The 47210-nt window shown below is 70.4% G+C and carries 41 protein-coding genes and 2 pseudogenes (1 of these 43 running past the window's edge); 21 read left to right on the top strand and 22 right to left on the bottom strand.

All coding sequences use genetic code 11. The annotated features are described in order from the left end of the window. Nucleotides 1–984, bottom strand: partial view of a glycosyltransferase family A protein gene (locus H295_RS0126535; protein ID WP_020138388.1) — the 5' portion only. 669 nt of this gene lie to the left of the window's left edge; the window shows 984 of its 1653 coding nt (coding positions 1–984); its start codon is at nt 982–984; its stop codon lies beyond the left edge, outside the window. A 170-nt stretch (nt 985–1154) separates the two neighbouring features. On the opposite strand from H295_RS0126535, the gene H295_RS0126540 reads away from it, so the two are divergent. Next, on the top strand, nt 1155–1739 hold the full coding sequence (locus H295_RS0126540; RefSeq protein WP_020138389.1) for a hypothetical protein: 585 nt from the start codon (nt 1155–1157) through the stop codon (nt 1737–1739). Nucleotides 1740–1746: 7 nt separating this feature from the next. On the opposite strand, the gene H295_RS0126545 is transcribed toward H295_RS0126540, so the two are convergent. After that, complete coding sequence (locus H295_RS0126545) at nt 1747–2286, bottom strand: GNAT family N-acetyltransferase (protein WP_020138390.1); 540 nt, start codon at nt 2284–2286, stop codon at nt 1747–1749. Between the two features lie 37 nt (nt 2287–2323). Continuing rightward, a complete protein-coding gene (locus tag H295_RS0126550) occupies nt 2324–4369 on the bottom strand; it encodes a nitrate- and nitrite sensing domain-containing protein (protein WP_020138391.1) in 2046 nt (681 codons plus the stop codon). A gap of 529 nt (nt 4370–4898) precedes the next feature. Between H295_RS0126550 and H295_RS0126555 the strand changes: the two genes are divergently transcribed. Then, a complete protein-coding gene (locus tag H295_RS0126555) occupies nt 4899–7166 on the top strand; it encodes a M4 family metallopeptidase (RefSeq protein WP_020138392.1) in 2268 nt (755 codons plus the stop codon). Between the two features lie 103 nt (nt 7167–7269). Here H295_RS0126555 and H295_RS0126560 read toward each other — a convergent pair whose 3' ends face one another. Both H295_RS0126560 and H295_RS0126565 read right to left on the bottom strand, forming a co-directional pair. Next, entirely contained in the window at nt 7270–8583 is a 1314-nt protein-coding gene (locus H295_RS0126560; RefSeq protein WP_020138393.1) for a glycoside hydrolase family 30 beta sandwich domain-containing protein, read from the bottom strand. Between the two features lie 368 nt (nt 8584–8951). After that, nucleotides 8952–10265: an alpha/beta hydrolase gene (locus H295_RS0126565; protein ID WP_020138394.1), complete on the bottom strand. Its 1314-nt coding sequence runs from the start codon at nt 10263–10265 to the stop codon at nt 8952–8954. A gap of 268 nt (nt 10266–10533) precedes the next feature. Here H295_RS0126565 and H295_RS48020 point away from each other — a divergent pair. Then, nucleotides 10534–10638 (top strand): annotated as a pseudogene (locus H295_RS48020) (ADP-ribosylglycohydrolase family protein); the annotation flags it as partial. Nucleotides 10639–10774: 136 nt separating this feature from the next. Here H295_RS48020 and H295_RS0126575 read toward each other — a convergent pair. Continuing rightward, nucleotides 10775–11314, bottom strand: coding sequence for a TetR/AcrR family transcriptional regulator (locus H295_RS0126575; RefSeq protein WP_020138396.1), 540 nt, complete (start codon nt 11312–11314; stop codon nt 10775–10777). Between the two features lie 182 nt (nt 11315–11496). On the opposite strand from H295_RS0126575, the gene H295_RS48025 reads away from it, so the two are divergent. Then, nucleotides 11497–12279, top strand: coding sequence for an MEDS domain-containing protein (locus H295_RS48025; RefSeq protein ID WP_028809773.1), 783 nt, complete (start codon nt 11497–11499; stop codon nt 12277–12279). Continuing rightward, nucleotides 12276–13250 (top strand): sensor histidine kinase, encoded by a 975-nt coding sequence (locus tag H295_RS0126585; RefSeq protein ID WP_020138398.1) that lies wholly within the window; start codon nt 12276–12278, stop codon nt 13248–13250. The genes H295_RS48025 and H295_RS0126585 overlap by 4 nt, the downstream gene beginning before the upstream one ends. A 107-nt stretch (nt 13251–13357) precedes the next feature. Here the strand turns inward: H295_RS0126585 and H295_RS0126590 are convergent, their stop codons facing one another. Further along, nucleotides 13358–15082 (bottom strand): acyl-CoA dehydrogenase family protein, encoded by a 1725-nt coding sequence (locus H295_RS0126590; RefSeq protein ID WP_020138399.1) that lies wholly within the window; start codon nt 15080–15082, stop codon nt 13358–13360. Nucleotides 15083–15175: 93 nt separating this feature from the next. Continuing rightward, nucleotides 15176–15757 (bottom strand): PadR family transcriptional regulator, encoded by a 582-nt coding sequence (locus H295_RS0126595; protein WP_020138400.1) that lies wholly within the window; start codon nt 15755–15757, stop codon nt 15176–15178. 152 nt (nt 15758–15909) lie between these two features. Here H295_RS0126595 and H295_RS0126600 point away from each other — a divergent pair, with 152 nt between their 5' ends. Together H295_RS0126600 and H295_RS0126605 are read left to right on the top strand one after the other, a co-directional pair. Further along, nucleotides 15910–16542, top strand: a complete 633-nt coding sequence (locus H295_RS0126600; protein WP_234021681.1) for a hypothetical protein — start codon at nt 15910–15912, stop codon at nt 16540–16542. A 44-nt stretch (nt 16543–16586) separates the two neighbouring features. Next, complete coding sequence (locus H295_RS0126605) at nt 16587–17318, top strand: YcnI family protein (protein WP_020138402.1); 732 nt, start codon at nt 16587–16589, stop codon at nt 17316–17318. Nucleotides 17319–17432: 114 nt separating this feature from the next. Here H295_RS0126605 and H295_RS0126610 read toward each other — a convergent pair whose 3' ends face one another. Then, the gene (locus H295_RS0126610) at nt 17433–19076 is read right to left on the bottom strand and encodes a peptidoglycan-binding protein (RefSeq protein ID WP_020138403.1); all 1644 of its coding nucleotides are present in this window, start codon (nt 19074–19076) and stop codon (nt 17433–17435) included. A gap of 263 nt (nt 19077–19339) precedes the next feature. Between H295_RS0126610 and H295_RS0126615 the strand changes: the two genes are divergently transcribed. Together H295_RS0126615 and H295_RS0126620 are read left to right on the top strand one after the other, a co-directional pair. Then, entirely contained in the window at nt 19340–20074 is a 735-nt protein-coding gene (locus H295_RS0126615) for a peptidoglycan-binding protein (RefSeq protein WP_020138404.1), read from the top strand. Beyond that, entirely contained in the window at nt 20071–20928 is an 858-nt protein-coding gene (locus tag H295_RS0126620) for a helix-turn-helix domain-containing protein (RefSeq protein ID WP_020138405.1), read from the top strand. Before H295_RS0126615 ends, H295_RS0126620 begins: the two co-directional genes overlap by 4 nt. Here the strand turns inward: H295_RS0126620 and H295_RS0126625 are convergent. From H295_RS0126625 to H295_RS0126655, 6 genes are all read right to left on the bottom strand, one after another. Continuing rightward, a complete protein-coding gene (locus H295_RS0126625; protein WP_020138406.1) occupies nt 20906–21433 on the bottom strand; it encodes a hypothetical protein in 528 nt (175 codons plus the stop codon). The genes H295_RS0126620 and H295_RS0126625 overlap by 23 nt on opposite strands. Nucleotides 21434–21497: 64 nt before the next feature. Beyond that, nucleotides 21498–21998 (bottom strand): pyridoxamine 5'-phosphate oxidase family protein, encoded by a 501-nt coding sequence (locus tag H295_RS0126630; RefSeq protein ID WP_020138407.1) that lies wholly within the window; start codon nt 21996–21998, stop codon nt 21498–21500. Nucleotides 21999–22097: 99 nt separating this feature from the next. After that, nucleotides 22098–23729, bottom strand: coding sequence for a cation acetate symporter (locus H295_RS0126635; RefSeq protein ID WP_020138408.1), 1632 nt, complete (start codon nt 23727–23729; stop codon nt 22098–22100). Then, nucleotides 23726–24169: a DUF485 domain-containing protein gene (locus H295_RS0126640; RefSeq protein ID WP_020138409.1), complete on the bottom strand. Its 444-nt coding sequence runs from the start codon at nt 24167–24169 to the stop codon at nt 23726–23728. The genes H295_RS0126635 and H295_RS0126640 overlap by 4 nt, the downstream gene beginning before the upstream one ends. 523 nt (nt 24170–24692) lie before the next feature. Then, nucleotides 24693–25880: a PP2C family protein-serine/threonine phosphatase gene (locus tag H295_RS0126645; RefSeq protein ID WP_020138410.1), complete on the bottom strand. Its 1188-nt coding sequence runs from the start codon at nt 25878–25880 to the stop codon at nt 24693–24695. A gap of 242 nt (nt 25881–26122) precedes the next feature. Then, entirely contained in the window at nt 26123–27139 is a 1017-nt protein-coding gene (locus H295_RS0126655; protein ID WP_020138411.1) for a DUF4232 domain-containing protein, read from the bottom strand. Between the two features lie 202 nt (nt 27140–27341). On the opposite strand from H295_RS0126655, the gene H295_RS0126660 reads away from it, so the two are divergent. Together H295_RS0126660 and H295_RS0126665 are read left to right on the top strand one after the other, a co-directional pair. Continuing rightward, entirely contained in the window at nt 27342–28622 is a 1281-nt protein-coding gene (locus H295_RS0126660) for a serine hydrolase domain-containing protein (RefSeq protein ID WP_028809776.1), read from the top strand. Beyond that, a complete protein-coding gene (locus tag H295_RS0126665) occupies nt 28619–30199 on the top strand; it encodes an alpha/beta hydrolase (RefSeq protein ID WP_020138413.1) in 1581 nt (526 codons plus the stop codon). The genes H295_RS0126660 and H295_RS0126665 overlap by 4 nt, the downstream gene beginning before the upstream one ends. A 380-nt stretch (nt 30200–30579) precedes the next feature. Here H295_RS0126665 and H295_RS0126670 read toward each other — a convergent pair whose 3' ends face one another. After that, nucleotides 30580–31311 carry a dienelactone hydrolase family protein gene (locus H295_RS0126670; protein WP_028809777.1) on the bottom strand — a complete coding sequence of 244 codons (732 nt, stop codon included), beginning with the start codon at nt 31309–31311 and terminating at the stop codon, nt 30580–30582. A gap of 152 nt (nt 31312–31463) precedes the next feature. On the opposite strand from H295_RS0126670, the gene H295_RS0126675 reads away from it, so the two are divergent. Next, on the top strand, nt 31464–31952 hold the full coding sequence (locus H295_RS0126675; protein WP_020138415.1) for a universal stress protein: 489 nt from the start codon (nt 31464–31466) through the stop codon (nt 31950–31952). 76 nt (nt 31953–32028) lie between these two features. Here H295_RS0126675 and H295_RS0126680 read toward each other — a convergent pair whose 3' ends face one another. From H295_RS0126680 to H295_RS0126690, 3 genes are read right to left on the bottom strand one after another with little or no spacing between them, the layout of a single operon-like run. After that, the gene (locus H295_RS0126680; RefSeq protein ID WP_020138416.1) at nt 32029–32478 is read right to left on the bottom strand and encodes an STAS domain-containing protein; all 450 of its coding nucleotides are present in this window, start codon (nt 32476–32478) and stop codon (nt 32029–32031) included. Then, a complete protein-coding gene (locus H295_RS0126685; protein WP_020138417.1) occupies nt 32475–33575 on the bottom strand; it encodes a cobalamin B12-binding domain-containing protein in 1101 nt (366 codons plus the stop codon). Before H295_RS0126685 ends, H295_RS0126680 begins: the two co-directional genes overlap by 4 nt. Then, nucleotides 33572–35155 carry a PP2C family protein-serine/threonine phosphatase gene (locus H295_RS0126690; RefSeq protein WP_020138418.1) on the bottom strand — a complete coding sequence of 528 codons (1584 nt, stop codon included), beginning with the start codon at nt 35153–35155 and terminating at the stop codon, nt 33572–33574. Before H295_RS0126690 ends, H295_RS0126685 begins: the two co-directional genes overlap by 4 nt. Nucleotides 35156–35551: 396 nt before the next feature. Between H295_RS0126690 and H295_RS0126695 the strand changes: the two genes are divergently transcribed. Further along, nucleotides 35552–36673, top strand: a complete 1122-nt coding sequence (locus tag H295_RS0126695; RefSeq protein WP_020138419.1) for an ArsR/SmtB family transcription factor — start codon at nt 35552–35554, stop codon at nt 36671–36673. A gap of 56 nt (nt 36674–36729) precedes the next feature. Then, the gene (locus H295_RS0126700) at nt 36730–37980 is read left to right on the top strand and encodes an MFS transporter (RefSeq protein WP_020138420.1); all 1251 of its coding nucleotides are present in this window, start codon (nt 36730–36732) and stop codon (nt 37978–37980) included. A 26-nt stretch (nt 37981–38006) separates the two neighbouring features. Here the strand turns inward: H295_RS0126700 and H295_RS0126705 are convergent, their stop codons facing one another. Then, nucleotides 38007–38612 carry a dihydrofolate reductase family protein gene (locus H295_RS0126705; RefSeq protein ID WP_020138421.1) on the bottom strand — a complete coding sequence of 202 codons (606 nt, stop codon included), beginning with the start codon at nt 38610–38612 and terminating at the stop codon, nt 38007–38009. 197 nt (nt 38613–38809) lie between these two features. On the opposite strand from H295_RS0126705, the gene H295_RS0126710 reads away from it, so the two are divergent. Further along, nucleotides 38810–39670, top strand: a complete 861-nt coding sequence (locus tag H295_RS0126710; protein ID WP_020138422.1) for a hypothetical protein — start codon at nt 38810–38812, stop codon at nt 39668–39670. A 345-nt stretch (nt 39671–40015) separates the two neighbouring features. Here H295_RS0126710 and H295_RS48030 read toward each other — a convergent pair whose 3' ends face one another. Beyond that, nucleotides 40016–40387 (bottom strand): hypothetical protein, encoded by a 372-nt coding sequence (locus H295_RS48030; RefSeq protein WP_234021683.1) that lies wholly within the window; start codon nt 40385–40387, stop codon nt 40016–40018. 262 nt (nt 40388–40649) lie between these two features. Between H295_RS48030 and H295_RS0126725 the strand changes: the two genes are divergently transcribed. Continuing rightward, nucleotides 40650–41831 carry an ROK family transcriptional regulator gene (locus H295_RS0126725; protein WP_020138425.1) on the top strand — a complete coding sequence of 394 codons (1182 nt, stop codon included), beginning with the start codon at nt 40650–40652 and terminating at the stop codon, nt 41829–41831. Between the two features lie 27 nt (nt 41832–41858). Here H295_RS0126725 and H295_RS48410 read toward each other — a convergent pair whose 3' ends face one another. Next, on the bottom strand, nt 41859–41981 hold the full coding sequence (locus tag H295_RS48410; RefSeq protein WP_020138426.1) for a hypothetical protein: 123 nt from the start codon (nt 41979–41981) through the stop codon (nt 41859–41861). Between the two features lie 18 nt (nt 41982–41999). Here H295_RS48410 and H295_RS0126735 point away from each other — a divergent pair, with 18 nt between their 5' ends. The 5 genes and pseudogenes from H295_RS0126735 to H295_RS0126755 all read left to right on the top strand — a co-directional run. Then, nucleotides 42000–43523, top strand: a complete 1524-nt coding sequence (locus H295_RS0126735) for a sugar ABC transporter ATP-binding protein (RefSeq protein ID WP_028809778.1) — start codon at nt 42000–42002, stop codon at nt 43521–43523. Beyond that, a complete protein-coding gene (locus H295_RS0126740) occupies nt 43520–44545 on the top strand; it encodes an ABC transporter permease (protein WP_020138428.1) in 1026 nt (341 codons plus the stop codon). The genes H295_RS0126735 and H295_RS0126740 overlap by 4 nt, the downstream gene beginning before the upstream one ends. 99 nt (nt 44546–44644) lie before the next feature. Then, entirely contained in the window at nt 44645–45697 is a 1053-nt protein-coding gene (locus H295_RS0126745) for a substrate-binding domain-containing protein (RefSeq protein ID WP_020138429.1), read from the top strand. A gap of 74 nt (nt 45698–45771) precedes the next feature. Continuing rightward, nucleotides 45772–46968 carry a Gfo/Idh/MocA family protein gene (locus H295_RS0126750; protein ID WP_020138430.1) on the top strand — a complete coding sequence of 399 codons (1197 nt, stop codon included), beginning with the start codon at nt 45772–45774 and terminating at the stop codon, nt 46966–46968. A 15-nt stretch (nt 46969–46983) separates the two neighbouring features. Beyond that, nucleotides 46984–47210: pseudogene (locus H295_RS0126755) on the top strand (sugar phosphate isomerase/epimerase); the annotation flags it as partial.

Genomic DNA, 47210 nt, shown 5'->3' on the forward strand with positions numbered 1-47210 from the left:
GCGCCAGCGCATGTCGTCCACCTCGACGCGCGCCTTGATCCGCTGGGTGCGGCGGGCGAGTTCGATCAGGGAGTTCAGCCGGTCCTGGACGAGCAGTTCCGCCCGGAGCGAGCTGATCGCCGGGAGCCCCTCGCGCACGCCCGGCGGATAGCTGGTCATGGCCATCCGCCGCACGGTGGTGTAGTACTCCTCCAGATCCTTCCCGGTCCGCTGGAGCACCCGCGGCTCGCTCACCGGGCGGAGCAGCTCCACCCGGAACGAGCGGCGCAGCAGCCGGTCCTGCAGCTCGCCCGGCTCCGTCCCCTCCTTGATCGCCTCCACGACCTTGTCCAGGTGGCCGTAGTAGTCGTCGGGGGTGATCCGACGGCTGCTGTTGTTGCCGCCGTCCTCACGCCGGTTCCAGCGGTAGCAGGGGTAGTCGCCGAGGATCGACACCGTTTCGGCCCGCACGTAGGTGCGCGCCATGAACAACTGGTCCTCCAGCCTGACCCGGCCCTCCGGGAAGCGGATCGCGTGCTCGCGCAGGAAGTCCCGGCGGAACATCTTGTGCGGCGTCAGGCTCTCGAAGAGCGGCGCGTCGGCTGCGGTGCACCGGTCCACCGTCCGCTTGAACACGTTGCTGGGCCCCGCCATGGTGCCGTGGACCTTGCCCAGCACGATGTCCGAACCGTTGCGCTCCGCCAGCGCGTACAGCCGCTCCAGCGCCTCGTACGACAACTCGTCGTCCTGGTCGACGAACTGGATGTACTTCCCCCGGGCCCGGTCCACTCCCACGTTGCGCGGCTTGCCCGGCCAGCCGGAGTTCTCCTGCTCGTAGACCCGGACGTGCGGATGGGCTTCGGCGACTCGCCGGAGGCGCTCGGCCGAGTCGTCCGTCGACCCGTCATCGACGTATACGACCTCGTACGCGTCCGCGCCGAGGCTCTGGTTCACGAGTGACGGCGCACAACGCTCCACGTAGGGACCGGCGTTGTAGATCGGCACGACGACGCTAACCTTGATCAAGTTTTCCCCCAAGAACACCTGCGGTCGGTACGTCAGACACCTGTTGTTGGGGAGAAGTTGTACGGCCTTTGACAGTTGTTATACGGAACGGATCGTTTCAGTTGAAAAAGGGTGGCTCGGGTCGCCTTCCGTGACTCAGGATTCTCGGTGTGACGGACACGGAAACCCCTGACGACGAGACGCCGGACGGGCTGCTGGGCTGGTGCCTGGTGGCCAACGTGGCGCGCGAGACCCTGCACGGCGAGGGCCGCCTCGAACTCCAGCACGGCACCAGGCACTTCCGCGCGGGCACCCTGCTGTGGCTCCCGCGGGTCCGCTGGGATCCCGGACATTGCCGCTGGCCCGCCGTGGGCCGGCACCGCGGCAACAGCCGCCGCTACGTCAGGATGATCGTCCGCGCGGAGGACCTGGAGAACTTCCGGGTCAAGGGCGTCTACAGCGAGGCCCTGGTGCGCAGCCTCAACGGATACGACCACGATCCGGCCGCACCGCGCACCCTGCAGCATCCGTGGACCCTCGAGCGTGCCCAGGGCTGGGCGGACAGCTGGAGGGTGCGCAGGGAGCCCGTCTTCATCGAGGGGCACCCCTACCCACGCCTACGGATCTCCGTACCCAACCCTCCGCCGCCGGAGATCCAGCTCGACGGCGAGACCCTCCACCTCGCGCACTACGGCACCAAGGGAGCCCGCTACAGCCGTACGGCCCCGCCCCCGGAATGGGTCCCCGAGCTCTGAGAGGGGCTCAGCCCGTCGCCGTGACCGGTGTCCTCATGCCGAGCCACTGCTCGGCTCCCCACGCCTCGAACCGCTCCACCTCGGTGAAGCCCAGCTTCGCGGCGAGGCGCATCGAAGGGGCGTTGGCGGACTGGGTGGTGAGCACCACCGGTTCGCCCGGAAGGGCGCCGTCGAACCAGGACAGTGCCGCCGCGCACGCCTCCATGGCGTACCCGTGTCCCCACGCCCGCGGCAGGAACAGGTAGCCGAGGTCGGCCTTCCCGGTGGCCGCCGGCCGGCGGTGCCCGGTCGCTCTCCTGAGCAGGATGTGCCCGATCATCGATCCGTCCAGATCGACGACGAAACTGCCGGGCCACCGCTCCGGCACCGCGGGCGTCCCGCGCTCGAGTTCGTCCCGCGCACGGGGGCCGCCGAGGAAGGCGTGCACTTCCGCCGAGGCGAGCAGGTCGATGAACGCCGCACGGTCCCGGGCCTCGGGCGCCCGCAGCACGAGCCGCTCGGTCCTGATCGGCTCGGGGGGCCAGGTGACGTGTTCCAGTTCTTCCATCGGTGCACGCTAACCGATGACTCGGACGGCCACTTGCTCAGATCGGTTCGTCGGTCCAGGTGGTGGCGTCGGTGAAGCGGCTGTCCACGAACGCGACCAGCGCCATGGTGTCGGCGTCGGGTTCCGCGGTCGCCGCTCGGTGGGTGATCGTGTCGGGCAGCATCACCAGGGTCGTCGTGCCCCGACCTCGGTCGGCGGGTCGCAACTGGGCGCGGATTCCGTGCCGGTCGGCCAGCCGGCCCACCACGAACAGTCCCATGCGCTGGGAGATCGAGGCGTCCACGGTGGGCGGGTCGGCGAGATTCCGGTTGAGCTCGGCCAGCTCCTCGGGGGGCATCCCGATTCCCTTGTCGTGGATCTCGAGCATGATCCTGCCGTCCGGCAGCCGTGCGGCGGTGACATGCACGGGCACGTGCGGCGAGGAGAAGGTGGTGGCGTTCTCCAGGAGTTCGGCGAGCAGGTGCACCAGGTCGTTCACGGCCCGCCCGTCGATCTCGGTCTCCGGGACACCGGCGAAATGGACGCGCTCGTACTGTTCGACCTCCGAGACCGCGGCGCGGATGACGTCGACCAGGGGCAGCGGCTGGTCCCACTGCCGGGCGGGGGCCTCGCCGCTGAGCACCAGGAGGTTCTCGCCGTTGCGGCGGACCCGGGTGGCGAGGTGGTCGAGCTGGAACAGGTTCTCCAGCTGGTCGGGATCGGCTTCCCGGCCCTCCAGCTCGCTGATCATGGAGAGCTGACGCTCGATCAGGGACTGGCTGCGGCGGGCCAGGTTGCTGAAGATCGTGTTGATGTTGGCGCGCAGCAGGGCCTGTTCGGCGGCGAGCCGTACGGCCTCGCGGTGCACGTGGTCGAAGGCGCGGGCGACCTCGCCGATCTCGTCCGTGGTGGTGATCGGGATCGGTTCGACCTCGTGCTCCACCCGGCCGGGAACGGCACGGGTGAGCTGGGTCAGCCGGGCGGGCAGCCGCTGGGCGGCGATCTCGTGGGCGGAGGCACTGAGCCGGCGCATGCTGGTGCTCATGGTGCGGGCGACCGAGTTTGCGAGGAGGAAGGCGGCGAGGACGGCGGCGAGCACGAGGGCGGCGTTCAGGATCGCGTCGTTGCGGGCGTCGTCGGCGATGCTGTGCGCCTTGGCCAGCGCGGTGTCGGTCAGGTACACCTCGACGCTGCGGTAGGCGTCGAAGCTGAGGGTGGAGGCCGCGAAGAAGGTCTCCGGGGTGATGCCCTGCTCGGCGAGTTGCGCCGCGGTCGCGCCGGAGGCGATCGCGCGGGTCATCTTCTCCAGGTCCGGAGGGGGCGCGAAGGTCTGGCCGGCCGCCTCGGCCTGGCTCCGTGCCTCCGAGACCAGCTCCTGTCCCTTCTTCCGGGCTCCCTCCAGCGCCGCACGCAAGCGGGCCATGTCGGCGGTGCCGGCGAACCCCGCGTACTCCTGGAGCCCGATCTGTTCGAGGTAGACGTAGGAGCTGAACGAGCTGAGCTGGGACTGGAGTTCGCCCTTGGCGAGCTTGCTGCGGTCCTGGACCAGGAGGTGGGTGCCGATGGCGCGGATCAGCGACTCGGCGGCCTGGGTGAGCGAGACGGCGTAGAGGGTGCGGCCGTAGGTCTCCTGGGTGGTGATGCCGAAGCCGAGTTCGTTGGAGATCTCCATCAGCGGGTGCTGCACCGCGTGGTAGCTCTCCTCGGTCCGGACACCGGTCGACCGGGAGGTGAAGGCGCTCGCCCGTACCAGCGGCAGTTCCTTCTCGCCCTGGCGCACGAGCGCGATCCGGCGCTCCAGGCCGGCTGTCCTCGGCATGCGGTCGACCGCCGCGTCGAACTTCCCGGCGTCCTCGTCGGTGATCCTCCGGGCCTTGACGACCGCCGCCGCGTTCCGGTCGCCCTTGACCAACGGGATGACGGAGACGTCCCGTTCGTTGATGGCGTCGCTGGCGTACTTGTTGGCCGCCTGGACCAGCTCCGCCACGCGGACGGCGTCCTCGGCGGACTGCCAGGTGTCGACGGTGCGTTTGACCCGTACGCCCCCGAGGGCCAGGGCGACGAACACCGGAATCAGGAGGATGGCCTGGAGTTTCTGGGCCACCCGCAGGTTGCGGGCACCGAATCTTCGGCGCGCGGGAGTGGGGGAGTGCGACACGGTCGTCCTATCCGCTCAGTTCCGCCTCGCGTTCGACACTCTCCTCAACGCGGCGGCGCTCACAGGGAGTTGACCAAAGAAGGTCCGTCCGATGTGTAGCACTCCGTTTTCGCTTCTGACCGTGACTTCACCAAAACTGTGCGCAGTTGCGAGCCGTCGACGGGCAGGTGCAGGTCCCGACGGGACGGTTGCCGCTAGGCCGAAAACCGGTGCTGCCTGTGCCGATTTGCCTGGCCTGCAAGGTCAATTCAAGCCGTTGAGTTGATCCTTGCATGACAAAGCCCTGGTCAAGATGTCACTCTACTCCCGTCGTTCACAGCTCCCTCACATGTTCACCACGCGGCCCTGTCGCGTGTTCCCACCCCCCACCTCCTTCCACCCGCATGCCGTGCAGCGCTCCGGACCGGCGTACCTCGCCCGTCCGTCTCCTCAACGGCCCCCACCAGGGGCCGGACGTCGTACTGAAGGAGTCCCGTTGCCCCAGCACCACCGCGCCCTGACGCGGCGCAGACGCGCCACCGGCCTCGCCCTCACGGCCGTAGGCTCCCTCCTCGCCCTGGCGGCCCCCGGCGTGGCCACCGCGGCCCCCGCGGAGCCGGCCCCCGCGAAGATCACCGCCACCCCCCGGGCCGGCGCCACTCAGACCGCTCTGACCCCCACCCGCCGCACCGCCCTGATCAAGAGCGCGCAGTCGGCGGCGGCCGGTACGGCCCGGCGCATCGGCCTCGGCGCCCAGGAGAAGCTGGTCGTCAAGGACGTCGCCAAGGACGCCGACGGCACCACGCACACCCGCTACGAGCGCACCCTCGCCGGGCTGCCCGTCCTCGGCGGCGACCTCGTCGTGCACGACGACGCCGGACGTACGACCGTCACCCGGGCCAACGCGGCGCGGCTGACGCTGCCCTCGTTCAGCCCGAGGATCGCGGCCTCCGGCGCCGCCGCCAAGGCCCTCGCCGCGTCGAAGAAGGACAAGGTCACCGGCGCCGAAGTGGAGAACGCCTCCCGCCTGGTCGTCTGGGCCGGCAGCGGCAAGCCGGTGCTGGCCTGGGAGACCGTCGTCGAGGGAGTCCAGCCGGACGGCACGCCCAGCGAGCTCCAGGTCGTCACCGACGCCGGCACCGGCAAGGAGCTCCTGTCCGCCGAGAAGGTGCACACCGGCGAGGGCACCGGGCAGTACGTCGGCACGGTCCCGCTCGGCACCACCCAGTCCGGATCGACGTACCAGCTCACCGACCCGGACCGCGCCGGGCACAAGACGTACGACCTGAACCAGGGCACCTCGGGCACCGGCACCCTGTTCACGGACGACAACGATGTCTGGGGCAACGGTCTGCCGTCCAACCGCCAGACCGCGGGTGTCGACGTGGCCTTCGGCGCGGCCGCCACGTGGGACTTCTACAAGGAGGCCTACGGCCGCAACGGCATACGCAACGACGGTGTCGCCGCCTACAGCCGCGCCCACTACGGCAGCAACTACGTCAACGCCTTCTGGCAGGACTCCTGCTTCTGCATGACCTACGGCGACGGCTCGGGCAACACCCACCCGCTGACCGCGCTGGACGTGGCCGCCCACGAGATGAGCCACGGCGTCACCGCCGCCACCGCGGGCCTGGTCTACTCGGGCGAGTCCGGCGGCCTGAACGAGGCGACCTCCGACATCTTCGCCGCCGCGGTCGAGTTCCACGAGAACCTCCCGGCCGACCCCGGTGACTACCTCGTCGGCGAGAAGATCGACATCAACGGCAACGGCACGCCGCTGCGTTACATGGACAAGCCCTCCAAGGACGGCTCCTCGTACGACAGTTGGAGCTCCACCCTGGGCGGTGTCGACGTCCACTACTCCTCCGGTCCCGCGAACCACTTCTTCTACCTGCTCTCCGAGGGCAGCGGAGCCAAGACCGTCAACGGCGTCTCCTACAACAGCCCGACCTACGACGGCCGCCCCGTCACCGGCATCGGCATCGAGAACGCCGCGGCGATCTGGTACCGCGCACTGACGACCTACATGACCTCGACGACCGACTACGCGGGCGCCCGCACCGCCACCCTGTCCGCCGCGGCCGACCTGTTCGGCGCGTACAGCCCGACGTACCTCGCCGTCGCCGACTCCTGGGCCGCGATCAACGTGGGCAACCGCATCGCCCTCGGGGTCAACCTCGCCCCGGTCGCCGACCAGGTCAGCGGCGTCAACCAGGTGGTGAACCTGCAACTCGACGCCTACACCACCAACACCGGGTCCCCGCTGACGTACGAGGTCACCGGCCTGCCCGAGGGCCTGACCGTCAGCCCGGGCGGCCTGATCAGCGGCACCCCGACCACCCTCGGCACGAGCGACGTCACCGTCACGGTGACCGACGGCACCGGGGCCAGCGCCACGGACACCTTCAGCTGGCAGATCGCCTACGTCTACGCCAACACCACCCGCGTGGACATCCCCGACAACGGGCCCGCTGTGGAGTCCCCGGTGACCATCACCGGCCGCGACGGCAACGCCTCCGCGACCACCAAGGTCTACGTCAACATCGTCCACACCTACCGCGGTGACCTGACCGTCGACCTCGTCGGCCCGAACGGCACCGTCTACTCCCTGCTCAACCGCAGCGGCGGCTCCGCCGACAACGTGGACCAGACCTTCACGGTCAACGCCTCCGCCCAACCTCTGAACGGGACGTGGAAGTTGCGGGTGCGCGACCTGGCGTCCATCGACGTCGGGTACATCGCACGCTGGCAGCTGACGCCCTGACGCCCTGACGCCCTGACGCCCTGACGTCTCAGCCTGACACGCAGAACGGCACCCGCCGCCCGGGTCCTTCGGGGCCCGGGCGGCGGGGTGCGCGGGGGATGCCTCACCCGGTCACGAACGTCGTCAGGCTCCGCGCGGGAAGCTGCGCGGTGAACGACCCGTTGGACACGGTGATCCGGCTCTGTGCCGCGAGGTTCCTGCTCCCGTCCGTCAGCCAGGACGACACGCCGGACGAGGCGTTGTTGAGCAGGGTGAACTGCTGACTCACCTGCGAGGTCCCCTTGTTGACGGCGACGATGACCACGCGGGAGCCGGTTCCCTTGTACGCCGAGACGTAGACGTTGGACTGCGGGTTCGCGGTCACCGCGATCCGTACGTGCCCCGGGCGGACGTACTTCGCGAAGTGCGCCATGGCGGCACCGCGCTTGCTGATCTGCCCGTCCTCCCGCATGGGGCCGTACCCGCGCCGGATGTACCACCACACGTACGCCTGGAACTCGGCGTCCACCATGGCGCGGTGCACGTGTTCGCCGACGTCCAGGGCCTGCGGCCAGAGGTCGGCCGAGTCACTGCTGTTGGGGTAGTAGACCTCGGTCATCCACAGCTCCTTGCCCGCCCCCTTCTGCTGGAAGAGGGGGTAGGGGAAGTTCTGGAACGAGGTGCCGTAGAGGTGCGCCCCGAGGATGTCCATGTTCGCGAGGGCCGCGGGATCGTTGAGGATCGGGTCCGAGAAGCTCTTGACGTACTGGAAGGACTCGGGCGCGATGACCTTCGTGCTGATCGAGCCGGCGTTCTCCCGCAGGAACCTGGTCATCTCGGCCGGGGTCCACCACGTCCAGTCCTGGGCGTAGTCGGGCTCGTTCTGCACCGAAATGGCGTACAGGTTCACGCCGTTGTTCCGCATGAAGGTCACGAAGTCGTTCAGGTGCTGCGCGTAGGCGCCGTACATGGAGGAGCGCAGTCGCTTCGCATTGGTCTGCGAGCCGTGCACGAACGTCTCGACCATCTGCGCCGGGGGATTCCAGGGTGAGGCGAAGACGGTGGCGCCCAGCTCGACCGCCCGCTTCGCCGTCGCGACCTCGCGGCTCCAGTTCGCGCGGTCCTCGGAGACGAAGATCCTCAGCACGGAGAACCCGAGCTGTCCGTCGCCGTTGCCGAAGGCCGTGTCCCGCTGGGCGGCTGTCAGGTCGCCGATCCACAGCGGGTGGTTCATGCCGCCGAATCCCCGGATCGTCTGCCGGGTCGCCGACGGGTCGACGGTCACGGTGGCTGCCGCGAGGGACGGGGTCCGTGGTGCTCCCACGGCCGGGGTCGTGGTCGCGGCGAGGACCGGGAGAGCGCTCATGGTCGCCAGGACCGCCCGGCGACTGGGGGACTGCGGCCCTGTGCTGCCGGAACCGTTCCGGTGCAACGACATTGCTCCTCCTGCTGACTCGGCTCTGACGGGTGCGTTCTCGTCCGCGCCTCGCTGGTGCGACGGCCCTCCCGCCAGTGGGCGAAAGTTTCGTGGCGTTGTCGTGGAACGGCGCCCCGGCAGGGGGGTCGAAGCAGGGGTTGTCGAGCGGGCAGGGGGCGCGTGGGGGGAGAGGAGAGCGCTGTGTGACGCGTGGCGGCTCGGTCGGGGGGTGTGGGAGCGCTCCCTCAGGTACGAATGTTTCGGGCGGCGGACCGATCGTGTGGTGTGTAGGGACCGTAGGGTCACCCCCCGCAGCCGTCAAGGCTTCGGGGGGTTCCCGTACCGCTACTACAGGCCAATGCCGTTGACCGGCGTCGCGTGTGGCCCGCTCAGTGGGCCGGACGCGATGACGCGGCGGGCTCCCGTGGCTCGGTGCCCTCGGCACGCAGCGGGTCGTGCTTCGACCCGGGACTCGGCTTGGGCGTGCCGTCGGCCTCGGTCGTCCTCTTGGGGTGGACCCGGGGTACGACGTCCTGCGGGAAGGTGAGTTGGTCGTTCATCCAGGTCAGCGCGGCCGGCATCTCCCGCACCCAGGTGGGGAAGTTGTGGCTGCCGCTCTCGGGCAGTATGGACACGACCCGCATCGGTGCCTTGACCGCCTTGATGAAGGCCTGGGTCTGCGGGTAGCCCTTCTCGCCGTGCTTGCTGTTGGCGACCAGGACCGAGACCTGGGGAGCGGGCAGGTGCTTCAGACGCCACATCAGGTCGTGGCCGTCGATGCGGGCCTGCCGACCCGGGCCGGAGCCGAAGAGGTTCCCGGTCGTGGGGTCGTCCTTGACCCGGTAGTCCGGGGAGAGGGCCGCGGCCGTGGTGTACATCCCGGGATTGCGCATGGTGAGCTGGAGGGCGCAGCTGCCGCCCGAGGAGTAGCCCATGACGCCCCAGGAACTGGCGTAGTGGCCGGCCCGGTAGGCGGACCTGATCGCCTGCGGCAGGTCCTTGGCGAGGAACGTCTCGGTCTGCGGGCCGCCGGGGACGTTTACGCACTCGGTGTCGCGCGGCGGGGCGATCGTGGGCCGGATCATCACCATGATCGTCGGCTGCATCCTGCCCTGGTGCTGGAGTTCCCCGGCGGTCTGCGAGACACGCAGATGCTGCGCGAGGTTGAAGATGCTGCCCGGATAGCCGCTGAGCGCGACGACGACCGGGAAGCGCATGCGGTGGTACGCCGGCTGGAAGTACTGCGGCGGCAGATACACGAACGCGGGATCGACGACGCCGGTGCGACGCCCGATGATCTTGACCGACTCGACCCGTCCGGTGACCGCGGGCGGCCCGTCAGGGAGCCCGCTGACCTGGCTGAGCTGCGAGTCGTGGAAGGGCTGCACGAGCGTGCCGTGGACGTCGCTGATGCCGGTGATCGAGTTGTCACCGTCCCCCATCGCCTGCGTCACGCCGACGGGGGCGGTGTCGCCGTTGCCGAACAGTTCGTTCCAGGAGCCGAAGAACTGGTACGAGGAGTTCACCCCGCAGGCGAACGCCGCGACGATCATGAGCTGCGTCACGCCGATGGCTCCGAGCCGCCCCAGTACATGCCACAGCCCCGGTTTCGCGAAGCGAGGCCACAACCAGACCAGCAACCCGACACACAGGGCGGCCAACACCACCAGCGTGTAGACGGTCGTTCGACTGGTCAAACCCATGTCAGTCCCTGACTTTCCTGGCCGTGCAAGGTTCCTATGCACAGAAGGAGGGACAAAACGCGGTGGGCGTTCCCTTGAAGGTGTTCTGTGTGCGTATTGCAGGCAAACATCACCCATCTGGCCGGAAGGGTTCGCTGCGTGGCGGAAGAGGGGGCTGGCGCGCGGAGGAGAAGGGGTAGGCGCGCGGTGAAGAACGGGACATGCGCGCGGTGAGGGAAGTGGCCCGCGTGCGTGGGGGCGGCATGGGTAGCCTGCGCGGGTGGAGCGGATGAACCGGTTTCAGCGGGCCGCGGGTGCCGTCGTCGGCTCGGCGGTGGATGACGCCCTGGGCGGCCCCTTCGAGTTCGGTCCCCAGGGGGTGTTCTCCGCGCGGTTGCTTTGGCTCGGGTGGCGCGTCGCTGGCTGGTAGCGGGATGTGCTCCGGCTCGGACAGCGCCTCGCAGGCTGGGAGCGGGAGGTGCCTCCGCTCGCGCAGTGCCTCGCCGGCTGAGCGTGGGGCCGTCGCGCGGCTATCGGTGCGGGCCGCCCAGCCCGTCGAGGATGAGCGCCAGCATCCGGGGCGCCCGGTCCTCAGGGGTGGACGGAGCCCGCCAGAGAGCTCCGGTGAGCTGGAGGAAGTCGCCGGCGTCGGCGTCCGTGCGGATGCTCCCGTCCTTCTTGCCGGCGTCCAGGAGCTGCGTGATCGCGGCGACGACGGGGCCGTAGCTCTGCTCGTTGATCGCCTGCTGTGCTCCGGGGCTCAGGGCGTCGCCGAGGCCGTGCTTCTTGCGCATCGCCTCGACCAGGTCGGTGGTCCAGCGGCGGAGCGCTTCGAGGGGCGGATGCTCGGCCAGCAGGTCGGGGACGGTGGCGACGATGCGCGCAACCTCGTCCTCGTAGACGGCCAGGACGAGTGCCTCGCGGGTCGGGAAGTTGCGGTACAGGGTGCCCGCGCCGACGCCTGCCCGCTGGGCGATCTGGTTCATCGAGGCGCTGCCGTCCTCGGTGAACGCCTCCCGGGCGGCGGCGAGGATGCGAGCCCGGTTCTCGCGGGCGTCTGAACGGACCACGGGACCTCACGTCAATAAGGGGAGATTTCTCCACTGCTTCATGCGGAGAACTCTCCGCGTACTTTAAACCGGTGCACGGGCCATGAACCACCCCGGCTCCGTCAGGTGTGTCACCGGCTGGTCCGGGCAGGAGGGAAGACGTGCCGTTGAGTAGGGTGAACATGAGGTGAGGGGAGGTTGTGGTGCGAGCGACGCGCACGCTGGCGGCACTCGACGAGGTCGGCTCCGGCGACCACGTCCTGCACCTGCTGGATCCCGCGGACGACGTGTGGGACCGCAGCAGGGCCTTCGTCTCGGACGGTGAACTCTTCGGCGACAAGGTACTGATCGTCGGACCGCTCACCCGCACCACCGCGGCCTTCGCCCCGGTCGTGCTCGACCCGGCCCGGCTGAACGGCTCCCTGATCTCCGCGGTGCGGCGCGAGGCCGCGAGCGCGGAGCGTGAGGGATACCGATCGTTGCGTGTCCTCCACCACGTGACGTGCGACGGACCCCCGGTCGACGCCGAGCAACTGCTGCGCAGCGAGCTCGACCTGGAGGAGTTCGCCGCGGACAGCGGTGCTCTGGTGGTCTGCGCCTATCAGTGCGGTCAGGAGAGTGCGCCGGCGCCCGAGCGGGCGACATGCGTGCACCCGCAGCACCTGGGCGGCCGTCCGGCGTCACCCGCCTTCCAGGTCTACCGGACCGGCAAGGACGGCTGGACCCTGACCGGGGTCGTCGACGCCGAGGGCGCCCACGCTTTCGGCGCCGTCCTTCGCACCCTGCTGTCCCAGGCGGTGACGGTACGCCTGCTCTGCCACGGCCTGGACTTCCTCGACGCCGCCGGCATGAGTTCACTCGCCGACGCGGCCCGCTGCCTGCCGGACCGCAAGGTGGTGCTGGAGGGGACGAACGAGACCGTACGCCTGGCCTGGGAGCTGACCGGCTTCGCAGACCCTTCGATTCCGGTGGTGATGACGCCGTGAGCTCCTCCCCTCCCCGTACCCGCACTCCGTCCCCGGGTGAGGGATATCGCCACGAGCTGTACCCCTACCGTTCCGGGGAGGAGTTCCTCGAGGGCACCGTGGGCTTCATCCAGGAGGCGCTGGACGGCGGCGAGGCCGTGGTGGTGGCCGTCCCGGAGAGCAAGGCCACCCTGCTGCGCGCCGAGGTCCCCGACGACGGTGCGGTGCAGTACGTCGACACCAGCCCGCTGGCGCACCACCCGGGGCGGCTCATCGGAGCCTGGCAGGAATGGATCAGGGAGTACACCGCGCAGGGGCGGCTGGTCCGCGGCATCGGCGAGTCGCCCTGGGCGGAAGCCCGCTCTCCCTCCGAGGTGGAGGAGCTGCGCTACCACGAGTGGCTGCTGAACAGGGCCTTCGCCGACGGCCCGGCCTGGTGGCTGCTGTGCCCGTACGACCTGGCCGGTGAGCAGGCGGCCGTCGAGCAGATGGCGCGCTGTCACCCGGAGATCCGCGCGGACGGCCGCACCACACTCTCCTCCGACTTCGACCCGCAGGCGCCGTTCGACTTCGTCTCGCTGACCCATCCGTGCGATCCCTACGACGAGTTCGCCTACTCGACCGGTGATCTTCCCGCACTCCGGGACAAGATCACCGCCTGCGCCGAGCAGTTGGGCCTGCACGGCCAGCGGCTGCGCGAACTCCACCTGGCCGCCACCGAGGTGGCCGCGAACAGCATCCGTCACGGCGGCGGCCAGGGCGTCCTGCGCACCTGGACCGAGAGCCGCCGTCTGGTGTGCGAGTTCCGGGACGCCGGCTACATCAGCGACCCCCTGGTGGGCCGCTCCAAGCCGCCCCACACCCAGATGGGCGGACGGGGACTGTGGCTCGTACACCAGCTGTGCGACCTGGTCGAGATCCGCTCCACCCCGAAGTCCGGCACCACGATCCGCCTCCACACCGAACTCCCGCCGGACGGGGCCCACGCGTAGGTCGTCCTGCGGCGGACACCCACGTCGGAGTCAGCGAGGGGCGATCGGTCGGCGGCGAGCGACAGGGCTCCGCCGTCCGACCGATCAGCGGTACGGCTGAGGCGGTCCTACTCCGCCATCTCGTACGCGCCGGACAGCGCCTCCACCCGCTGCCAGACCCGCTCGGTGCGTTCGGGGGCCACGACCGGACGCCGGACCGCGGCCAGCGCCCACTCCTGCTGCTGCGGGGTCGCCGAGTCCTTGCCATGCAGTTCGACGGCGTGGGAGGAGAAGTCCCTGACGAGGACGGCGAAGAGTTCGTCGAGCACGTCTTCGTCGAGACCGGTGAGGCGGGCCTGTTCCAGGACGAGCTGGGCGTGGACCACCAGCGCGAAGAGCTGACCGACGGCGAGGAGGAGGTCGAGGTCGCGGCTCTGCTCCTCGTCGGGGGCCGCGGTGGTGACGAACTCGCAGAGCGCGTCGGCCTGTTCGCGCAGCCGGGCCACGTTCGGCAGGTGTGCGTACGCCTCGAAGGCGGGCCGCCAGTCGTGGAAGCGCACCGAGCCCAGACCACGAGCCGGCCCCTGCCGGAACAGGAAGGAGTCGTCGGCGGCGTCGAGACGGGTCGGCACGTCGGGGTAGGACGCAGGGGCGAGCAGGTGGCTGCGCATGAACTTCAGGATCAGCGCCAGGTTGACGTGGACCGTGCCCTCCAGCTTCGGCAGACCGCGGATCTCCACCGCGGCCTGGGCGAAGTAGTTGTCCTTCTCGAAGCCCTTGGCGGCGATGACGTCCCACATCAGGTCGATGACCTTCTCGCCCTCCGTGGTCACCTTCATCTTCGTCATCGGGTTGAAGAGCAGATACCGGCGGTCCTCCGGTCCTGCGCTGCGGAAGTAGTCCACGGCACGGTCGCTGAACAGCTTCATCCCGACGAGCCTGACGTAGGCGTCGGTCAACTCACGCCGCACATGCGGGAACGCGGTGACGGGACGGCCGTACAGCACGCGGTTGTGGGCGTGGGTGACCGCCTCGTACATCGCGTGTTCGCAGATGCCGATCGAGGCCGTGCACAGGTTGAACTTGCCGACGTTGACGGTGTTGAGCGCGGCGTCGAAGGCGGCCCGGCCGGTGTGCAGGACGTCCTCCGCCCGTACGGGGTAGTCCTCCAGGTGGAACTCGCTGACGAACTTGGACGAGTCGACGACGTTCTTCACCAGGTGGTACGCCGGGTGACGGCTGTCGGCGGCGAAGAACACGTAGCCGTCGGGGCCCTCGACGTCGGTGCGGCGGCCGAAGACGGAGACGAGCCCCGCGGCATTGCCGTTGCCTATGTAGTACTTGGAGCCGGTGGCGCGGAAGCCGCCGTCGCCGTCGGGCTCCAGCAGCATGTCGGTGGAGTAGATGTCGGCGCCGTGCGTCTTCTCGGAGAGGCCGAACGCGAACACCTCACCCTGGGCGAGGAGTTGGGCGGCTCGCTCACGGGCAGCCGCGTTCTCGCTCTGCCAGACGGGGCCGAGGCCGAGGATGGTGACCTGCCAGGCGTACCAGTAGTCCAGGCCGTAGAAGCCGAGGATCTCGTTGAGCGCGGCGATCCGGGCGGTGTCCCACCGCTTGTCCGCCTCGCCCTCGCCGGCGGCGGAGGAGGGGGTCAGGAAGGTGGCGAACAGGTTCTCCTTCGCGGCGAACCCGAGGAAGTCGCCGAGCCACGCGCGCGTGCGGTAGTCCTCGATCAGCTGCCGCTTGCCCCGCTCCTCGAACCAGTCGACGGTGGCCCGCAGCAGGCGGCGCGTCTCGGCATCGAAGTGCGCGGGGTCGTACGTGCGGGGGTTGAAGAGGAGCTGGTCGGCCATGGGGTGGACTCCTAGGGAGATGAAGGACGTCGGACAAAGGGAGAAGTCTGTGGACCAGGGGTGCCGGCGGCACGGAACAGCGGAGGCGAGCCGTCAGCGAGCACGGTCGGCCGGGCCGAAGCGGGCCAGCGTGGTGAGCACGTCGTCGAGCCAGCCGATCATCATCCGCTCGTAGGCGATGCCGCCGCGCAGGACGACGTGCTGGAGCTCTGTCTCCGCGTCGAGCGGCGTGTCCGGCGGTGCGGGTTCCGTCGCGGGCGCGGTGAAGTCGCGCTGCTCACCGGCCAGGTAGTGCGCGAGCCGGTCCCGGTGGGCCTGCCGGTGCCGCTCCACCTCCTGGATCAGGGCGGTGGGGTCGTCGAAGGCGGCGCCGCGGATCTTGACCGCCAGGTCGTGGCGAACGCTGTCGGGCTCGATCGGATCGTGCAGCCACGAGGACAGCGCGGCCCGGCCGAGGTCGGCGACGGAGTACTCCTTCTTGTCCGGCCGTCCGTGCTGCGGGACGTCGCGGGCGGCGACCCAGCCGTCGTTCTCCATGCGCTTGAGCACGCGGTAGATCTGCTGGTGGGTCGCGGTCCAGAAGTAGCCGATGGACCGCTCGAAACGCCGGGCCAGCTCATAGCCGGAACCGGGCTTCTCCAGGAGCGACACCAGGATCGCGTGTTCGAGCGCCATGCCGACGATCGTGCTATGCAACTCGTTGCATAGCAAGTCCCACCGGTGCCGATGCGACGCGGCTCACCCCGGGCAGGATCTGAACGATGCGCACGTCGGCCCCGTAAGGAGGGGGCCGGGTCGAACACGGTAGGCCGCAGGTGGTGATGAGCATGCGTGAGCGGGGAGACACGTCGTCCCGCCGCGCTGTGGCGTCCGCCGGTGTGCGGAGTCTGCGCGCGGCCGTGTTCGCCGTGCTCTGCGTGCTGTTGGCGGCCGGTGGGCACGCCCTGGCCACGGGGATGGCCCCGCCGGTGTGGACCCAGCTGGCCGGGAGTGCTCCCGTCTTCGTCTCGGGCTTCGCGCTGGGTGGGCGGGAGCGGTCGTTCCTCGGCATCGGCGGCGCCACGGTGGTGACCCAGGGCGGGTTGCATCTCGCCTTCGACGCCGTTCGGCCGCATGCCGCGACGGCCGCGCACGCCGGGATGCGGATGGCCCCGCAACATACGCTCACCGGGCACGCGCTCACCCCGCATGCCACCGCCGCCCACCTGTGCGCGGCCGTCCTGCTGACCTGGTGGCTCAGGCGCGGCGAGGCCGCGGTGTGGTCCCTGCTGCGGTGGGCGGCCGCGTGCATGCCCGGGCTCACCGCCTGGTGGTGCCTGGTCAGGGGCGGGCGGGGCAGGCCGACCGCGCCCGGGATCGCTCGCCCCGCGGTCGGGGAGGCATGGTCGCCGCGACCCGTACGGCTGCGTCATGCCGTGCACCGGCGGGGACCGCCGCCAGGGATGTCGTACGCCGTCTGACCCGCGGACAATCCCTTCCAGCACGTACGGAGATCCAGTCAGCCATGTCCACCGCACGTACCACTCTGCGCCGCGCGGGCGCCGCCACCGCCCTGGCCGCTGTCGGCGTCCTGGCCGCCGCGGGCGTCGCCTCCGCGCACGTCACGGTCCATCCCGAGAGCTACGCCAAGGGCGCCACCGACGGCGTCCTGACCTTCCGTGTGCCCAACGAGGAGGACACCGCGAGCACCACGAAGGTGCAGGTCTATCTGCCCACCGACCATCCCGTCCTCGGCGTGCTCGTCTCCCCGCGGGACGGCTGGAGCGCCAAGGTGACGACGACCAAGCTCAAGAAGCCGGTCAAGACCGACGACGGCACCATCACCGAAGCCGTCTCCGAGATCACCTGGACCGGCGGCCGCATCGGCGCCGGGCAGTTCGAGGACTTCGACGTCGCTTTCGGGCAGTTGCCCGACGACACCGGGCAACTCGCCTTCAAGACCCTGCAGACCTACTCCGACGGCAAGACCGTGCGCTGGATCGAGCAGGCCACCTCCGGCGACGACGAGCCGGAGAACCCGGCGCCGGTCCTGAAGCTCACCGCCAAGGACGCCGACACGGGCGGCTCCGTCCCGGTGACCGCGAAGAGTGCGGTGAGCGAGACCCCGTCCGCGTCGCGCAGCGACTCGACGGCCCGGGGGATCGGCGTCGCCGGACTGGTCGTAGGCGTGCTGGGGCTGGCGGCGGCGGTGTTCGCGGTCGTCCGGGGACGTTCCGCGGGAGCACGCCCCGAGTAGCGCACCCGCTCTGCGCTCTGCTGCGCCCCTGCCGACGAACCCTGTCGCCGCACGCGACACAGCCGGCCGTCGCCTGAACACTCAGGTCTGACGGCCGGCCGGGTTCCCAGGGGATCAGCGGACCCTGATGAAGAGGACGTCGTAACTGCTGTTGCTGGAGCGGGACTTGATGTACACGCCGTCGCCGCCGCCGTTGGGGTTGCTGGTGTTGCCCTCGACGGTGGTGAAGGACGAGCCGGACACGGACCGCACGATGCCGATGTGCTCGTGGCCGCCGGTGAAGTCGTTCCCGCCGTTCCAGTCGAAGGCCACGATGTCGCCCGGCTGCGGGTTGCTCGTCACGGAGAGGTGGTAGTTGCCGGCCCGCGCCTGCTTGACCCAGCCCGAGACATACGTGTTGCGGTAGGAGGTGGCTCCGGTCTGCTTGGCCACCCAGCTCACGAAGGTCGCGCACCAGGCGTAGCCGCTGGTGGACAGCGAGAGTCCCACGGCCGAGCCGTAGCTGTTGGCGCGGGCGCTGCCCTCGGCGGTGCCGACCTCGGCCGCCGCCACGTCGAGCATCTTGGCGTAGCCGCCGCCGGGCGCGGGCGACGACGGCGGGGTGACCGCGCCGTACAGGGCGGCCTTGGTGTTCGGCCCCACCTTGCCGTCGACCGACAGCCCCTTCTCGGACTGGAAGTCCCGCACGGCGCTGCCCGTGAGCGGGCCGAAGTCGCCGTCGACGGCGAGATCGGCGCCATGGTGGTTGAGCAGGCTCTGCAACTCCGTGACACAGCCGCTGCGTTGCCCCTGCACGATCTCGCTCGGGCAGGACGAGGAGTTCAGGTTGACCGGCGCGGGGGCGCCACTGCCGCCACCACCACCGATGTTCGAGTACAGCGCGGCCTTGGTGTTCGGGCCGACCTCACCGTCGGCGGACAGACCGCTCGCGGACTGGAACGCCTTGACGGCCGCCAGCGTCTGCGGACCGAAGCTGCCGTCGACGTCGACGCTGCGCCCCTTGCCGTTCAGCAGGGACTGCAAGGTGGCGACGCAACCGCCGCTCTGCCCCTCCACGATGTTCGCGGGGCAGGACGCCGACCTCAGGTCCAGGCCCGTCGACGGCGACTCGTCGGTGTCGTACAGCTCCCGCTTGGTGTTGGTGCCGACCTGCCCGTCGACCGTGAGGCCGTGGTCGGACTGGAAGCTGCGCACGGCACTCGCGGTGCCGGAGCCGAAGTCCCCGTCCACGTCGATCGAGTAGCCGTGGTGGATGAGCAGCCGCTGGAGCTCGGTGACGCATCCGCTCTTGGCGCCCTGCACGAGGTTCGCCGGGCAGGAGGAGGAGTTGAGGTTGATGGGGGCGGGCGCCGAGCCGCCGGTCGCGTACAGCTTGCTCTTGGTCGCGGGGCCCACCCGCCCGTCCACGGCGATCGCGGTGGCGGCCTGGTACTCGCGGACCGCGTAGAGCGTGGCGGATCCGAACTGTCCGTCCACCTGGAGACCGGCGCCGTGCGTGTTGAGCAGGTTCTGCAACTCCGTGACACAGCCGCTCGTCTGGCCCTGCACGATCTCGGCGGGACAGGACGCGGACGTCAGCCTGACCGCGGCCGGCGCCGCGGACGCCGGACCGGCCCCGAGCACGATGCCGGCCGAGACCATGGCCGCGGTGGCGGCGAACGTCCCGACACGGATCCGCCAGGGCGTGCCGGGGCGGCGCGGGTCCCGGTGCGGGAGGTGCACGTCTTCTGCGCGAGCGAGGGTGTCGAGTCTTCCCATGGTGGCCGGGTTCTCCTTCGGTTGGGGCAGGGCTGGAGAGCGCTGTTGCAAAGGTGGAGGGGGAGCGGGGGTGGCCGCCACGGTCAGGTCGCAGATGACGTACTTCTGGGACGCGCACCCCGCTGACCTGCGGCAACACCGTCCAGTGGGACGACGATGTGGGACAGCTGTGACAGATGTGACGCGCTCATGCAGAATGCGCAGCAGCGGTGAGGGCCGCTGTTCGAGCGTCTGACCACGCTGACGACCGCTTTGGGGGAAACATGCCGCTCTCCAAGCCGCTGCCCGCGGAACTCGATCCCAGCGCACGGCAGTTGGTGACCGACCTGCGTCGGCTCAGGGACCACAGCGAGCTGACGATGCGGCAGCTCGCGACCAAGACGGGATACAGCGCCAAGTCGTGGGAGCGATATCTCGGTGGGACGTCGCTGCCGCCACGGGAGGCGGTGGAGGCGCTGGCCCGGATCACGGCCACGGATCCCGTACCCCTGCTCGCGCTGCGCGAGGTCGCCGCCGACACATGGGGAAGTCGTCGGCGGCTCGAGCCGGAACCGGAGGGACCGGCACGTCCCGCACCCGGGCGTTTTCCGCACCTCGCCCTCATCGCAGGCGTCGCCGCCCTGGCCGTCGCGCTCCTGTCGGCGCTGCTGCTCGTGCTGCGCCTCGGCGACGACGCCACCCCGGCCGTCATCACAGCCGCACCGCGCAGCGCCGCGTCCTCCCCGCCGCCCTCCTACACCTGCCACATCACGCGGATCCAGGGACACTGGTCGGCCGGCATCAACAAGGGCCGCGACACCGAGATCGGCTACGGCGACTCCGGAGCCGACGTCGCCGAAGCGCAGTGTCTGCTGCGCCGGGCCGGCATCTCACCCGGCGGGATCGACGGCATGTTCGGCCCTTTGACCCTGCGGGCGGCCAAGACGTTCCAGCAGCGTGAGGGTCTGACCGTCGACGGCATGCTGGGGCCGCACTCCTGGAAGGCACTGCGGGGATGACACCCAGCGCCCCCTCTCCGCCGGGCGCCCGACTCGCCGCCGTCATGCAGGAGTTGCGGCAACGCACCGGGCTGAGCCTCACCCGGCTCGCGGCCGCCACCACCTACAGCAGGTCGTCCTGGGAGCGCTATCTCAACGGCAGGAGCCTGCCGCCGCGCAGCGCGGTCAAGGAACTGTGCCATCTCGCCGGCGAGCCAGCGGACCACGCGTTGGCACTACTGGACATCGCCCGCACGCAGCGGACGGACGGCAGTACGGCGACAGAGAGGACGTCATCCGGCGATGCCTCGGCGGCGACGACCCCGGGCGCCGCCGAGGCCACGCGCACACCTGCTCGCACCGGGATGTATGGCCACGTCCGCCGCGCGGATGTCGTCACCGCCCTCGCCGCGACCTGTGCCGTCGTCATCGGCACGCTCGTGCTGATCAACCTTCCCCCGCTGCACCGCAGAGCGGCGTCGCCGTCCTCGCCGCCCGCTGCTGCGACCGGGGCGCTGTGCAGCCGGTCGACCTGTCACGACAAGGACCCGCTCGCGACGAGATGCGGTGCCGATCCGCTGACCCTCGCCGAGCACGAGACCGCCACGGGCGCCTGGATCCAGATCCGCTACAGCCGTCCGTGCGGGACGAGTTGGGCCCGGATGTGGGGCGCCGCCGTGGGCGACCGCGTCGAGATCACGACGAGTGGCGGCCACGGCTCCCGTCACAGCGCGCGGGTCGCCACCCCGAGACAGGCGGACACGTACGTCCACACCCTCATGAGCGCGGTCAGCTCCGGAACCACCGTGCGGGCCTGTTTCAGCGCGGCTGCGGGTGGCGGAAAGGAGTGCGTCACAGCCCGCTATGCGGACTAGAGCGGAGCATCCGCGCGGTTCTGCGGCGTACGGGTGGAGCCTGTACCGGGTGCCCCCGCCAGTCGACGCTGTCGTCGTCCGACATGCTCGCCGCATAGGTGAGCGCGTGCTGGATCACCCGTGCCAACAGGCGCTTGGACTCAGCCGAGGGGAGTTCACTCTGCCATGGGTCGAGCGAGTACCAGTCGCCGTCCGGATCCGTCAGGGGCGGGCACGGTCTTGCGGGAATCAAGGAGGCGGGCGGCGCTTCGGGAAGGCGTACCAGCAGCGTGTCCGTGCCCTGGGCCAGGGCCGCGGCGATGCCCTTTGCGGCAAGCACAGGCACACCGAACGTCGCCGGAGCGGGCCACCGGGGGGCCAGGTCCGCGAGCCTCTGGACCAGATCGGGGTGGGTGTGCAGCTCCCACCCCTCGTAGTCGCAGCCGCATGGCTTGTGGGGAGCGCCCCACCGCCGGAGCAAGTTCAGCAACTCGGAGTTCTGCGGCAGGTCCGGCAGCTGCGTCATGCCTGAACACGCTACGCGCTGCTCCGCGGTAGGCACAGTGGCTCGGCTTCCCTCCAGCAGGAGTTCAGGCCTGCTGTCGTTCCTCCCGCTGTCGGACCAGTTCTTCCACCGCGCTCGGCAGAGTCGTCTCGAAGTCGATCAGTTTTGCCCAGGTCGGGGTGACGACGATGCGGACCATGCCGTCGTGGTACAGGGATCGCACCTCCGCCTCCCACTCGACCCGCTGCTCGGCGGTCATCTCGTAGCTGCTGGTCGGCTGGAGGTATTCGTCCGGGATGCCGTCGACGAAGTCCAGCTCGGCCCGGCCGCGGATGAGCAGGATCCGTGGCGGGTGCACCTCGGTGTCGATCGTCAGGGCGACCGCCGGGTTCTCGCGCAGGGACGCGAGCTTCGGAGCGTTCTTCGTGGTGCACATGACGATCTCCGAACCGTTCCAGGTGAAGGCGATCGGCACATTGCGGGGCGTGCCGTCCTTGGCGACGTAGGCCAGACGGGTCACGTCGCGGGCCAGCAGCTCCCGGCTGATGGGCCGGTTCAGGACCTCGGTGATCTCGTTCGCTTCCATGGTCGTTCCTCTCGCTCGTCGCCGTTGCTGTACCAGGGACGGAGCGACACCCGCGTTCTCGACACCGGGACGACAGTGATGTCCCGGGGACGGCACCTTTCACGGTTCGTCCGGGCTCCAGCTCGGCCGGCGTCGCGGGGGGCCGGCGAGGATCAGCTGCTCGATGCCGGCGTAGCGCTCGCGGGCGCGGCGGGCGCTGCGGCGGCCGCCGAGGATCGTGCACAGCCAGCCGCAGGCGAAGCCCACCGGTACCGAGACCAGGGCCGTCGTGGTGAAGGGGAACCAGTTCAGGTCGGCCTCAGGGAAGGCCGACGTGGGGGTCCCGGAGACGAGCCGGGTTCCCGACATCAGCACCAGGACGGCCAGCGAGCCGCCGATCAGTGTGCCGAGGAGTCCGGCCTTGCTGAAGCGCCGCCAGAACAGCGAGTAGACGAGTGCGGGGGCGATGGCGGAGGCGCCCATGCAGAACGAGAGGGTGGCCAGCGGCTGGAGGCTGCGGTGCTGGGCGAGCGTGGCCAGCAGCAGCACGGGCACGCCGACGATCAGCGCACAGACCCGTGCGAGGGTCATCTCCCGCAGCGGGGACATGCCCCTGTTCCGCGACGCGATGACGTCGTGGGCAAGGGAGTTGGCGCAGGCGAGCGTCATCCCGGCGACGGACGCCAGCAGGGTCAGGAAGATCGCCGTGGTCACGGTGCTGAACACCAGGCTCTCGACGCGGGACACGTCGGCCCCGAACACGGCGCGCGCGCCCAGCAGATAGGCGGTGCTCCCGTGCGGGTCGGCGGCCGTGATCCGCTCGCGGCCGACCAGTGCCGTGGCGCCGAGCCCGACGACGGTGATGATCAGCATGAACAGGGCGACCGAGGACACCGCCCAGGACATCGTGCGCCGCACCTGACGGGCGTTGCCCGCGGTGAACATCCGCATGGTGACGTGCGGCAGACAGGCTCCGCCGAGCACGATCGCGATCTGAGTGCTGATCATGTCCAGTCCGGGATGCGGTCCGTCCGAGAACTGGAGGCCGTACTGGAGGTACGCCTGGCCGGTGCCGCTGCGCTGCGCCGCGGTGTCGACCATCGTGCCCGGGTGCCAGCCGAAGGTCGCGAGGACGAGCACGGCGACCACGAGGCCCGAGCCGAGGAGGATCACCGTCTTGATGATCTGGATCAGCGCGGTCCCCCGCATCCCGCCCAGAGCTGCGTAACTGATCATCAGGATGCCCGCGCCGACGATGCAGCCGGTCTGCATGGCCCGGTCGGAGAAGCCGAGGATGAACGCCAACAGCTGTCCCACGCCCGCCAGTTGCACGATCATCATCGGGATCAGCGACAGCAGGGTCACCACGCAGGCGGTGATGCGCGCAGCTCGCCCCGGGACGCGGCGGCTGAGCGCGTCCCCCATGGTGAACCGGCCGGTGTTGTGCAGGGGTTCGGCCAGCAGGAACATCAGCAGGAGCAGGGACAGCAGGGTGCTCAGGGCCAGCACCACTCCGTCGAAACCGCACAGCGCGATGACCCCGCCGATGGTGAGCACGGTCGCCGCCGAGATGTAGTCGCCGGCGACCGCCAGGCCGTTGCGCAGCGGGGAGAGCGTCTTGTAGCCGGTGTAGAACTCCTCCAGGTCGTCGCGGTCGGGGCCGGTCAGTACGCACAGCAGGAGGGTGAGGGTGACGATGCTGCAGAAGGCGACCAGTGACAAGGACTGCGCGGAGCCGCCGAGGTCGGTCATGTCCGGGGCCGTCCGTCCCCGTCGGCCGGTCGGCCGTACCGGCTCACCCTGCGGGCCAGGGGGTCGACGAACCGCCGTGCCGAGTACTCGAAGAGCAGGACGGCCAGCCAGGTGACGGGGATCTGCACCACGGCGAGCAGCAGGCCGGTGGGGAGTCCGCCGGGGGCGGGGCGGGACATGAGGGCGGGGGCCTTGACGGTCAGCGTGAGGAAGACGGCGAAGTAGCCGAGGGCGACGAGGGTCGCCACCCGCCGCTGCCAGCGGCAGGCGCGGCGCAGGACCCGCAGTGCGCGGTGGTAGCTGGACCACGAACGCGGACGGGCCCCGCTGCCCGGGCGCGCCGCGACCGCCGGAGGAGGCGATGGCCGCAGCGCGGTGGGGGAGGGGACCCGCCCGTCGTGCCGGTGCGGCAGGGCTAATTCCGAGCGGTCGTAGGACATCCCAAAACTCCTAGCGCGGTGGGCCCGGAAGTCACGGACCCCAAGAAGGCGGGGGAGGCGGAGCGGTTCGGGTCATCGCACGTTATGCGGGTGGCCGGGGGCCGGACGGGTGTTCCGTTGAACTTCCCGGGGGCAGGCCGACGGGGAAGCCGACCGTCTCGGGTGCCCGTGGTGAGGGTGTGACGGGAGTGCACCAGGTGTCGCCTGCGCTGCCGTCGCCTCGGGATCGGTCGTCCGTACGTCGTACACCAGTCCCAGTCGGCCATGACTGCCCTGCGGGAAGCGGACCGGGCGCGGGGATGAGGGACCCTACGTCGGATGCGGCAGTGATGTGCCGTGCGTTGTGGGGGTGGTACTGCTGGCATATGCCGTCCGCCTATCGAGCTGTCCGCACGTGCCCGGTGCACGCCTGCGGGGAAGCGGAGCGGCGCACTTGCCCCACGACGTCGGCCGCGGTGATGCCCAGGCTCTTGCGAGGATCGCCGTCGGTCCGCCGTCGGCCGGCTCAGTGAAGGCGGTGTGCCTAGCGGCTGTACCGTTCCGTCTCCTGGGGGCCGTGCCAGTCCAGGCACAGGACGGTCGCGTCGTCGAGTACGTGGCCGTCGCAGGCGTCGGTGACCGCGTCGACGAGACTGCGCACCACCTCCCGCGGGTGCTCGGCCGCGGTGTCGAGCAGAAGGTCCGGCAGGTCCACCTTCTCCGCCTGGCGCTCCACCATGCCGTCCGTGAACAGGACGAGACGGTCACCGGGACGCAGATCGATGTCCTGCACCCGGTACGCGCCCTGGCCGACGACGCCGAAGGGCAGGTTCACGGCCAGGGACACCTCGCTGACCTCGCCCCCGCGCAACCGGAGCGGCCAGGGATGACCGGCGTTGACCAACTGGGCCGTGCCGCCGTCCAGAGCGATACGCAACAGCTGGCCGGTGGCGAAAGTGCGCCGCCCGTGGTCGAGAAGGGCCTGGTGGGTCGAGCGGGCCTGCTCGGCGAGGTCCGCCCCGGCACGCCGTGCACCGCGGGAGGCGTTGATCAGGAGGGTGGCCATGAGGGCCGCGTCGACGTCGTGCCCCATGGCGTCGGTGACGGACAGGTGCAGGGTGTCCCGGTCGAGCGAGTAGTCGTAGGTGTCACCGGCGATGTCCGCGGCCGGGACGAGAGCGCCGGCGAGGGCGAACTGGGGAGCCTCGCAGGAGGCGGCCGAAGGCAGGAGCTGGCGCTGGATCTCAGCGGCGAGGCTGACCGGGGTGGTGCGGTTGCCCCAGTGGTAGAGGTCGGTGAAACGGCGGTCGGCGACCATGATGTACGCCAGCGCGTGCGCGGCCTCCTCCACCTGCGCCAGGACGTCCTCGTCGGTGTGGGTGAGGACGAGTTCCAGGATGCCGATGGTGTCGCCCCGGTTCGAGACGGGTGCGAGGACACTCACATCCTCCCCGTCCTTGGGAACGCACACGACCTTCTGGGTGCGCAGGACCTCGCCGTACGCATCGTCACTGATCAGCCGGACCTGTTCGCTGTGCCGCTCTTGCGGCGCGGTGGTTTCGTCGCTGACCCGCAGCAGGCGTTGGCCCACCATGTCGACGAACAGGAAGGACACGTACCGGGCACCGAACCGATCGCGCAGATTGCGCGCCACGACATCGAGAGAGCTGACCGGCGCGGCATCCTCAGCCGCCGCCAGCACCTCAGCCAGTCCGATCCGATCGCCCGCCATGCCATCCTCCTTGGGTTACGGTGTCGTTTTCCCACTCAGCCGCCGCACACAGCATTTTTGTGACGGAGACCTCTCGGGACAGGTGCCGGCGGGGACGTGCGCGGTGCTCGTTCCGGCGGGGGAGCGACGCCGATGACCTGCGGCTTTGTGTCGGAACGCGCGCGCGAGCAGACGGCTGTGACCGCCATGACGGGTCGCCTTGACGAGTCGCTGTGACGAGTGGAATCGACCAGGAAGCACGGTCACGGGCGCGTGGCGGGCGTGCCGGCGGCACCTCGGTTCGTCTCGTCCTTGCGCCACGGGCCGACGCCGAGCCGGCCGGTCGTCCCGAGATCGAGCTCCGGTACGACCATCACCGGAGCGCCGGCGGGCCTGGCCCACACCCGGACGTACGGCGCGTTCACCGGTTCGCCGGCCTGGGTGGTGTTGCGCCAGGCCAGGTCCGCCACCGCTGCCTCACCCGGGCCCAGCACCACGGGCTCGGGGCTGCCGTCCCCTCCGAGCCCGGTGCTGATCCGGTCGGTCCCCTCCAGGATCCGTACGCTGTCCACGGTCTTGTGGGCCTCGTCCTGCAGTTCGAGCCTCGGATAGCCGTCGAGCCGGTACGGAAGCGTGCCGCAGTTGACCAGATGCAGGCCGACGACCCGCAGCCCCATGGCGGCGTCCCCCTCGTCGGCGTAGACGTGCACGCCCGACTCCGGACACGTTCCCGAGGCGGAGGACGCCTCGGCTTCGGGAACGCTGCGTACCTTGGTCACGTCCACGCCGGTGACGGCGGGCGGGGTGCCGAGCGTCTCCCTCATGATGACGGTTCCCTTCACCGTCCGCCCCGGCCCGACCGCCTCGACGGTCCGCTCACCCTGGTCGACGGCACCGCCGGCCGCCGACAGGAACCCGAAGGTGAGAGTGTAAGTGGCGGCTTCCGTCAGCTGGTTGGTGAGTTCGAAGTCCGCGCTGTAGTCGACCCCCGCGCAGCCGCTCTCCGGGCCCCAGGAGTGCAACGCGGTGATTTTCACGCCGTCCTCGGTCGCACTTCCGCCGGAGGGCAGGGGCAACGCGGACGGCCGGCCGGAGGGGCGGGGAGACGGTTCGGAGGGCGGGATGTCGCCGTGCGCCGAGTGGTCCGTGGGGCACAACACCTCTGCCTGGACCGGGGCTTCGCCGTTTCCACCGCCCGGCGGGGCGCCCTCGGTGCCGCAGGCGGCGAGCAGCAGAGTCGCGGCGAGGACGGATGCTGAGGTACGGGGGAGGGTCGGCATCCGTCCACCTCACCAGGGGTTCCTCGTGTGAGCTGTGGTGGAACCCACACCTCCGGTCACAGCGGTGTCACAGACCACACGAGCGTCGGCCTGCCGGCCGGTGCTGGGGTGTGCCGGAGGTTGTCCCTACGGCTGCCCCCACCCGCGAAGGGGCCGCCAGCCCGAGTGACCTTGTGGCGGCGCCTGCCTAGCGTTGGGGCGCATGGCGCTCTTCCCTCTCATCTCGACGACGCGCGGACGCGCAGGCGTGGCAGCCCTGTTGGCCGCACTCGCCATGCCCGCCGCTCCCGCCGCGGCATTACCGGCCGCCGCACCACCACCGTCTGCTGCCGCACCACTGCCCATCGCCCGGCCCGACCCCGTCTGCGTGCCTCACGCCGAACTGCGTCAGGCGCTGCGCACCCTGACCGGCCGGGACCGGATCACCGGTGCCGTCGTTCTGGTCAAGAACACCGCTCTGGTCAGGAACACCAACGCGACTGCACCCTGCGGGAGTTGGACCGAAAGCGCCGGTACGGCGGACCTGGGTTCCGGTCGCCCCATGAACGCAGCCGACCGACTGCGGGCCGGCAGTGTCACCAAGACGTTCACCGCGACCGTCGTCCTCCAACTCGCCGCCGAGCACAAGCTCGCGCTCGACGCCCCTGTCGACCGCTACCTGCCAGGTGTCATCCGGCACAACGGATACGACGGCCGCCACATCACCGTACGGCAGCTGCTGCGCCACACGAGCGGGCTGCCCGACTACCTCGACGCCCCCGAATGGGAGCACCCCGAACGCCTCCGGTACCGCCACTTCGAGCCGCGCGCACTCGTGGCCCGCGCCCTCGACCTACCCCGCCCGAGCGGTGCCTGGCACTACGCCACCACCAACTACCTCCTCGCGGGAATGATCATCCGTGAAGTCACCGGACACGCGCCGGAGTCGGAGATCGCCCGTCGCGTCATCCAGCCTCTCGGACTGCGCGACACGTACTGGCCCGGGGACGAGATCCGCATCCAAGGACCGCACTCGCGCAGTTACTTCACGGCGGAGGACGGCCGTCTCACGGACGGCACCGCCTGGAACACGACCTTCGGCGGGGTCGGCGGCGCACTGGTCTCCTCGCCCGCCGACCTGAGCCGGTTCATCAGCGCGCTGTTCGGCGGCCGGCTGCTGCCCGCGGCCCAACTCGCCGAGATGCGGCACACGGTGGCCGCCGACCCCGACCGCCTCTGGCCCGGCGCCCGGTACGGGCTCGGCCTGATCTCCTCCCCGCTGCGCTGCGGCGGCCGGTGGTGGGGACATGCCGGGACCGTTCCCGGAGGCCACCGGGCACTGACCGCGGTGGGTCCGGGCGGACGGACCGTCGCCGTCGCGCTCAACGAGGTACCGGCCACGCTCCAGGCCGAACAGGACTTCCTCGACGTCGTACAGACCGCGTTCTGCGAGGACCCGCCCTCCCGGGCGGCCACATCCCCGATCGAAGGGAAACGTCAGTGATCCGCTCCGCCCCCTCGCCGCAAGGCACTTCGGCAACGGTGGGAAAGGCCGCCCTGGCCCTGGCCACCCTCACTCTCGCCCTCACCGCGTTACCCGGCACGGCTCTCCCGGCCCAAGCGGCCTCCGACGCCCTCGCCCGCTTCCATCATCAGCGCCTGGACTGGAAGAGCTGCGTGCGCGGCCCGGACGACGCGACAGGCAAGGATCTAGAGCAGGCGGGCGCCCAATGTGCCGACGTGCGGGTGCCGTTGGACTACGCCGACCCCGGCGGCCGTACGATCACCGTCGCGATCTCCCGGATCCGCGCCACCGACACCCGCCACCGCGTCGGTCCGCTCCTGCTCAACGGTGGCGGCCCGGGTGGGCAGACGCTCGGCGACCCGCCGTGGGTCCGCGCCGCGATGAAGGACGTGGGTGCACGCTACGACGTGGTCGGTGTGGACCCCCGCTTCGTCGGCCGGAGCACCCCGCTGGACTGCCACTGGCCGACCGGCACCGCGTTCCGGGGTGCGGGCGTCGACCGGGCCGGCTTCGACCGGAACGCGGCCTTCGCCAAGGACCTCGCCGAGCGCTGCCGACGCCACGCGGCGGACGTCCTGCCGTACGCCACCACCCGCAACACGGCACGGGATCTCGACGTGATCCGTGCCGCGCTCGGTGAGCGGCGGATCTCGTACCTGGGCTATTCGTACGGCAGTTACCTCGGCGAGGTGTACACCACGATGTTCCCCGGCCGAATCGAGCGGGTCGTCCTGGACGGTGTCATCGACCCGGCCCGCTACGGACCCCGCCTGCTGCGAGGCAGCGAGAAGGCCAACCGCCACGCCCTGAAGGACTGGGCCTCCTGGACCGCCGCCCGCGACGCCACCTACGGCCTGGGACGCACCCGTGGGGCGGTGCTGGCGAACGTGGACCACGTCCAGGCGGCCGCCGCCCGCACACCCCTGCGGCTGGGGGAGTACCGGGTGGACGAACACCTCGTGCCCCTGGTCGTGTTCAACGGCCTCTCGCAGGACAACGACAGCGCCTACGGGGACTTGGCACAGGGGGTCCAGGACCTGCTGCGCGCGGCACAGGGGCGGCAGGTCACCCCCTCGCCGTGGCTCGCCGGCGCCCTCGCATTCATGCTGACCGGCAGCGATTCCCCTTACGGCAGCGTCCAGACCGCCATCCTGTGCGGTGACGCGGCCGCTCCGAGGGACCCGGAGGTGTACTGGCGTGACGTCCAACGGGCGCGTGAGCGTGATCCGTTGTTCGGGCCCGTCACGTACAACATCAACCCGTGCGCCTTCTGGGACCCGCCCCGTGAACGCCCGACCTCCATCAGGGCCGACCTGCCCGCCCTGCTCGTCAACGCCACGGGAGACCCGCGCACCACGTACGACGGCGCGACGGCGGTACACCGCACATGGCGCTCCTCCCGCCTGGTCACCCTGCGCGGCGCCGACCAGCACGCGGTGTACGGCGTCTACGGCTCACCCTGCGTCGACACCACGGTCAACGCCTACCTCGCCACCGGCCGCCTCCCTGCCAAGGACCTGACCTGCACCGCGCGCCCCTCGGGCACCCGTCCGTAGCGTGCCCTCCGGGGGTGCCCCAACCTCGGTCATCGCCCGAGCAGGCCGACCAGGCCGGCCAGGCCCTCCTCGCCCCCTCCGCCGGCCAGGCGACGGCGCATCAACTCGCCGTAGGGGCAGAGCAGTTCCGGGATGACACCCTGCTCTCGCGGCGCCCGGGGCCTGCACGGGCGACCGTACGGTCACCGTAGCGACAGCCGGACCAGCGCGGTCGATGAGAAAGCGGCAGGTCGCGCGGGTCAGGGAAAGGGCCTTGCAACGCCACGGGGGAACAGCGCTGCAAGGCCCTACGCCCCGACTGCCCGGCGTCCTGCAGATCATGCATCCGGGTCGGGCAACTCTTGGAGCCGCCGGTGCTCCAGCCGATAGCCATGGGTGCGTCAGCCCAAATGCCGGGCGAAGAACCGCAGCGAGTCGTCCACCTCGAAGCGCGGCAGATCTCCGTGTCTGCCCGGGCCGGCGTGCAGTGTCTTCTCCGTTGAGCCGATGGCGTCGTACAAGGCCAGGCTCTGTGCGCGGGGCATCAGCTCGTCGTCCCACTGGACCAGGAACTGCACCGGCACGACGATCTGCGCGGCGGCCTCCGTGAGTACGGTGGACCCTTGCAGGCCCAGCACCGCGGCGCGGACTCGAGGCTCCGCTGCGACGAACGGCATGCCGAGCGCACAGCCCAGCGACATCCCCCAGTAGCCGACCGGTCCATCGCCGACGTGCTCGAGGCGCTGAACGGCGGTGAGGACCGCCTGCCAGTCCGCGACGGTCTGCCCGACCACCAGCGCGTACAGGGCGGTGTCCAGCGAAGCCGTGTTCTCGCCCGCGGTCACGCGTGCCCGGTACTCGGCCGCGAGCCGGTCGAACTCCGGATCCGTCGGCCGCTCGCCGTGGTTGGGCACGTCGATCGCGGCGACCGCGAAACCGCCCTCGGCGGCGAAGCGACGTGCGCGAGCCAGGATGCCGGGAGCCTTCTTGTGCTGCCCGCCGCCGTGTCCCATCAGGATCAGCGGGCGAGTGCCGTGGGCGCCCTCCGGCGTCCACAGCACTCCGGGTACCTCGCCGAGCGTGAAGGGCTGTTCGACCACGCCGGCCGATGACGTTCTGGAGTGGAATCGCACAGCGCTGATGGTCGCACCTCGGCGCGTCGGCCTGTCGCTCGTCCTTCCCCCGGCTGCTCCGCCGAGGCGCGTATCGTCCCTCCCGGTGGGCCCGGCGACCGCCGTACCGTCACTATGGGACTCGCCGGCCGTGATCGGAGGAGGCTGACCTCATGGCAGTGGTCGTCTGGATCGTCGAGGGCAACTGGCCCGCCTGCGTGGACGCCGCCCGCGTCCTGGCCCCGGCGGACGCCGACGTCGTGCTGCTGCACGTCAACCCGGCGGACGTGCCGGGAGTCGCGCACGGCGCCTTCGCGGGGCTGCTCGGTCGCGGCCACCCCGAGCGGGACCCCGGCACGCGCCTGGAAGAGCTCGCCGCCGCCTCCGCGCAGGAACTCCTCCAGGCCGCTGCCGATCGGCTCGGGCGCCCGAGCACACGGGTCGAGCGGACCGGCCGCCTGGAGCGGGAGGTCGTAGCCGCGGCCGAGGGCGCCGATCTGCTGATCCTGGCGCGTGACGGCGACCGTTCCCGTGTCGGTCCGCGCAGCCTGGGTCCGGCCAGCCGTTTTGTCGTCGACCACGCTCCGTGCCCGGTGCTCCTGGTCTGGCCGGAGTCACCGCCTGGGCTCCGCACGATGCCGCCACCGCCACCGCATCCCTGACAGCTGGGGCGGCCGGCCGCAGTTGACCGTCGCCCGCGACTCCGGTCGTCAGGTCGTCCACCCGGCCGGGCATGGCTCAGGTGGTGGCGTCCGGTCCGGTGGGGCCGCTCGCTCGGGCTCTTCTCGTGGTCGTGATCGCGGTCGCGGTCGCGGGGGATTCTGCCGTGTCCTGTTGCGTGGCTGCCGCACCGGTGGCGGGCTGGGCCGTGAAGTACTCGAGCGTACCGGTGATCTCGAGCAGCCGGTCGAGTTGCGCAGGCCGGTCGTCCAGATGCAGCCGTACCCGTGCCGCGTTGGCTCGGCGGCCGATCATCAACAGAATCGACAGCCCCATCGAGTCGACCATGCCGATTCCCGCACAGTGCAGGTGCAGGTCTTCGAGACCCGGTCGGGCCGAAAGCCGGGCGGTCGCCTCCTCCAGGAGGCGGTCGGCGCTGTCGTAGTCGAGATCCCCGGCGATTTCGATGCGGACCGCATGCCTGGTCTCGACGGTGGTCAGGTGGAGTGCGGGAGGCAGGATGGTCATGCGGGTGTCCCGGCTGTGTGCTGGTCGGTGGTGAGGGCCTCGATGCCGCGCTTGAGTATGCGCGATGCCCGGGGGAAGTCCTTGAGCTCGCGGGCCAGGAGGTCCAGGGCCGGCGGCAGGGCCTGCGCGTGCACGTTCCTCGCGCGGAGAATCCGGTCGGTCCAGGTGATGAACCCGACGAAGAGGGCGTCGTCGCCGAGGTAGAGGGCGGCGGCGAGGAACTCCACGATCTGGGCGAGGTCTTCGGCCGTGCGCTCGCGCTGCAAGTCGTCGTAGGCCCGCACGGCCGGGAACGCGTCCTGGAGGGCGAGGAAGACGGTCCGCACCAGGGAGGCGCTGCTGCGGGCCACCAACGTGTACTCCTGGTCGACCAGATGCGGCAGGTCTTCCACCTGCTGGTGATCCGGTCGCGGACGCGGCAGCGGCGCCTCGGCCAGCCGGTCGGCGGCCGCCCGCGCGTCCGGGGCCCACGCCTGGGCGCCGAGCAACTGGGCGTAGCGGCCGTCGGATCCGAACGCGGCGCCGCCGACCAGGACGGGGACTCCGATGGCCTGGCACGCGGTGATGGCCGCATGAGCGGTGGGAAGCCTGGTGGCGATCGAACTGGACAGGGCGACCGCGTCGGACTTCGTGGTGTGCAGGTGGGAGATGAGGTGCGGTGCGGGCACCTGCGCTCCGAGGTAGTCGACCTGCCAGCCGCGCAGCTTCAACACCTCGGCCAGCAGCCGGGCGGGCAGCGCGTGCCATTCACCGTCCACGCACGCCACCGTGATCCGGCCTCGGCAGGGCGTCCGGCGGGCGCCGGCGGAGCGCAGGGCGAGTGCGGTCACGGCGCGTTCGTTGATGGCCGTGGCGGCGTGTTCCTGCGCGACACTGATGCGGTTCGCGGCCCATTCCTCACCGACTCTGCCCTGGACCCTCGCGATCACGTCCAGGAGGACGGACTCCGGGTCCAGGCCGTCGTCCAGAGCACCCAGGACGACGTCGGTGGCGGTGTGCTCGTCCCCGGCCACCACGGCGTGCCACAGCCGGTCGGCCAGGTCGCGGACGGGGGCGGGTGCGGGTGCGGAGAAGCGGGGCGAAGCGCTCGTGCTCATCCGGTGTACCTGCCCCGGGTGTGGCCGTTCACCGCGCTGAGATGGTGGGTGCGCGGTGCGGAGATCGCGACGACGGCCATGTCGTCGTGGTCCCGGTTGCCCAGCCACTGGGAGGCGAGCATCTGGACGTGCTCCACGATGCCCTCCGCCGGCATACCGGCGCACTCGGCCAGGGCGCGCTTGAGGCGTTCTTCACCGAAGAGGACGTCACCCAGCGGGCCGCCCCTGGCGTCGGTGATTCCGTCGGTGTAGAGGATGCAGGACTCCCCGGGGGCGAGCGCGACGGTCGTGGTGCGGGCACTGATGTCCGGCAGGGCCCCGACCAGGGTGCCGCGGGTGTCGGCCTCCTCGACCGTTCCGTTCGCGCGGATGATCAGGGGATGCGGGTGGCCTGCACTGGTCAGCCGCACCCGCACCTCGTTGCCCTTGCGGGCTGCGGACGCCAGAACCAGAGTCGCGAACCGGGTGTGGTGCGAGCTGAGCAGTGCGGTGTTCAGCAGGGTGAGCATCCGCTGGTGATCGTCGGCCAGGGGGAGCAGCGCGTGCAGGGTGTTGCGGATCTTGCCGGTCAGGACGGCGGCCTCCAGACCCTTGCCACACACGTCACCCAGCGCCACCAGCGACGGCTCCCCCTCCGCGACGCCGGGGTGCACGTCGTAGAAGTCCCCGCCGATCCGCTCGTGATCCGCCGACGGGCGGTAGCTGCCGGCGAAGTCCACACCGGAGATCTGGTGCAGCGCGGGAGGCAGCAGATCCCGCATGAGGACCTCGGTGATGGCCGTCTGCTCCGCGTACAGGCGGGCGGCTGACATCGCCGCTCCGGCACGTGCGGCGAAAAGGCGGGCGAACACCTCTTCTTCTTCGGTGAAGGCGGCGCTGCCCTCCTTGCGCAGCAGGACCAGCGCACCGGCCGGGACGCCGTGCCCGGGCAAGGGAGTGATCACTATGGCCCCGATGGGACCGAAGCCCTCGGGAATCATCCAGCTCGGCGCGGCAGAAGCGTCGATCCACCGGGAAGGAACCGGCGGGAACCCGCGCAGGGCCTCACCCAGACCGGGGACCTCGTCAGGGTCTACCACTTCCTGGGAGGTGGTGGGGCTGCCGCCACGCAAGCAGGACACCACCGGCAACCGGCGTCCGCGGGCCGGAGCGATCGCCAGGACCGCGTCGGCGAGGTGATCGGCGGCCATCTGCGCGGTCACGTCCATGCAGCGCCCGAGGTTGAGCGAGGACAGCAGGGTGCTGGACGCCGCCGAGAGGAACGCCGTCTGCTCCCGCTCCATGCGCAGGGCTTCACGGGCCACCTGGTGGTCGGTGTCGTCCACCAGCCACCACGCCACCGTGCCGTCGCCCCGCAGGCTGAAGTGCGCCTCGAAACGACGTCCTTCGATCATGCCGGACAGCGGCATCTCCGGCTCCTGCCCGCCTTGCAGGCCCTCCAGGCACATCGACCGGTGGGCCGAGGCGAGCCAGGCCGGGAGCACATCGTCAAGCCGTGCTCCGGGGCAGGCTGCGGGCAACAGGACCTGAGCGGCCTCGTTGCGCTGCGTGAGGACACCGGCCGCGTCAGCGACCAGCACCGGGTAGGGGGCCCTGCCCCACGGGAAGTCCGGCTCCGCGCCTACGCTCGCCTGCGCCCGAGTAGAAACCAAATGTCGAGGACCCGCTGCGCGAATCCCTCACCTCGCCCACCCCAGAGAAAATCATTGTCTTCGGGCAACCATCTCTCGCGAAGGTCCGTCTGGCAAGTCGCTCTCCGTATCTGCACACACATGACGGTGCAGGGCGCGGAAGTCACCTCAGAGCCGCCTTGCCAGGGGCTTCAGACCTGTGACCGGGCCTTGCCGCCGGAGCGCCCCGGCCGCAGCGGCCCAGGAATTCACCCGTCAGCGTGAACCGGCCTGTGTGTGCCGGAAGGCGCCTGGTGGCGCGGCGCGGCTCCCGTTGTGGACGCCGTGCGGCAAGGATGACGAGTCATGACGATCGTGTTCCGGGTCCCTGTCGGCGGTGCGGAGCGGGTGGCGTTCGCCTACTCGCCGACGATGGAAGCCGTACTGAGTCTCCATGTGCTGGTGGAGCCCAAGCACCACCCCGTCCAGCACGGCTGGGTGCGGGCGATGCGCAAGCTGTCCCCGGCGCTGAAACGGGAGATCGAGGCCTTCTCCTTTGCGGTGCGCTCGTACTTCCCCGAGTTCCTCTTTCCGCAGCCGACCGGCCGGCTGACGGACTTCGAGGGCGAACTGGCCGGCCTGCGTACCGCGGATCCGGAGCTGGTCCGCCTGGAGTTCGCCGTCCCGCTGCTCACGCCCTGGCCGGGCAGCGGCGAGGGCCGGGATCCGCAGGTGCTGCACGAACCGGACGTACGCCGCCTGCTGCGGGAGCGCCTCGCACAGGAGAGCGACGAAACGATGGCCGCGATGCTCCTCGACGATCCCCGCGCACTGCTCGAACGGTTCCTGAGCATGCTGGAGCGCTACTGGCGGGAGGCGTTCGAGGAGGAATGGGCACGGCTCGAACCCGGCCTCGCGGCCGGTGTCAGCGAGGCCGGACACCAGATCGAGCAGCGCGGTCTGTACGGCATGCTCCGCGGTCTGTGGCCGGAGGTGCGCAGCGACCAACAGGCCGAACGCTTCTGGCTGGAGCGGCCGCACGACCACGAGGTCACCATCGGGCCGGACGACACCCTCGTCCTGGCCCCCAGCGCCTATGTGTGGCCGCACGTACGCGTCAACTGCGACGGTCCCTGGCCCCTCGGCCTTGTCTTCCCGGTCTCCTCCATCGCCCGGGAGGCCCGCCCGAGGATTCCCCCGACCCAACTCGTCGGCACCTTGCGGGCGCTCGCCGACGACACCCGGCTGCGCGCCCTCCGGCTGATCGCCGAACGGCCGCGCAGCACCCAGGAGTTGGCCCCGCTCGTCGGTGTCAGCGAGGCGGCCCTGTCCAAGCACCTGCGCGTGCTGACGGACGCGGGCCTGCTGGAGCGCCGTCGCGAGGGCTACTACGTCCTGTACCGGCTCGCGCCCGGACAGGTGACGGGCCTGACCCCCAGCCTGGAAAGCTTCCTGCACGGCGACGGCGACGTGACCGGGAACGACTGATTAGCCATGTGCCTAATAAGTGGATCAGACCTGGCACGGGACCCGACAGTGGCCGCATGTCACTGCTCAAGGACCGCAACTTCCTGCTTCTCTTCGCAGGCCAGGGCATCTCCCGCTTCGGCGACGGCCTGTACACCGCCGCGACGGCCTGGCTGGCCTGGTCGCTGACGAAGGACCCCACGGCCGTCGCCGTGGTGAGCGTCTCCGCGTTCGCACCCGCCTTCGTGGCCACCTTCGTCGTCGCCTCGTACGCCGACCGCGGCGACCGCCGGAAGCTGATGATCGCCACCGACCTGGCCCGGGTCGCCGTGGTGGCCGTGGCCTCGGTCCTGCTCTCCCTCGACCTGCTCAATCTGCCCGTGCTCGTGGCGACCACGGCGCTGCTGGCGCTGATCGGAGCCCCGTTCGCCCCGGCCCGCAACGCCATCGTCACGCAGATCGTGCCGGACGAGCGCCTCCAGCAGGCCAACGGGCTGCTCCAAGTCGCTTTCCGGGCAGCCTTCTTCGTCGGCCCGCTGATGCTCGCGCCGCTGCTGGCCTTCGGCTCCCTCCAGTCCGTGCTGGTGGTCAACGGACTGACCTTCCTGGGCTCGGCGGTCGCCGTGGCCGCCATCCGTGTGACCCGCCCGGCCCCGACCGGCGCCCGGACGGGGCTGTGGTCCGATCTCGGCGCAGGGCTCAGGGCGGTGCGGGCCGCTCCCGACGTACTCGTGGTCATCGTGACCTTCGTGCTCGCCCTCGCCCTGACCAACGGCTTCCTGACCGTCGGCCTCGTCGCGGTCGTGGGGCAGGGCGGCCAGTACGGTCTGTTGCTGGGCGTCGCCGGGATCGCCGAAGTGGTGGGCGCCCTGCTCCTGACGGGCCTGCGCATCCGCAGACTCGCCCTGGCCGCGGTGCTGGGGTGGGCCCTGCTCGGGATGTTCCGGGCTCCACTGGGAACGGTCACCTCCCCTGCCGTGGCAGCGGTCCTGTTGACCGCCACGGGGCTGGCCTCGGCCCTCACGGACATCCCCTTGATCGCGCTCGTGCAGCAGCGCATACCGAGCCGTCATCTGGCGAAGGCGCTCGGCCTGTGGGAGGCCGGGGTGGCAGGAGCCCTGGCGATCTCCCCCTTCGTGGCCTCGACCACCATCACCCTCGCCGGAGTCGAGAACGCCTATTTGCTCTCGGGTGCCGCCGTGATCCTCCTGACCGTGACCGCCACGCTGGCCCTCGCCTACGTCGGCGCACGGCAGCCCGGCCGAAAGCCCTCCGCCACGGCCGAGGGCTCGGCAAGCGCTGCGACGCCGAAAGGGACAGCAGCGTGACGAGGGCCCGGGCCGCGCGGCTCGTCCTAGTAGCTGTCGTATCCGGGCCTGCCGTTCGGTCGGTAGACACCGACGACGGTGCCGCTCTTCGTCGTCGAGACGCTGACCGGCTCCAGCGCGGTCGGAATCGCACCGTCGGCGAACAGCCGCTTGCCGGTACCGATGATCACCGGGTGGATGGTCAGCCGGTACTCGTCGACGAGATCGTGCCGCATGAGGGTCTGGGCGAGGTCACCGCTGCCGACGACGTTGATGTCGCCCCCGTCGGTCGCCTTCAACGCGCGTACGGCATCGGGGACGTCGCCCTCCAGCAGCGTGGAGTTCTGCCACGCGACGGACGTCAGGGTTCGGGACGCGACGTACTTGTGCATGCTGTTCATCCGGTCCTTGAACGGGTTGCCGGGATCAGCGGTCGGCCAGTACGACGCGAAGATGTCGTACGTCCTGCGGCCGAGCAGCATCGCGTCGGCGGGCTCGTACCAGCTCGCGATGGCCGCGCCGACCTCGTCGTCGGTCACCGGCTTCTGCCAGCCGCCGTGCTCGAAGCCGCTCTGGGTGTCCTCGTCGGGGCCACCGGGTGCCTGCATGACGCCGTCCAGGCTGAGGAACGTGCAAACGATGATCTTGCGCATGGTGCGCTCCTTTCGTCGATGCACTACAGACCGCACAGCCACGGGAAACTCATCGGCGGAGCGGCCGGCCGCATCGCCGCTCGCTCAACTGACGGCGTGGCGGCGGTCCGTTGCCCGGCACGAGATGCGAATGGCCCTGTTCGGCCGCACAATTGAAGAGAGGGGGGCACTCCGAGGAGGCACTTCTGGGAGTCGCCATGCCCATGCTTCTGATCAAAGGCTTCTACGACGTCAAGGGCACCCAGCCGGACGGCGACACGGTGGCCTTCACGGCCGCCGACCCGACCGAGTGGGACCTCGTGGGCGGCGGTCTGGGCCGGGCCGTGGAGCACAGTGCCACCGGCCGCGCCAAGCTGCGGCTGGACGCGATCGACGCACTGGAGACGCACTACGGCGCGAACCGGGTCCACCAGCCCCTGCCGTTCGCCCACGCCGCGCGCGACGAGCTGCTGAGCTGGATCGGCTTCACCGAGGTCCAGCGCGACGACGAGAACGTGCTCGCCACCACTCCGGCCACGGTCCCCGGCTTCGTCCTCACGCGGGGCACCGACATCCACGGCCGCTGCATCGCCCTGGCGGGTCGCGGCGCACCGCCGGGGGACAGCGGCCGGGAGATCGACGTGGACGCCGCCCTGCTGCGGACCACGCTGAACCACCACCTACTCACTGTAGGCCTGACCTACCCCACGTTCTACCGCAGTCTTTTCACCAGCCTGCGCGCCGAGATGGCCACCACGGCCGAACAGGCGCGGGAGGCGGGCCGGGGGCTGTGGCCGAGCGACGTCACCCTGAGCGGGGTCAAGGTGAGCGGCCTGTCCTCACTGACGGACGACGCCGTGCTCCTGCCCAAGCTGTTCCGCCGCCTGGTGGACTACCTGAACCTCGGCACGATGCCGCTCACCTGCTTCCCCGCCTACCTCGCCGGCGTGGGCGACCGGTACTCCATCCTCTCCACGGGGGAGCGCTGCGTGGGTCTGCACCACGTGGTGGAGACCACCAACGGCACGACGGTACGGATGACCCACCCGGCGGAGGACTTGCTGTTCGAGGACGCCTGACCCGGGACTTGGCAGCGACTCGTCGCGCTTCCCGTGGTTTCAATGCCCTGGCTCCTGGTCCACGGCCCAAGCTCGCAGCAGAGTCACGGCCAACTCCCGTGACAGCGGGCCCCGTTCGAGATGCAGCTCCTGAAGGCGGCGAGTGGCCGCACCGATCAGAGGACCCGGCGGAGTGCCCAGCAACTCCATGATCTCCCGCCCGTCCAGAGCCACCGGAACACCGGGGAGCCTCCGATACTTCTCGACCTCCGCCGCAGCCCTCGCTACCCGCTCCTGCTGAGCGCGCTGCGCCTGATCCCACGCGTCGTAGGTCGCGGCCCATCGGGCTGCTCGGCCGACCGACTGTCAGCCGTCCATGTCCTGCTCCTGACCGAGCCCCACCTCCAGGAACAGATCGTGGTGGTCCGCGACTTGGCCCGGAACGACATCGAGCAGGGCGAGCGCGGAATTGATCGGCCAGTCTTCCCGTGGACCACTGAAGTCCCTGGTACGGGCCGGGCCCCACACCTTCGAGCCGGTTTGCCACACGGCTGCGGTCTGGTGCCCGTCTCCTCCGTGGAAGTCAGCCTCGACGTAAGCGATCGGCCCACCCCCGGACCAGCAGTCCAAGGTTCCCTCCAATGCCGGAGACAGCATGGTGAAGGGGTGACTCGCGGGTTCGGCGCGCTCCTGCCCGGCAGGCGAATCCGGCAGCTCTGCGAGGAACTGCTCGGTCACAGGAACCAGCCCCATGCGCTGCCGAAGCGGCGCCACAGCCGCTGCCGAGAGCCCGACGGTCTGGATTCTGAGTAGGTCGACCTGACCAACGCACCACATCGCAAACTTTGTCCTGGATGTGGAAGAAGAGCGTCTGACTGCTGCACAAGTACTTCCCAGTCTGGAAAATCGTTGTTACGTTCCTCCTCGAAAGCCCGACGACGCCGTCGCTGAGACAGGCGACCGGAACCCGGTCATGGTGAGGGGAGGGATCGTGAGACGGATGACCGCTCGACCTGAGAACCCCCATCAGGGACGGCTGCTGCGTCTGTTGCGTGACAACGGCTCCCACTCTCGTGCCCAGCTGGGTGATCTGGTGGACCTGTCCCGTTCGAAGCTGGCGGTCGAGGTCGACCGGCTGCTGGAGACGGGCCTGGTCGTCGCGGACGGGCTGGCCCCCTCCCGCGGAGGCCGCCGCTCGCACAACATCCGGCTCTCGCCGACACTGCGCTTCCTCGGCGTCGACATCGGTGCCACGTCGATCGATGTCGCCGTGACCAACGCGGAGTTGGAGGTCCTCGGGCACCTGAACCAGCCGATGGACGTCCGCGAGGGCCCGGTCGCGGTCTTCGAGCAAGTCCTCGCGATGGCGGCGAAGTTGAGGGTTTCCGGGCTTGCGGAGGGATTCGACGGGGCCGGTATCGGTGTTCCGGGGCCGGTGCGCTTCCCGGAGGGTGTTCCGGTGGCGCCGCCGATCATGCCGGGCTGGGACGGCTTTCCCGTGCGGGAGGCGCTCAGTCAGGAACTCGGCTGTCCGGTCATGGTCGACAACGACGTGAACCTGATGGCGATGGGGGAGATGCACGCGGGGGTGGCACGGTCCGTGGGTGACTTCCTCTGCGTCAAGATCGGTACCGGTATCGGCTGCGGCATCGTCGCCGGCGGTGAGGTCCACCGCGGGGTGACGGGCAGCGCCGGCGACATCGGGCACATCCAGGCCGTGCCCGACGGCCGCCCGTGCGCCTGCGGCAACCGGGGCTGCCTGGAAGCCCACTTCAGCGGGGCCGCACTGGCCGGCGATGCGGAGCAGGCGGCGCGTGAAGGTCGCTCGGCGCAGCTCGCCGCGCGGCTGGCGACAGCCGGACGACTGACGGCCGAGGACGTGTCGGCTGCCGCGGCGGCCGGGGATCCGGTCGCCCTTGAGCTGATCCGCGAGGGCGGGAAGCGCCTGGGGCAGGTCATCGCGGGGCTCGTCAGTTTCTTCAACCCGGGACTGGTGGTGATCGGCGGTGGTGTGACCGGACTCGGCCACACCTTGCTGGCCAGTGTCCGGACCCAGGTCTACCGCCAGTCGCTGCCGCTGGCGACCGGCAACCTGCCCATCGTGCTGGGGGAGTTGGGACCGGCCGCCGGAGCCATCGGCGCGGCCCGGCTTATCAGCGACCACGTCTTCTCGCCGGCCTGATCCGCCACCCACCCCCTCGACGACAGATCACTTCCAGGCTATCCCGCACTTCCAGGCGATCCCCCACTTCCAGACGAGCCCGCACTCCTGGGTGATCCAGCCCTCCGCCCCGCCCTGCCCTGCCCCGCCCTGCCCACTCACGGCCCGCATCCGCCGAGGGGATTCCTCATGGCACCACATCCACCCCTGCTCACCATGTCCGGTATCACCAAGTCCTTCCCGGGTGTTCGCGCCCTGGACGGCGTGGATCTCGAGGTCCACGCCGGTGAGGTGCACTGCCTGCTCGGTCAGAACGGGGCCGGCAAGTCCACCCTGATCAAGGTGCTCGCCGGAGCCCACCAGCCGGACAGCGGCGAGATCACCTGGCGCGGTGCGCGCGTGACCCTGGGGTCACCGGTCGCCGCCATGCGGCTCGGCATCGCCACCATCTACCAGGAACTCGACCTGATCGAGGGGCTGTCCGTCGCGGAGAACGTCTTCCTCGGACACGAACCCACCGCGGCCGGGTTCGTCGTGCGTGGCTCCGCCGCCCGAACGGCCACCGCCGAGCTGCTGCAACGCCTCGGACACGCGGAGATCGATCCGACGCGCCTCGTCGGTGAACTGTCCGCCGCCCAGCAGCAGATCGTCTCGATGGCCCGTGCGCTCTCCCACGAGGTGCGGCTGATCGTGATGGACGAGCCGTCGGCGGCGCTCGACCCCGAAGAGGTCGACAACCTCTTCAGGATCGTGGGCGATCTGACGTCCGACGGTGTCGCCGTCGTCTACATATCCCACCGCCTCGAGGAGATCCGCCGTATCGGCGACCGGGTCACGGTCCTCAAGGAGGGCCGGTCGGTCGCGGGCGGTCTGCCCGCCGAGTCCACACCGACCCATGAGGTCGTCGCCCTGATGACCGGTCGGAACGTGGAGTACGTCTTCCCCGAGCGGCCCGAGGCCGGGTTCGCCGCGGCGCGGGAGCCCGTGCTGAAGGTCGAAGGGCTCAGCAGACGAGGGGAGTTCGCGCCGGTCGACCTGGAGCTGCGGCCCGGCGAGATCGTCGGCCTGGCCGGGCTCGTGGGGTCCGGGCGCAGCGAGATCCTGGAGACGATCTACGGCGCCCGCAAGCCCGACGAGGGCCGGGTGCTCGTCGACGGCACCCCGCTGCGCCCCGGCAGCGTCCGCGCCGCGGTCGGTGCCGGCGTCGGTCTCGCGCCCGAGGAACGCAAGGCGCAGGGACTGCTGATGCTGGAGTCCGTCAGCAGCAACGTCTCGATCTCCACGCTGTCCCGGTTCGCCCGCGCGGGCTGGCTCGACCGCCGTACCGAGCGGGCCGCGACGCACGAAGCGGTGCGGGAGCTGTCCCTGCGCCCGGACAACCCGGACGCGGCGATCAGGACGCTGTCGGGCGGCAACCAGCAGAAGGCCGTCCTGGCCCGCTGGCTGCTGCGCGGCTGCAAGGTGCTGCTGCTGGACGAGCCGACCAGGGGCGTCGACATCGGCGCCCGCGCGGAGCTCTATGCGGTGATCCGCCGGCTGGCCGACGAGGGCCTGGCCGTACTGCTCGTGTCCAGCGAGGTGCCCGAGGTCCTGGGGCTCGCCGACCGGGTGCTGGTGCTCCGCGAAGGCAGCGTCGTGCACACGGCGGACGCCCGGGAGCTCGACGAGCACCGCGTACTCGATCTTGTGATGGAAGGGAGCCCGACGTCATGACGCAGCCGACCACCGCGGCGCAGAAGGACGCGCCGACGTCCGCCGCCAAGTCCGTGCAGGAGAAGCACAGTTCGGGTCCACGGTGGGGATGGGACGTGCGCACCCTGTCCCTGCTCGGCGTCCTCGCCGCCCTCGTCGCGGTCGGTGGCATCACCGCGCCGGACGAGTTCCTCGCGACGAGCAACCTCCAACTCGTGCTCACCCAGGCGTCCGTGATCGGCGTCGTCACCGTCGGCATGACGTTCGTGATCACCAGCGGCGGCATCGACCTGTCGGTCGGCGCGATCGTGGCGCTCGCCTCGGTGTGGGCGACGACCGTGGCCACCCAGGAGTTCGGCTTCGCGGGCATCCTGTTCACCGCGCTGATCGTCGGTGTCGGCTGCGGTCTCGTGAACGGGCTGCTGATCGCCTACGGCAGGATGGTCCCGTTCATCGCGACACTGGCCATGCTCGCCTCCGCCCGAGGTCTGGCGCTGCAGATCACGGACGGCAGCACCCAGATCGTGAGCGTCGCATCGGTGCTCGACCTGGGGGCCAGGGACTCCTACGTCCTCGGGATCCCGCCCCTGGTCCTGATCTTCGCCGCCGTCACCGTCGTCGGCTGGCTGGTGCTCAACCGCACCACCTTCGGCCGGCGCACGGTCGCGGTCGGCGGCAACGCGGAAGCGGCCCGCCTCGCCGGCATAGACGTCCGCCGCCAACGCCTGTACCTGTACCTGCTGTCCGGACTGTGCTGCGGGATCGCCGCGTTCATGCTGATCGTGCTCGCCGGGTCGGGCCAGAACACCAACGGCAACCTCTACGAGCTGGACGCCATCGCCGCCGCCATCATCGGCGGAACCCTGCTCAGCGGCGGCCGCGGCACCATCATCGGCTCCGTCCTGGGCGTCCTGGTCTTCACCACGATCACCAACATCTTCGCCCTGAACAACCTCGAGACCGCTGTCCAGCAGATCGCGAAGGGCGCCATCATCGTCGCCGCCGTGCTGGTCCAGCGCCGCTCGCCGCACGGCGACACCTGACACCGTGCGGTACGTGCCGGACGGCGGCCCCTGACCCGCCGTCCGGCACCCCGCCCACTGCCCACCGCCCACTCGAACCACTCGAAGGGTCGATCCGCCATGCCCGAAACCCCCGCCTCCACCAGCCGCAGAGCACTCCTGTTCGGCACCGCCGCCGTCTCAGCCGGCGCACTGCTCACGGCCTGCACCAGCAACGAGCCCAAGGAGCAGGCACAGGCCGCGGACAACGCCGCCCCGGTCGCGGACGACAAGCCCGGCAAGCAGGTCACCATCGGCTTCGCCGGACCGCAGGCCGACCACGGCTGGCTGAACGCCATCAACTCCAACGCCAAGTCGCGGGCGAAGAAGTACTCGGACGTCACCCTGGAGATCACCGAGGGCTCCAACGACACCGCCCAGCAGATCGGCCAGGTCCAGACGCTCATCAACAAGAAGGTCGACGTCCTGGTGATCCTGCCGGCCGACGGCAAGGCCCTCACCCAGGTCGGCCTCCAGGCGATGCGGGCGGGCATCCCCGTCGTCAACCTGGACCGGGTGTTCGCCTCCCCGCAGGCGTACCGCTGCTGGATCGGCGGCGACAACTACGGCATGGGTCTCAACGCCGGCCACTACATCGGCGAGCAGCTCAAGGGCAAGAAGAACGCCAAGGTGGTCGAACTCGCCGGACTCGACAACCTCGAACTGACCCAGCAGCGCACCAAGGGCTTCGACGACGCCCTGAAGAACTACCCCAACATCCGCAAGGTGGCCCGCCAGGCGGCCGACTTCACCGTGGAGTCCGGGCAGGCGAAGATGGCCCAGCTGCTCCAGGCCCAGTCGTCCTTCGACGCGCTGTGGAACCACGACGACGACCAGGGCGTAGGCGCGCTGCGCGCCATCGACCAGGCCGGGCGCGACGACTTCATCATGGTCGGAGGCGCGGGCGCCAAGTCCGCCATGGACGCCATCAAGGCAGGCGACAGCGTGCTGAAGGCGACGGTCCTGTACCCGCCGACCATGGCAGCCTCCGCGATCGACCTCGCCCGGGCGCTCGGCCAGGGCAAGGGCATCGGCGGCCTCGCCGAGTTCGAGATCCCGTCCTCCCTGACCCTCTACTCGGCCGTCGTCACCAAGGACAACGTCGACCAGTACCTGCCGACCGGCTTCATCTGACCGGGCCCGGACCTGGCCGCCGCCCCCGCGCACCGCACCACGACTCACTGACACTCCGACCAGGAGGAATCCGTATGGAACAGAGGGACAGTCGGACCGCACCGCCGACGCTCGGCGTCGGCATGGTCGGCTACGCGTTCATGGGCGCCGCGCACTCCCAGGGCTGGCGCACCGCGGGACACGCGTTCGACCTGCCCCTGCGGCCCGTCCTGGCCGCGATCGCCGGCCGGGACGCCCAACGGGTGCGGGCGGCGGCCGACAAGCACGGCTGGGCCGCGACGGAGACCGACTGGCGCGCCCTCATCACCCGCGACGACGTGCAACTCGTCGACATCTGCACCCCGGGTGACAGCCACGCGGAGATCGCGATCGCGGCGCTGGAGGCGGGCAAGCACGTGCTGTGCGAGAAGCCGCTGGCCAACTCGGTCGTCGAGGCAGAGGCCATGGTCGCGGCGGCCGAAGCAGCGCGCTCGCGAGGCCAGTTGGCCATGGTGGGCTTCAACTACCGGCGTGTGCCCGCCCTGACCTTCGCCCGCCGGCTCATCGCGGACGGCAGGCTCGGCACGCTGCGCCATGTGCGGGTCAGCTACCTCCAGGACTGGCTCGTCGACCCCGACTTCCCGCTGACGTGGCGGCTCCAGCGGGAGCACGCGGGATCGGGGGCGCTCGGTGACCTCGGCGCACACATCGTCGACCTGGCCCAGTTCCTGGCGGGTGAGGTCCTGGTCGGCGTCTCCGCCCAGTTGGAGACCTTCGTCAGGGAACGCCCCCGCCTCGACGGCGCCTCCTCCGGCCTCACTGCGTCCGGTGGCGCCGTGCGCGGACCGGTGACCGTCGACGACGCGGCCGTCTTCACGGGCCGCCTCGCTTCGGGAGCGCTGGCCGTGTTCGAGGCCACCCGGATGGCGACCGGACGCAAGAACGCCCTGCGTCTGGAGATCAACGGCGACTCCGGCTCCCTCGCCTTCGATCTGGAGCGGCTCAACGAGCTGTCCTTCCACGACCATCGGGAACCCGCCGCGACGGCCGGTTTCCGTCGCATCCTCGTGACCGAGCCGGATCATCCGTATCTGGAGGCCTGGTGGCCGCCGGGTCACGGTCTCGGTTATGAGCACACATTCGTCCATCAGGCTCGTGACCTGGTGGAGGCGATCGCGTCGGGTACCGCGCCGAGGCCGTCGTTCGCGGAGGGGCTCCAGGTGCAGCGGGTGCTGGCGGCCGTGGAGGAGAGCGCGGAGAAGAACTGCGTCTACACACCGATCGCTGTCTGAGGAGGGTTTCGCGACATGCCACGCCCGTTCACGCTGTTCACCGGTCAGTGGGCCGATCTGCCGCTGGAGGAGGTCTGCCGTCTGGCGCGCGACTTCGGTTACGACGGACTCGAACTCGCCTGCTGGGGCGACCACTTCGAGGTCGACAAGGCGCTCGCCGATCCGTCGTATGTGAAGTCCCGCCACCAACTGCTGGAGAAGTACGGTCTGAAGTGCTGGGCGATCTCCAACCACCTGGTCGG

This window comes from Streptomyces sp. 351MFTsu5.1, assembly GCF_000383655.1.
Classification (GTDB): domain Bacteria; phylum Actinomycetota; class Actinomycetes; order Streptomycetales; family Streptomycetaceae; genus Streptomyces; species Streptomyces griseorubiginosus.

Coding starts and splice junctions, on each gene's coding strand:
- H295_RS0126700 (WP_020138420.1), top strand. CDS start 36,730: ATGTCACTGCTCAAGGACCGCAACTTCCTGCTTCTCTTCGCAGGCCAG.
- H295_RS0126635 (WP_020138408.1), bottom strand. CDS start 23,729: ATGACCGACCTCGGCGGCTCCGCGCAGTCCTTGTCACTGGTCGCCTTC.
- H295_RS0126560 (WP_020138393.1), bottom strand. CDS start 8,583: ATGTCGTTGCACCGGAACGGTTCCGGCAGCACAGGGCCGCAGTCCCCC.
- H295_RS0126710 (WP_020138422.1), top strand. CDS start 38,810: ATGCCCATGCTTCTGATCAAAGGCTTCTACGACGTCAAGGGCACCCAG.
- H295_RS0126725 (WP_020138425.1), top strand. CDS start 40,650: ATGACCGCTCGACCTGAGAACCCCCATCAGGGACGGCTGCTGCGTCTG.
- H295_RS0126610 (WP_020138403.1), bottom strand. CDS start 19,076: ATGGGAAGACTCGACACCCTCGCTCGCGCAGAAGACGTGCACCTCCCG.
- H295_RS0126660 (WP_028809776.1), top strand. CDS start 27,342: ATGGCGCTCTTCCCTCTCATCTCGACGACGCGCGGACGCGCAGGCGTG.
- H295_RS0126645 (WP_020138410.1), bottom strand. CDS start 25,880: ATGGCGGGCGATCGGATCGGACTGGCTGAGGTGCTGGCGGCGGCTGAG.
- H295_RS0126640 (WP_020138409.1), bottom strand. CDS start 24,169: ATGTCCTACGACCGCTCGGAATTAGCCCTGCCGCACCGGCACGACGGG.
- H295_RS0126625 (WP_020138406.1), bottom strand. CDS start 21,433: ATGACGCAGCTGCCGGACCTGCCGCAGAACTCCGAGTTGCTGAACTTG.
- H295_RS0126735 (WP_028809778.1), top strand. CDS start 42,000: ATGGCACCACATCCACCCCTGCTCACCATGTCCGGTATCACCAAGTCC.
- H295_RS0126545 (WP_020138390.1), bottom strand. CDS start 2,286: ATGGAAGAACTGGAACACGTCACCTGGCCCCCCGAGCCGATCAGGACC.
- H295_RS0126565 (WP_020138394.1), bottom strand. CDS start 10,265: ATGGGTTTGACCAGTCGAACGACCGTCTACACGCTGGTGGTGTTGGCC.
- H295_RS0126740 (WP_020138428.1), top strand. CDS start 43,520: ATGACGCAGCCGACCACCGCGGCGCAGAAGGACGCGCCGACGTCCGCC.
- H295_RS0126655 (WP_020138411.1), bottom strand. CDS start 27,139: ATGCCGACCCTCCCCCGTACCTCAGCATCCGTCCTCGCCGCGACTCTG.
- H295_RS0126605 (WP_020138402.1), top strand. CDS start 16,587: ATGTCCACCGCACGTACCACTCTGCGCCGCGCGGGCGCCGCCACCGCC.
- H295_RS0126595 (WP_020138400.1), bottom strand. CDS start 15,757: ATGGCGCTCGAACACGCGATCCTGGTGTCGCTCCTGGAGAAGCCCGGT.
- H295_RS0126620 (WP_020138405.1), top strand. CDS start 20,071: ATGACACCCAGCGCCCCCTCTCCGCCGGGCGCCCGACTCGCCGCCGTC.
- H295_RS0126615 (WP_020138404.1), top strand. CDS start 19,340: ATGCCGCTCTCCAAGCCGCTGCCCGCGGAACTCGATCCCAGCGCACGG.
- H295_RS0126685 (WP_020138417.1), bottom strand. CDS start 33,575: ATGAGCACGAGCGCTTCGCCCCGCTTCTCCGCACCCGCACCCGCCCCC.
- H295_RS0126750 (WP_020138430.1), top strand. CDS start 45,772: ATGGAACAGAGGGACAGTCGGACCGCACCGCCGACGCTCGGCGTCGGC.
- H295_RS0126705 (WP_020138421.1), bottom strand. CDS start 38,612: ATGCGCAAGATCATCGTTTGCACGTTCCTCAGCCTGGACGGCGTCATG.
- H295_RS0126590 (WP_020138399.1), bottom strand. CDS start 15,082: ATGGCCGACCAGCTCCTCTTCAACCCCCGCACGTACGACCCCGCGCAC.
- H295_RS48410 (WP_020138426.1), bottom strand. CDS start 41,981: ATGCGGGCCGTGAGTGGGCAGGGCGGGGCAGGGCAGGGCGGGGCGGAG.
- H295_RS0126600 (WP_234021681.1), top strand. CDS start 15,910: ATGCGTGAGCGGGGAGACACGTCGTCCCGCCGCGCTGTGGCGTCCGCC.
- H295_RS0126675 (WP_020138415.1), top strand. CDS start 31,464: ATGGCAGTGGTCGTCTGGATCGTCGAGGGCAACTGGCCCGCCTGCGTG.
- H295_RS0126745 (WP_020138429.1), top strand. CDS start 44,645: ATGCCCGAAACCCCCGCCTCCACCAGCCGCAGAGCACTCCTGTTCGGC.
- H295_RS0126695 (WP_020138419.1), top strand. CDS start 35,552: ATGACGATCGTGTTCCGGGTCCCTGTCGGCGGTGCGGAGCGGGTGGCG.
- H295_RS0126680 (WP_020138416.1), bottom strand. CDS start 32,478: ATGACCATCCTGCCTCCCGCACTCCACCTGACCACCGTCGAGACCAGG.
- H295_RS0126630 (WP_020138407.1), bottom strand. CDS start 21,998: ATGGAAGCGAACGAGATCACCGAGGTCCTGAACCGGCCCATCAGCCGG.